This is a genomic window from Pseudonocardia wallangbongensis, from assembly GCF_054486945.1.
Map to the genome: position 1 here is coordinate 1 of NZ_JBRERS010000013.1, position 55795 is coordinate 55795.

The 55795-nt window shown below is 72.2% G+C and carries 54 protein-coding genes and 1 pseudogene (1 of these 55 cut by a window edge); 28 read left to right on the top strand and 27 right to left on the bottom strand.

Translation table 11 applies throughout. From position 1 onward, the window contains the following. Positions 1-543: 543 nt before the first annotated feature. On the bottom strand, positions 544-1059 hold the full coding sequence (locus ACU436_RS33915) for an SRPBCC family protein (RefSeq protein ID WP_459031146.1): 516 nt from the start codon (positions 1057-1059) through the stop codon (positions 544-546). Between the two features lie 111 nt (positions 1060-1170). Between ACU436_RS33915 and ACU436_RS33920 the strand changes: the two genes are divergently transcribed. The 3 genes from ACU436_RS33920 (at position 1171) to ACU436_RS33930 (ending at position 3901) form a co-directional block, all read left to right on the top strand. Then, a complete protein-coding gene (locus ACU436_RS33920; RefSeq protein WP_459031147.1) occupies positions 1171-1824 on the top strand; it encodes a TetR/AcrR family transcriptional regulator in 654 nt (217 codons plus the stop codon). 66 nt (positions 1825-1890) lie between these two features. Next, positions 1891-2850 carry a cation diffusion facilitator family transporter gene (locus ACU436_RS33925; protein ID WP_459031148.1) on the top strand — a complete coding sequence of 320 codons (960 nt, stop codon included), beginning with the start codon at positions 1891-1893 and terminating at the stop codon, positions 2848-2850. Positions 2851-2914: 64 nt separating this feature from the next. Then, positions 2915-3901 (top strand): hypothetical protein, encoded by a 987-nt coding sequence (locus ACU436_RS33930; RefSeq protein WP_459031150.1) that lies wholly within the window; start codon positions 2915-2917, stop codon positions 3899-3901. A 4-nt stretch (positions 3902-3905) separates the two neighbouring features. Here the strand turns inward: ACU436_RS33930 and ACU436_RS33935 are convergent, their stop codons facing one another. Further along, entirely contained in the window at positions 3906-4664 is a 759-nt protein-coding gene (locus ACU436_RS33935) for an ArsR/SmtB family transcription factor (RefSeq protein WP_459031151.1), read from the bottom strand. A gap of 64 nt (positions 4665-4728) precedes the next feature. Here ACU436_RS33935 and ACU436_RS33940 point away from each other — a divergent pair, with 64 nt between their 5' ends. After that, entirely contained in the window at positions 4729-6087 is a 1359-nt protein-coding gene (locus ACU436_RS33940; protein WP_459031152.1) for an MFS transporter, read from the top strand. Here the strand turns inward: ACU436_RS33940 and ACU436_RS33945 are convergent. From ACU436_RS33945 to ACU436_RS33955, 3 genes are read right to left on the bottom strand one after another with little or no spacing between them, the layout of a single operon-like run. Beyond that, a complete protein-coding gene (locus ACU436_RS33945; RefSeq protein ID WP_459031153.1) occupies positions 6050-6919 on the bottom strand; it encodes a fumarylacetoacetate hydrolase family protein in 870 nt (289 codons plus the stop codon). The two genes, ACU436_RS33940 and ACU436_RS33945, sit on opposite strands and share 38 nt — an antisense overlap. Then, on the bottom strand, positions 6916-8001 hold the full coding sequence (locus ACU436_RS33950) for a cupin domain-containing protein (RefSeq protein WP_459031154.1): 1086 nt from the start codon (positions 7999-8001) through the stop codon (positions 6916-6918). Before ACU436_RS33950 ends, ACU436_RS33945 begins: the two co-directional genes overlap by 4 nt. After that, positions 7998-9260 (bottom strand): FAD-dependent oxidoreductase, encoded by a 1263-nt coding sequence (locus ACU436_RS33955; protein ID WP_459031155.1) that lies wholly within the window; start codon positions 9258-9260, stop codon positions 7998-8000. The genes ACU436_RS33950 and ACU436_RS33955 overlap by 4 nt, the downstream gene beginning before the upstream one ends. Positions 9261-9319: 59 nt before the next feature. On the opposite strand from ACU436_RS33955, the gene ACU436_RS33960 reads away from it, so the two are divergent. Beyond that, positions 9320-10138: an IclR family transcriptional regulator gene (locus tag ACU436_RS33960; protein WP_459031156.1), complete on the top strand. Its 819-nt coding sequence runs from the start codon at positions 9320-9322 to the stop codon at positions 10136-10138. Here the strand turns inward: ACU436_RS33960 and ACU436_RS33965 are convergent. Then, entirely contained in the window at positions 10087-11046 is a 960-nt protein-coding gene (locus tag ACU436_RS33965; protein ID WP_459031157.1) for an ABC transporter substrate-binding protein, read from the bottom strand. The genes ACU436_RS33960 and ACU436_RS33965 overlap by 52 nt on opposite strands. A gap of 1130 nt (positions 11047-12176) precedes the next feature. Here ACU436_RS33965 and ACU436_RS33970 point away from each other — a divergent pair. The 7 genes from ACU436_RS33970 to ACU436_RS34000 are packed head-to-tail and all read left to right on the top strand — an operon-like array spanning position 12177 to position 19957. After that, a complete protein-coding gene (locus ACU436_RS33970) occupies positions 12177-12344 on the top strand; it encodes a hypothetical protein (protein WP_459031158.1) in 168 nt (55 codons plus the stop codon). After that, complete coding sequence (gene kdpF, locus ACU436_RS33975; RefSeq protein WP_345610795.1) at positions 12341-12430, top strand: K(+)-transporting ATPase subunit F; 90 nt, start codon at positions 12341-12343, stop codon at positions 12428-12430. Before ACU436_RS33970 ends, kdpF begins: the two co-directional genes overlap by 4 nt. Beyond that, positions 12430-14094 carry a potassium-transporting ATPase subunit KdpA gene (gene kdpA / locus ACU436_RS33980; RefSeq protein WP_459031159.1) on the top strand — a complete coding sequence of 555 codons (1665 nt, stop codon included), beginning with the start codon at positions 12430-12432 and terminating at the stop codon, positions 14092-14094. The genes kdpF and kdpA overlap by 1 nt, the downstream gene beginning before the upstream one ends. Positions 14095-14102: 8 nt before the next feature. After that, the gene (kdpB, locus tag ACU436_RS33985) at positions 14103-16172 is read left to right on the top strand and encodes a potassium-transporting ATPase subunit KdpB (protein WP_459031370.1); all 2070 of its coding nucleotides are present in this window, start codon (positions 14103-14105) and stop codon (positions 16170-16172) included. 2 nt (positions 16173-16174) lie between these two features. Then, positions 16175-16780 carry a potassium-transporting ATPase subunit C gene (locus ACU436_RS33990; RefSeq protein WP_459031160.1) on the top strand — a complete coding sequence of 202 codons (606 nt, stop codon included), beginning with the start codon at positions 16175-16177 and terminating at the stop codon, positions 16778-16780. Between the two features lie 16 nt (positions 16781-16796). Beyond that, positions 16797-19286, top strand: coding sequence for a sensor histidine kinase (locus ACU436_RS33995; protein WP_459031161.1), 2490 nt, complete (start codon positions 16797-16799; stop codon positions 19284-19286). Then, complete coding sequence (locus ACU436_RS34000; protein ID WP_459031162.1) at positions 19283-19957, top strand: response regulator; 675 nt, start codon at positions 19283-19285, stop codon at positions 19955-19957. The genes ACU436_RS33995 and ACU436_RS34000 overlap by 4 nt, the downstream gene beginning before the upstream one ends. On the opposite strand, the gene ACU436_RS34005 is transcribed toward ACU436_RS34000, so the two are convergent. Then, positions 19920-20936, bottom strand: coding sequence for an endonuclease/exonuclease/phosphatase family protein (locus ACU436_RS34005; protein ID WP_459031163.1), 1017 nt, complete (start codon positions 20934-20936; stop codon positions 19920-19922). The genes ACU436_RS34000 and ACU436_RS34005 overlap by 38 nt on opposite strands. A 60-nt stretch (positions 20937-20996) precedes the next feature. Continuing rightward, complete coding sequence (locus ACU436_RS34010; RefSeq protein ID WP_459031164.1) at positions 20997-21509, bottom strand: gamma carbonic anhydrase family protein; 513 nt, start codon at positions 21507-21509, stop codon at positions 20997-20999. A 68-nt stretch (positions 21510-21577) separates the two neighbouring features. On the opposite strand from ACU436_RS34010, the gene ACU436_RS34015 reads away from it, so the two are divergent. After that, a complete protein-coding gene (locus ACU436_RS34015; protein ID WP_459031165.1) occupies positions 21578-22183 on the top strand; it encodes a TetR/AcrR family transcriptional regulator in 606 nt (201 codons plus the stop codon). Further along, entirely contained in the window at positions 22180-22761 is a 582-nt protein-coding gene (locus ACU436_RS34020) for a GNAT family N-acetyltransferase (protein ID WP_459031166.1), read from the top strand. The genes ACU436_RS34015 and ACU436_RS34020 overlap by 4 nt, the downstream gene beginning before the upstream one ends. Here the strand turns inward: ACU436_RS34020 and ACU436_RS34025 are convergent. The 4 genes from ACU436_RS34025 to pdhA all read right to left on the bottom strand — a co-directional run bounded on the left by ACU436_RS34025 (position 22748) and on the right by pdhA (position 26585). Then, positions 22748-23305, bottom strand: a complete 558-nt coding sequence (locus ACU436_RS34025; protein WP_459031167.1) for a hypothetical protein — start codon at positions 23303-23305, stop codon at positions 22748-22750. The genes ACU436_RS34020 and ACU436_RS34025 overlap by 14 nt on opposite strands. A gap of 78 nt (positions 23306-23383) precedes the next feature. Continuing rightward, positions 23384-24574, bottom strand: coding sequence for a dihydrolipoamide acetyltransferase family protein (locus ACU436_RS34030; RefSeq protein ID WP_459031168.1), 1191 nt, complete (start codon positions 24572-24574; stop codon positions 23384-23386). Next, entirely contained in the window at positions 24571-25533 is a 963-nt protein-coding gene (locus ACU436_RS34035; protein ID WP_459031371.1) for an alpha-ketoacid dehydrogenase subunit beta, read from the bottom strand. Before ACU436_RS34035 ends, ACU436_RS34030 begins: the two co-directional genes overlap by 4 nt. 14 nt (positions 25534-25547) lie before the next feature. Further along, the gene (gene pdhA / locus ACU436_RS34040) at positions 25548-26585 is read right to left on the bottom strand and encodes a pyruvate dehydrogenase (acetyl-transferring) E1 component subunit alpha (RefSeq protein WP_459031372.1); all 1038 of its coding nucleotides are present in this window, start codon (positions 26583-26585) and stop codon (positions 25548-25550) included. Between the two features lie 162 nt (positions 26586-26747). Here pdhA and ACU436_RS34045 point away from each other — a divergent pair, with 162 nt between their 5' ends. Continuing rightward, positions 26748-27206, top strand: a complete 459-nt coding sequence (locus ACU436_RS34045; protein ID WP_459031169.1) for an Lrp/AsnC family transcriptional regulator — start codon at positions 26748-26750, stop codon at positions 27204-27206. Here ACU436_RS34045 and ACU436_RS34050 read toward each other — a convergent pair. The 3 genes and pseudogenes from ACU436_RS34050 to ACU436_RS34060 all read right to left on the bottom strand — a co-directional run bounded on the left by ACU436_RS34050 (position 27190) and on the right by ACU436_RS34060 (position 29366). Further along, the gene (locus ACU436_RS34050) at positions 27190-27402 is read right to left on the bottom strand and encodes a hypothetical protein (protein WP_459031170.1); all 213 of its coding nucleotides are present in this window, start codon (positions 27400-27402) and stop codon (positions 27190-27192) included. The two genes, ACU436_RS34045 and ACU436_RS34050, sit on opposite strands and share 17 nt — an antisense overlap. A gap of 49 nt (positions 27403-27451) precedes the next feature. Next, positions 27452-27634, bottom strand: a pseudogene (locus ACU436_RS34055) (class I SAM-dependent methyltransferase); the annotation flags it as partial. Positions 27635-27833: 199 nt separating this feature from the next. Further along, entirely contained in the window at positions 27834-29366 is a 1533-nt protein-coding gene (locus ACU436_RS34060) for an HNH endonuclease signature motif containing protein (protein WP_459031171.1), read from the bottom strand. A gap of 320 nt (positions 29367-29686) precedes the next feature. Between ACU436_RS34060 and ACU436_RS34065 the strand changes: the two genes are divergently transcribed. Next, positions 29687-30451 (top strand): class I SAM-dependent methyltransferase, encoded by a 765-nt coding sequence (locus ACU436_RS34065; protein ID WP_459031172.1) that lies wholly within the window; start codon positions 29687-29689, stop codon positions 30449-30451. Positions 30452-30624: 173 nt separating this feature from the next. Here ACU436_RS34065 and ACU436_RS34070 read toward each other — a convergent pair whose 3' ends face one another. The 3 genes from ACU436_RS34070 to ACU436_RS34080 are packed head-to-tail and all read right to left on the bottom strand — an operon-like array spanning position 30625 to position 33703. Beyond that, positions 30625-32187 (bottom strand): ABC transporter permease, encoded by a 1563-nt coding sequence (locus ACU436_RS34070; protein ID WP_459031173.1) that lies wholly within the window; start codon positions 32185-32187, stop codon positions 30625-30627. Further along, positions 32184-33086, bottom strand: a complete 903-nt coding sequence (locus ACU436_RS34075) for an ABC transporter ATP-binding protein (protein ID WP_459031174.1) — start codon at positions 33084-33086, stop codon at positions 32184-32186. The genes ACU436_RS34070 and ACU436_RS34075 overlap by 4 nt, the downstream gene beginning before the upstream one ends. Further along, positions 33083-33703 carry a TetR/AcrR family transcriptional regulator gene (locus tag ACU436_RS34080; protein ID WP_459031175.1) on the bottom strand — a complete coding sequence of 207 codons (621 nt, stop codon included), beginning with the start codon at positions 33701-33703 and terminating at the stop codon, positions 33083-33085. Before ACU436_RS34080 ends, ACU436_RS34075 begins: the two co-directional genes overlap by 4 nt. Before the next feature lie 98 nt (positions 33704-33801). On the opposite strand from ACU436_RS34080, the gene ACU436_RS34085 reads away from it, so the two are divergent. The 4 genes from ACU436_RS34085 to ACU436_RS34100 all read left to right on the top strand — a co-directional run bounded on the left by ACU436_RS34085 (position 33802) and on the right by ACU436_RS34100 (position 37891). Then, complete coding sequence (locus ACU436_RS34085) at positions 33802-34671, top strand: NAD(P)-dependent oxidoreductase (protein ID WP_459031176.1); 870 nt, start codon at positions 33802-33804, stop codon at positions 34669-34671. Between the two features lie 87 nt (positions 34672-34758). Further along, complete coding sequence (locus ACU436_RS34090) at positions 34759-35775, top strand: amidohydrolase family protein (RefSeq protein WP_459031177.1); 1017 nt, start codon at positions 34759-34761, stop codon at positions 35773-35775. After that, positions 35772-36872 (top strand): Gfo/Idh/MocA family protein, encoded by a 1101-nt coding sequence (locus ACU436_RS34095; protein WP_459031178.1) that lies wholly within the window; start codon positions 35772-35774, stop codon positions 36870-36872. The genes ACU436_RS34090 and ACU436_RS34095 overlap by 4 nt, the downstream gene beginning before the upstream one ends. Next, on the top strand, positions 36869-37891 hold the full coding sequence (locus ACU436_RS34100; RefSeq protein ID WP_459031179.1) for a Gfo/Idh/MocA family protein: 1023 nt from the start codon (positions 36869-36871) through the stop codon (positions 37889-37891). The genes ACU436_RS34095 and ACU436_RS34100 overlap by 4 nt, the downstream gene beginning before the upstream one ends. Here ACU436_RS34100 and ACU436_RS34105 read toward each other — a convergent pair. Beyond that, positions 37878-38930 carry an amidohydrolase family protein gene (locus tag ACU436_RS34105; RefSeq protein WP_459031180.1) on the bottom strand — a complete coding sequence of 351 codons (1053 nt, stop codon included), beginning with the start codon at positions 38928-38930 and terminating at the stop codon, positions 37878-37880. The two genes, ACU436_RS34100 and ACU436_RS34105, sit on opposite strands and share 14 nt — an antisense overlap. Before the next feature lie 25 nt (positions 38931-38955). Here ACU436_RS34105 and ACU436_RS34110 point away from each other — a divergent pair, with 25 nt between their 5' ends. After that, a complete protein-coding gene (locus ACU436_RS34110; protein ID WP_459031181.1) occupies positions 38956-40011 on the top strand; it encodes an Ldh family oxidoreductase in 1056 nt (351 codons plus the stop codon). Between the two features lie 77 nt (positions 40012-40088). Beyond that, complete coding sequence (locus ACU436_RS34115; RefSeq protein ID WP_459031182.1) at positions 40089-40904, top strand: ion transporter; 816 nt, start codon at positions 40089-40091, stop codon at positions 40902-40904. 16 nt (positions 40905-40920) lie between these two features. On the opposite strand, the gene ACU436_RS34120 is transcribed toward ACU436_RS34115, so the two are convergent. From ACU436_RS34120 to ACU436_RS34135, 4 genes are read right to left on the bottom strand one after another with little or no spacing between them, the layout of a single operon-like run. Further along, on the bottom strand, positions 40921-41664 hold the full coding sequence (locus tag ACU436_RS34120; RefSeq protein ID WP_459031183.1) for an ABC transporter ATP-binding protein: 744 nt from the start codon (positions 41662-41664) through the stop codon (positions 40921-40923). Positions 41665-41666: 2 nt separating this feature from the next. Further along, entirely contained in the window at positions 41667-42485 is an 819-nt protein-coding gene (locus ACU436_RS34125) for an ABC transporter permease (RefSeq protein WP_459031184.1), read from the bottom strand. Continuing rightward, positions 42482-43306, bottom strand: a complete 825-nt coding sequence (locus ACU436_RS34130) for an ABC transporter permease (protein WP_459031185.1) — start codon at positions 43304-43306, stop codon at positions 42482-42484. Before ACU436_RS34130 ends, ACU436_RS34125 begins: the two co-directional genes overlap by 4 nt. A 3-nt stretch (positions 43307-43309) precedes the next feature. Next, positions 43310-44338, bottom strand: coding sequence for an ABC transporter substrate-binding protein (locus tag ACU436_RS34135; protein WP_459031186.1), 1029 nt, complete (start codon positions 44336-44338; stop codon positions 43310-43312). 230 nt (positions 44339-44568) lie between these two features. On the opposite strand from ACU436_RS34135, the gene ACU436_RS34140 reads away from it, so the two are divergent. Then, entirely contained in the window at positions 44569-45669 is a 1101-nt protein-coding gene (locus ACU436_RS34140; RefSeq protein ID WP_459031187.1) for an LLM class flavin-dependent oxidoreductase, read from the top strand. Between the two features lie 184 nt (positions 45670-45853). Here ACU436_RS34140 and ACU436_RS34145 read toward each other — a convergent pair whose 3' ends face one another. Further along, a complete protein-coding gene (locus tag ACU436_RS34145; RefSeq protein WP_459031188.1) occupies positions 45854-47125 on the bottom strand; it encodes a PucR family transcriptional regulator in 1272 nt (423 codons plus the stop codon). 46 nt (positions 47126-47171) lie between these two features. Further along, positions 47172-48125 carry a Gfo/Idh/MocA family protein gene (locus ACU436_RS34150; RefSeq protein ID WP_459031189.1) on the bottom strand — a complete coding sequence of 318 codons (954 nt, stop codon included), beginning with the start codon at positions 48123-48125 and terminating at the stop codon, positions 47172-47174. 116 nt (positions 48126-48241) lie between these two features. On the opposite strand from ACU436_RS34150, the gene ACU436_RS34155 reads away from it, so the two are divergent. Beyond that, positions 48242-49357: a flavin reductase gene (locus tag ACU436_RS34155; RefSeq protein ID WP_459031190.1), complete on the top strand. Its 1116-nt coding sequence runs from the start codon at positions 48242-48244 to the stop codon at positions 49355-49357. A gap of 66 nt (positions 49358-49423) precedes the next feature. Continuing rightward, the gene (locus ACU436_RS34160) at positions 49424-50107 is read left to right on the top strand and encodes an ABC transporter ATP-binding protein (RefSeq protein WP_459031191.1); all 684 of its coding nucleotides are present in this window, start codon (positions 49424-49426) and stop codon (positions 50105-50107) included. Between the two features lie 9 nt (positions 50108-50116). On the opposite strand, the gene ACU436_RS34165 is transcribed toward ACU436_RS34160, so the two are convergent. Beyond that, complete coding sequence (locus tag ACU436_RS34165; RefSeq protein ID WP_459031192.1) at positions 50117-50905, bottom strand: SAM-dependent methyltransferase; 789 nt, start codon at positions 50903-50905, stop codon at positions 50117-50119. A gap of 43 nt (positions 50906-50948) precedes the next feature. After that, complete coding sequence (locus ACU436_RS34170) at positions 50949-52217, bottom strand: glucarate dehydratase family protein (protein ID WP_459031193.1); 1269 nt, start codon at positions 52215-52217, stop codon at positions 50949-50951. A gap of 131 nt (positions 52218-52348) precedes the next feature. On the opposite strand from ACU436_RS34170, the gene ACU436_RS34175 reads away from it, so the two are divergent. The 3 genes in view from ACU436_RS34175 to ACU436_RS34185 are tightly spaced (each overlapping or abutting the next) and all read left to right on the top strand, a layout consistent with a single transcriptional unit that may run on beyond the window. Further along, entirely contained in the window at positions 52349-53659 is a 1311-nt protein-coding gene (locus ACU436_RS34175) for a hypothetical protein (protein ID WP_459031194.1), read from the top strand. After that, complete coding sequence (locus ACU436_RS34180) at positions 53656-54987, top strand: ABC transporter substrate-binding protein (protein ID WP_459031195.1); 1332 nt, start codon at positions 53656-53658, stop codon at positions 54985-54987. Before ACU436_RS34175 ends, ACU436_RS34180 begins: the two co-directional genes overlap by 4 nt. After that, positions 54984-55795: the 5' portion of a carbohydrate ABC transporter permease gene (locus ACU436_RS34185; RefSeq protein WP_459031196.1), read on the top strand. Its footprint extends 133 nt past the window's final position; 812 of the gene's 945 nt are visible here — the first part of the coding sequence; the start codon lies at positions 54984-54986; the stop codon falls past the right edge of the window. The genes ACU436_RS34180 and ACU436_RS34185 overlap by 4 nt, the downstream gene beginning before the upstream one ends.

A 55795-nucleotide genomic window follows, 5' to 3' on the forward strand; every position in this document is an offset into this window, starting at 1 on the left:
AGGAAGCGGCATTCGGCGGCGGCGATGTGCCCGGCCAACCCCAACAACTCCGATTCCAGATCATCGGTGCTCATCCCGTCCATCGGGGCGGCGAGCGGAATGATCGTGGCAGTGGACATGGGGAGCCTCCTGAGTTCGGATTGTTGTTGAACCCAAGGATGGCATCGGGGTCCGACAATTCCGCGTTCCGCGGAACGCGGTGGATGGCAACGATCTTGTGGTGATGTCCGGCGCCGTTTCGGGACCACAGGATAGTTGCGTGGGCACCCGGCCGAGGATGAAGTCGGGAACGGGCGTGCCGGACAGGCGGGGACGGCTGCCGGGGCGCCTACGGTATTCGGTAGTGCTCCCAACCCGGCCACCCCCCGCACGCGAGGATCGACGCGAACGGGACGGCCGCGCGCGAAACCCCGGCGGGGGTCGAGGGGCATCGATTCCCGAGGCGACCGGGCTCGCCCACGCGAGAAAGATCGAATATCGGTGACCGCACTCCGTGATCATGTGGAAGACCTCACCCGTGGTTCTCGCGGCCTTCATGCGACCTCAGCGGCTCGGGATCGGTGCGCCGGCGGGCATGCCGGCGGCCACGTAGCCGTCGTAGTGCGGCTGCCACGGTTCGGCTGTGGCGCTGTGGGGGCCGTCGGCCAGCGCGCCGGAGACGTGCTTGTCGAGTTCGGCGAGGCAGACCGTCCAGCCTGCGGCGGTGCGCGCGGCCGAGTCGCGCGCTTCCAGCACGTTGACGAACGTCAGCGTGGATCCGCCGGTGCCGGTGGGCTCCAGCCGGAAGTGCAGTTCGTCGGTGCCCCACGTGTAGGAGAGCCGGTGCGGCGGGTCGAACGCGAGGATCGTGCCCGACCTCGGGTCGATGTTGGGGTCGTCGGTGAAGTCGATGGTTCCTCCGGCGTGAGGCTCCAGGGAGACCTTCGCGGGGAACCAGTGGGTGAGCTCGCCCGGATCGGTGATCGCCGTCCAGACGCGCTCCGGCCCGTGCGCGTAGGTGCGCTCGAACCGCACCGCGGGCCGGCCGTCGAAGTCGATGAAGTTGCCGTGGTCTGTCATGGCCACGAGCATGCCGCGATGGTTATATAGCTGTCAAGGCACGTACGGCGGTCCCGTCCCCGCGCCCCCACCGACAGGTCAGGGAGAACTTTCTTCGGCAGAATGCCGTGGGTGACCACGAGCAGGGGGCGCCGGGCTCCGGCTCCGCACGAGCGGCAGCGCGACCCGGAGCGCACGAAGGCGCGCATCCTGGAGGCCGCCACCGCGGAGTTCGCGGCCAAGGGGTTCGCCGGGGCCCGGGTGTCCGAGATCGCCGCGCGGGCCGGGGTGAACCAGCAGCTCATCGCGTACTACTTCGACGGCAAGGAAGGCCTGTACCGCGAGATGGGCCGGCGGTGGCGCGCGTTCGAGGCGGAGGCCATTCCCGACGAGCTGCCGATCGCCGAGTTCGTGGCGAGGTACGTGCGCGCGAGCGTCGAGAACCTGGGTGGGCGCCTGCTGGCCTGGGACGGCCTCGCCGACACCGGTGAGGACGACCCGAACGCCGAGGAGGCGCGGGAGCGCAACGCGCGTCTGCGGCACGAGGTCGAGGCGATCCGGCAGCGTCAGCGGGCGGGCGAGATCGACGACCGGTTCGACCCGGCCGTGCTGCACCTCATCACGCTGAGCGCGGCCAACGCCCTGGCCGTCTACCCGCACCTGGCCCGCGGCCTGTTCGGCGCCGACGCGAGCTCGCCCGAGCTCGTCGAGCGCTACGCCGAGCAACTCGCCTTGCTGATCAGCAGTGTCGAAAACACCGGAAGTGCACCTGCGGAAAAGGATTGAGTGCAAGGTTCTTGCATCATCGCGATTTCCTTGCGAACTGTCGCGGGCTGCTGGAGATTCGGGGCCGTGAAATCGCACGGTCACGGTCACGGCCACGGCCACGCCGACTCGATCGACGCGGCGCTCGCGGCGAGTGCTGAGGGCGTTCGCGCGCTGAAGATCAGCCTGCTCGTGCTCGGGGTCACGGCGCTGGCGCAGCTGGCGGTCGTGCTGGTGTCCGGCTCCACGGCGCTCCTGGCCGATACGATCCACAACTTCTCCGACGCGTTGACGGCGGTGCCGCTGTGGATCGCGTTCGTGCTCGGCCGCCGCGCGGCCACGCGCCGCTACACCTACGGTTACGGGCGTGCCGAGGACCTCGCCGGGGTCTTCATCCTGGCGATGATCGCGCTGTCCGCCGCGGTCGCGGGGTACGAGTCGATCCAGCGGCTCGTGGAGCCGCGGCCGCTCGAGAACGTCGGGTTCGTGCTCGCGGCGGGGCTGATCGGTTTCGTCGGCAACGAGGTCGTCGCGGTCCACCGCATCCGGGTGGGGCGGCGCATCGGGTCGGCGGCGCTGGTGGCCGACGGCCTGCACGCCCGCACCGACGGGTTCACCTCGCTCGCGGTGGTCGGGGCCGCGCTCGGTGTCCTCGCCGGGTTCCCGCTCGCCGACCCGATCGTCGGGTTGCTGATCACGGTCGCGATCCTCGTGGTGCTGCGCGGCGCGGCCGTCGACATCTACCGCCGGCTCATGGACGCCGTCGACCCCGGCCTCGTCGACACGGCGGAGGCCGCCGTCCGCGCCGTCCCGGGCGTCGTGGCGGTGGAAGAGCTGCGGCTGCGCTGGTCGGGGCACCGGGTGCGCGCGGAGGTCGGGATCGCGGTCGACGCCGGCCTGGGCGTCGTGGCGGGGCACGACATCGCCACCGCCGTCCGGCACGGGCTGCTGCACGAGGTGCCCAGGCTGGTCGCGGCCACCGTGCACGTCGGGCCGGCGCTGGGCGGGGGTTCTCCCCACCCCCGGGACGCCGGTGCGCTCCAGTGATCTTCTGGCTCGGTCGAACCAGCATTGGCTCCGGTCGAACTGGTCGCTTCAGCTGGGGGATCCCTTGTCCATCACCGTCTCCGAGGTCCGGTCGTGGCACCGGCCGCTCATGATCATGGCGGCCGCGATGGCCTGCCTGGTCGTCGTCGCGGGCGTCGGTCTCGTCGTCGACGATCGCGAGCTCATCAACGAGTCGATCTGGGCGAAGCCGTTCAAGTTCGGGGTGTCGTTCGTCCTGTACGGCGTGACGCTCGCCTGGATGCTGCCGAAGCTGCGCAGGGCGCGGCGGACGATGTGGACCCTCGGCACCGTCTTCGCGGTCACCGGCCTCGTCGACGTCGGGTTCATCGCTCTCCAGGCTGCCCGGGGCACGTTCAGCCACTTCAACACCAACACCGACCCCGTCAACGTGATCGGCCAGCAGATCTTCATGTCCGGGGTGCTCGGATTGTTCGGGGCGAGCCTGGTGATCGCCGTGATGCTGCTGTTCCAACAGGTCGGCGAGCGGGCACTCACCTGGTCGCTGCGTGCCGGGATCGGGCTGGCCGTCATCGGGATGGGCGTGGCGTTCTTCATCGCCGGCTCCGGCGGGGAGCGGACGGTCGAGGACGCCTACGGCCGGCCGGTCACGCTGGGGGGCGCGCACGGCGTCGGCGCGCCCGACGGTGCCGGCATGCCGATCACGAACTGGAGCACCCAGGGCGGCGACCTGCGCGTCCCGCACTTCATCGGCCTGCACGCCATCCAGGTCTTCGTGCTCGCCGTGCTGGTGCTCACCGCCCTCGCGACCCGCGTGGCGTGGCTGCGGAGCGAGCGCGTGCGCGCGCAGCTGACCGGGGTCGTCATCCTGGGTTACGCGGGGATCTTCGGCACCACCGCCTGGCAGGCCCTGCGCGGCCAGTCGCTCGTGCACCCCGACGCCGCCACCTGGACCGCGTTCGGCGCGACGGTGGCCGTGACCGCGTTGCTGGCGGCGCTGACGATCGCGGCCGCCCGCCGCCGTGTCCCGTCCCGGGGCCGGCACGCGCGGCAGCTCGTGCACGCCGCCTGAGCGATCAGACCGCGATCCCCAGCTCGTCGTGGAGTGCGCGGGCGCCGTTCTCGGTGAGGTCGAGGACCCGGCGCCTGCGGGTCGTGGTGACCCAGCCGCGGTCGACGAGCGCCGTGAGCAGGGCCGCGCCGAGCCGCCCGCCGAGGTGGTGGCGCTGCTCGCTCCAGTCGAGGCAGAAGCGCAGCAGGGGCCGCCGGGACGGCTGGGCCCGGAGCCCGTCGAGATCGACGCCGAGCGCGCCCAGCACGGGTGCCGCCTCCGGGCCGAGCAGGTAGGGGTGGGTGGGCAGCGGCTTGGAGAGGGCGTCGCCGTCGCGGCGGCGGGTGTCGGGCACGCCGTCGGTGGTCTCGAGGGCGCCGCGGGCGACGAGCGCGGCCGTCACCTCGACGCCGGTGCGGCCCGCGAGGTGGTCGTAGCAGGTGCGGGCCTCGCGCAGCGCCGCGGCGCGGGTGTGCTGGCGCAGGGACCGGATCGGCTGGGCGGGCGCGAGCGTGGCGAGCGCTTCGAGCGCCTCCGCGACCTCGCTGCGGGCGAGCCGGTGGTAGCGGTGCCGTCCGGACCGCTCGACGACGACGAGGTCCGCCTCGCGCAGCTGGGCCAGGTGGCCGCTGGTCGCCGACGGCGAGACCCCCGCCTCCTCCGCGAGCACGGACGCGGCGAGCGACCGTCCGTCGGCCAGCGCCATGAGGATGCGCGCCCGGGCGGGATCGCCGAAGAGCCGTGCGACCGCCGCGACGTCGCGCTCACCGCGGACATGGGTCATGCCACCAGTGTCGCGCGGCGACACTTCGGGCGCCGCTGAACTGTCGGCGGGCGAACCTGGGCCCATGGCCGTGCTCGCGACGATGTGCGTCGGAATGTTCCTGGTGCTGCTCGACGTCACCGTCGTCAACGTCGCGCTCCCGTCGATCGCGACCGCGCTGGGGGCCTACCCCGCCGCCACGCAGTGGATCGTCGACGCCTACGCCGTCTCCCTCGCCGCCCTGCTCCTGACCGGCGGCACGGTCGGCGACCGGATCGGGCACCGCCGCGTGGTGCTCGCCGGGCTCGGGGTCTTCGGGGTGGCGTCGGCGGCCTGCGGGCTGGCGACCGGGCCCGGCATGCTCATCGCGGCCCGTGCCGCGCAGGGCGTCGGTGCGGCCCTGCTGCTGCCCGGCAGCCTCGCGGTGATCACCGAGGCATTCCCGGACCGTGCGGCGCGGGCCAGGGCCCTCGGGATCTGGGCGGGCGTGTCGTCGCTCGCGTTGCCCGCCGGGCCGTTGCTCGGCGGGTTCCTGGTGGCGGCCGGCGGCTGGCGGCTGGTCTTCCTGGCGAGCGTCCCCGTGGTGCTCGCGGCGCTCGTCGCCGTCCCGCGGCTGGTCCCCGCGGGTACCGCGCGGCCCGGACGCGGCGGCGACGGCCCGGGCGCCGCGCTGGCCGCGGTCGGCCTGGCGGCCGCGGTGTTCACCGTCATCGACGCGGGCGAGCACGGGTTCCGGCCGCTGACGGTCGCAGGCCTGGTCGTGGCGCTGGTCTGCGGGGCCGGGTTCGTGGTGCGCGAGCGGCACGCGGGCGCCCCGATGCTGCCGCTCGATCTGCTGCGCCGGCCCGCGTTCGTCGGGCCGAACCTCGCGGCCGGTTCGATGAACCTCGTCGTCAACGGGTCGCTCTTCGTCACGACGCTTCACCTGCAGGGCGTCCAGCACCGGGGGCCGGTCGCCGCGGGCGTCGCGCTGCTGCCGATGTTCGTGCCGCTGGCGTTCCTCGCACCGGTCGCCGGGCGGCTGGCCGCCCGGTTCGGCCCCCGCCCGCCGCTCGTCATCGGGGCGCTGGTCGCCGCGCTCGGCGCCGCCGGCTTCGCGCTGGTCGAGCCGGAGAGCGGCTACCTGGCGCTGCTGCCGGCGCTCGCCGGGATCGGGATCGGTGCGGGCCTGTTCACCGCCCCGGTGGTGACGGCCGCGATGTCGGCCGTGCCCCCGGAGCGGTCCGGGCTGGCCAGCGGCATCAACAACACCGCCCGGCAGACCGGCACGGCCCTCGGCGTCGCGGTCTTCGGCGCCGTGGCGGGAGCGCCTACTGCGCCCGTCGCGTTCGTCCACGGCGTGCACGTGCTGGCCGGGCTCGGTGCGGCCGCCTGGCTCGCGGTGGCCGGGATGGTCGCCGGATCGGTCAGGCGATCGTCACCGACATCGACCCGATCCGGCTGATCGTCATCTCCAGCCGCTCGCCCGCGGCGATCGGCCCGACGCCGGGCGGGGCGCCGGTGAACAGCACGTCGCCCGGCAGGAGCGGCATCACCGACGACGCGTAGGCGACGATCGCGGGCACCGGCGTGAGCATGTCGCGGGTGTTCACCGCCTGCCGGACGGTGCCCGCGCACGTCAGGCGGATGTCCAGGTCCGAACCGTCCCCGATCTCGTCGGTGGTGACGATCCACGGGCCCAGCGGGCTGAACCCGTCGTAGCTCTTGCGGCGGGAGCGGTCGGCGGCGCTCCGGACGGTCATGTCGAGGCCGGCGGTGAACCCGAGCACCGCGTCCATGGCCTTCTCGACCGGGATGTCCTTCCCACCGCTGCCGATCACCACGACCAGCTCGGACTCGTGGTGCACCTCGTGCCCGGCGGCCACCGCGCCGGGCGGGAGCGCGACGGTGGCGCCCGGGCCGACGATCGACGACGGCGACTTGAGGAACACGTCGAAGTTCATCATCCACGACTCGACGCCGCCGAGCGTGCGTTCCTGGACCTCGTGCATCTCGGTGACGTGCTCGCCGTAGTTCATCGCCGCGGCAACCACCTTCGACGGCCCGAGCACCGGGGCCCGCAGGGCGACGTCGGCCACCGGCCGCGCCGGGCCGGTCTCGGCCGCGGCGCGGAGCGCCCCGGAGAGCGTCGCGAAGTCCCGGCACAGGCCGCGCCACCAGCCCGCGGTGAGCGGGTCGGGATCGTGCGGGCCGGGCAGGGCGTCCGTGACGTCGACGATCCCGTCCTCGGGGGTGACGACCCCCAGCCGGTTGTCGTCGAAGAGGGCGAGCTTCACGAGTTCTCCCGGGGGGTGAACACGGACGTGACGGTCTGGCCGGCCGGGAGCGTCTCCTCCCGGTAGAGGCCGAGCGCGCGCAGCACCGGCGCGTCGGAGAGCACGAACAGCTCCGCCTGCCCGTCCGACGCGTGCTCGGCGGCCGCCCACGACGGCACGGCGAACATGTCGCCCGGTCCCCAGTCGAAGCGCTGCCCCTCGATCACGGACGAGCCGTGGCCCGCGAACACGACGTGCACGGCGCCGCCGGTGCGCCGCACCGGCAGGCTGCGTCCACGGATCCGCTGTGCCGAGCACGCGAGGGTGGGCATGACGCTCGCACCGGTCTCCGGGTCGGCGTACTCGACCGACAGCAGCGGCTCGTCCGACGCCGCGGCCAACCGGTCGAGCTGCGCGGCGGTGTCGGCCCAGCGGTACACCATCAGCTTCGAGTGGGCCGGGCTGAGCGCGCCGGTCACGGCCCCGTCGGCGTAGCGGGTGCCACCGGCGTAGGCGCGTTCCGAGGCGTTGTGCTCGGCGGGCTCCGGCTGGCTGTCCCCGGGGCCGGGGTAGGGCTCGAAGAAGATGCTGTCGAGGGCGGCGACCATCGGCAGGTCTAGTCCGTCGAACCAGAACATCTCCCCGTCGCCGCTGTTGACGTGGTCGTGCCAGTTCATCGACGGTGTGAGCACGAGGTCGCCGGGGTGCATGTCGCAGGCGTCGCCGTCGACGGTGGTGTAGACGCCCTCGCCCTCCAGGACGAACCGGATGGCGCCGGGGGAGTGGCGGTGGGCGGGCGCGGTCTCGTGCGGGCCGAGGCACTGCAGCGCGCCCCACAGCGTGCCGACGGCGTAGGGGAGGCCGTCGATCCCGGGGTTGCGCAGGCTGAGCACGCGCCGCTCGCCGCCACGCTCCACCGGCACCAGCTGGATCGCGCGGCGGGCGAGGGGCTTCATCGTGGCGGCCGACCAGAGCCACGGCACGGCCCGCGGCCGCGGGGTCGGGGTGAGCAGCTGCTCGGTGATCGTCCACAAGGGCTGGAGGTCGACGGCGTCGAGGTCGCGGTAGAGCTCCTCCAGCCGGGTCTCCACGTGGGTGGTCATCGCGATCCCTCCATCTCGAGCGGTGGTGTGCCGACACCGAAGCGTCGCACGCTCTCCAGCAGTGACACACGCCTGATGTAGGCCCGTGCCCGCACCGGATCGGTGGCGATCGCCCGCATCTCGTCCCGGTTCCGGTGGCGCACGGCGTCGTCGGTCTCGCGCAGCCGATCGGTGTTGCGTTGAGTGTCGGCCTGCACGTACTCCACCGCCACCGTGCGGCGCACCCGGTCGTACGCGGCCAGCTCGGCCTCGGCGTCGGTGGCCGGGTCGGCGGCGATGCGCGCGAGTCGGCGCGCCGCGTCCATCGCGTCGTGGATGCCCGAGTTGAGCCCCACCCCGCCGATCGGGGAGTTGATGTGGGCGGCGTCGCCGGCGAGCAGCACCGGACCCACCCGGAACGCCGCGGCCACCCGCTGGTGCACGCCGTAGACCTGGTGGTCGATCACGGGGTAGCCGGCCGGGTAGGGGGCGACGCCCTGCAGCTCCTGCTGCAGCCGCTCGGGGTCGCTCGCCTCGTCCGCGGAGCAGGTGGCGGGCACCGGCCACAGCACCCGCCACGACTCGGGCGTGCGCAGGATGAACAGCCACTCCTCGGGATCGGCGACGTAGTTGACGTGGCCGAGGTCCGGCAGGAGCTCCTGCAGGTCGACGGGCGTGCTGGTGATCGCGAACCGCTCCGGGTAGGTGAACCCGTCGAACGCCACGCGGAGGGCCGAGCGCACCGTGCTGCGCGGCCCGTCCGCGCCGATGACGTAGGACGCGCGGATCTCGTCCGCGCCGTCCGGGCCGCTCACGGCGAGGCGGGCCCCGTCGCGCTCGATCTCGAGGCCGGTCAGGCGGGTGCCGAACCGCATCCGCACCCGGTCGTCGCCTTCGAGTCGCTCGGCGAGCATGCGGACGAGGTGCTGCTGGTTGAGCTGCAGCCGGTGCGGGTAGCGCGTCTCGTCGGCGAGCAGGCCGAAGTCGAACTCCGCGATCAACCCGTCGCGGCGGTCGCGGAACTGGAATGTGGGGACGACCAGGCCTTCGGCGTGCATGCGGTCGGTGATCCCGATCGTCTCGAGCAGCTCCAGCGTGGCGGCGTGGAACGTGCTCGCCCGCCAGTCCGGCTGCGGGCTCGGCGAGAGCTCGACGAGGACGACGGGCAGGTCGGCGGCTGCCAGCGCGGCCGCGGCCGTCATGCCGACGGGGCCGGCACCGATCACGGCGATCGGCCGGTCCCGGCTCACCGGCGCGGCGGTTGCGGAGTGCCAGGTCATGCACCCGAGGCTAGAGGGAAATTCCATCAGCCGAGAAGTCTGTCGGCTAGAGTTCCGGCATGCCGAACGAGCAACTCGGTCCGACCACCACGTCGGTCGACAACGCGCTTCGGCTGCTGGAGCTGGTCGGCGAGCGCCAGGCGTTGCGGGTGGCCGAAGCCGCCGAGCTGCTGGGGGTCGCCCGGTCCACCGCACACCGGTTGCTCACGGCGCTGCGGCGGCGCGGGTTCGTGATGCAGGACCGGCCGAACGGGGCGTACCGGCCCGGGCCCGCGCTCGTGGAGATCGGGCTCGCCGCCGTCAACAAGATCGACATCCGGCGGGTGGCCCGGCCGGTCCTCGACGAGCTGCGCGAGGAGACGCGGGAGACGGTCAGCCTCGCCGTGCTGGAAGGAACCACGATCCGGTTCGTCGACTGCGCGGAGAGCCCGCGCTCGGTGCGCGTCGGCAACCGCACCGGGGTGGTCCGCCCCGCGCACGCCTCCGCCGTCGGCAAGGCGATCCTCGCCGGGTTGCCGGACGCCGACCTCCATCGGCGCTACCCCGACGAGACCCTCCCGGCTGCCACGACGGACGCGGCGCTCACCGACCGCGCCACCCTTTGGGCCGAGATCACCCGGATCCGCGCGGAGGGGTACGCGCTGAACTGGGAGGAGTCGACCGAGGGGGTCTGCGCCGTCGCGGCCGCCCTGCGCAACACGGCTGGCCAGCCGCTCGCCGGCCTCGGCGTCGCCGCGCCGAGCAGCCGGATGGGCGATCCCGACGCCATCCGCGCGTTCGCCCCCGCGGTGCTGCGCGGCGCCGAGCTGGTGCACGAGCGGCTGCGCTATCCCACGACGGCCGCGTCCAGGTCGACGGGCGCGTCGATCAGCCCGTAGTCGACCATCAACCCCATCACCAGCTCCAACGACGCGCGGTCGGTCGTGCCACGCCACAGGTTGATCCGCACCCGCTCGGCCAGCGCGGGATCCGTCTCGCTGATGCGCGGCAGTGCCTCGCGGAACGCCGCAGGATCGGCGGCGACGGCGTCCCCGGTGGCCTTGACCGCGCGCTGGAAGCCCCGCACCAGCTCCGGCTGGGACGCCACCAGCTCGCGGTTCATGAGGTAGGTGCCGATCTGCAGGCCGGGACGCAGATCCGTGTACGGGCGGGCGATGATGCGCAGGCCGCGGTCCTCGGCGACCGTGATGAACGGCTCGATGAGCATGCCCGCGGCGACGTCGCCGCGCTCCACGGCGGCCGCCATCTCCGGGAAGGGGATCTCCACGAACTGCACCGCGTCGTGCGTCAGGCCGGCCTGCTGCAGCTCGTTGCCGAGCACGATCTCGTTGATGTTCTGCAGGCTGTTGACGGCGACCCGTTGGCCCGCGAGGTCGGCGATGCCCTGGGCCGGGCTGCCCTGAGGCACCATCAGGGCGGAGAAGTCCTGGGCGGGGTCCTCCGACGTACTCGTCCCGGCCGCCACCATCTGGATCGGCAGGCCCTGCTCGATCGCGATGAGGCCGGACACGATGTTCGAGCCCGCGGCGTCGAGGTCGCCGCTCACGAGCTGCGGGATCACCGTCGCCCCGCCGGCCGAGGACGAGATCTCCAGGTCGATGCCGTTGTCGGTGAAGAAGCCCTGCTCGTCCCCGTAGGTGAGGAAGTAGAGCGGTGCGCCCGCGGTCTCGGCGATCCGCAAGGTCGTCAGGCCATCCGCGCCCTGCTCGGGCCCCGAGCCGCCGGAGCAGGAGGTCGTGAGCAGTACGGCCGCGGCGACGATGCCGAGCCAGTGTCCGGTCTGCACCTGGTCGTCCTCCCTCGGGCGGCGGGCGAGGGGACGGTAACCCCGGTGACGCGCAGGGCACTATCGCTAAACAGCGAGTTCCGTTATGTCGAATCTTCCCGAGGCGCACCTGCGACTTGCATGATCAGGTCGACCTCATGGGGAGGGTGTTGCCGAATCGGCCACGGCGGTGTTCGGCGATCAAGGGGAGATGGTCGCTAGTCGATCTTCAACAGCGACCACGATCCCTTGATCGCCGCCCTGACCTGCCGTTATCGGGTGTACATTGTCGTTGCTGCGACTATGGACAACCGATACCGCTGATCACGGGCCGCTGCTCGGCGGCTGGATCTGGCAACAGCCTCTGGGTGCAGTTCATGTCCCGGCCGTCCCTGGCTGTCACGCACGCCGGTCCCGACGAGACCGTCGCTGCCGGGTGCGCGCGGACCAGCCGGTGGTCCCGTCCCCACCCGCATCACGGCTGCGGCGAGAGCCGGGGTGCGTTCCGCGGAACCGCTCCGCGCGTGGGCCCACCGGCTCGACATCGAGTCACTGCGCCCCGGGCAACTCGACCGCGGAGCCCCGGGACGGCACGTAGCTCTGGGCGGGTGGTCGGTGCTGCGTTCGGGACCACCGGACAGTGGCGTAGGCAACCGACAGCGACGGTCTCGTCCACCAGCGGGCGTGCCCCCACGTCGGGGACGGCCGCCCACGCCACCCCGGGGAACGGTAGTGACCCCAACCCAGCCACCACCCCGACGAAGGGAGACCGCCGCAACCCAGGTGCCGGCCACGACCACCGAGACAGACCCGGAGGGCATCCCGTCCCGAGGTGACCGGGCCCGCCCACGAGAGCCGAACCGCGGCGAGGCCCCAGGCGGCCGCCCCCTGCGACGGGTGACGACGGCCCTACCGCAGGCCCTGCGACCGCACTCCGTCGACCACGTCACATCCCGCGCTCGGTCGTCGAGCGGCCGCGCCGGCCATCCACGGTGACCGCGCGGGATCGGGCCCGCATCGCCTCGACTCGTCAACATCCTCGATGCGGCCGTGAATGCACCGATCCGTTGATCATGCAGCCCTGGGGCGCGGGAGCGGCCAGCGGAGCCGGAAAGTCGGGATGAGCCGCAGCACACCGCCGTTAGGAAGCCGTGAAGGTCGCGGCCGCCGCCCCGCCACCGGTCGCATCCTTGCAGCCGTCGCGCCCAAGGGGGACGCGGCGGAGGAGGACCGGAATGGCCGACCTGGCCTACGCGCTGCTGCTGATCGGCGGCTTCGCCCTGCTGCTCGTGATGATGCGGGGGTTGCAGCGGCTGTGATCGTCGAGAACGTGATCGGCGGGCTGCTCGCGGCCGCGCTGATCGTCTACCTGGTCGTCGCGCTCGTCCGGCCGGAGCGGTTCTGATGTCCGCGACGACGGCCGGGCTGGCGCAGCTCGGCGTTCTCCTGCTGCTCCTCGCGGTGGTGTACGTGCCGTTGGGGAACCACCTGGCGGCCGTCTACACGGATGGCGGGCACTGGCGGGTGGAGCGGGCCGTGTACCGCGTGGTCGGCGTGGACCCCGACGCCGAGCAGCGCTGGACGGGGTACGCCACCGCGTTGCTGGCGTTCTCGTTCCTGTCGATCGTGCTGCTCTACCTGCTGCAGCGGCTGCAGGGGCTGCTCCCGCTCGGCCTCGACCGGGGCCCGGTCGATCCCGGCATCGCGTTCAACACCGCGGTGTCGTTCGTGACGAACACGAACTGGCAGTCCTACGTGCCCGAGACGGTCATGGGGCACCTCGTGCAGATGGCCGGCCTGACCGTGCAGAACTTCGTGTCGGCCGCGGTCGGGATGGGGGTGGCGGCGGCGCTTCAGCGCGGGTTCGTCCGCGCCTCGAGCGACCGGATCGGCAACTTCTGGGTCGACCTCGTCCGCGGCACCTTCCGGGTGCTGCTGCCGATCTCGTTCGTCGCGGCGATCGCGCTGGTGGCCCTCGGCGTGACGATGAGCCTGCGGGCCGGCGTCGACGTCACCGGCGTGGACGGGGCGCAGAACACGATCGCGCTCGCGCCTGCCGCCTCGCAGGAGGCGATCAAGGAGCTGGGCACGAACGGCGGCGGCATCTGGGGCGGCAACTCCGCGCACCCCTTCGAGAACCCGAACGGGATCAGCAACCTGCTGGAGATCTTCATGATCCTGGTGATCCCGGTGTGCTTCACGCGCGCGTTCGGCGTGATGGTGCGCGACACCCGGCAGGGCGGCGTCCTGCTCGCGGTGATGGGCGTCCTGTGGGGCGGCCTGCTCGCGGTCGCCTGGTGGGCGGAGACCCACCCCAACGGACCGGCGACGCTGCTGGCCGGGGCGGCGACGGAGGGCAAGGAGGTCCGCTTCGGCATCCCGTCGTCGGTGCTCTTCGCCGTCTCCACGACCGGCACCTCGACGGGGGCGGTGAACTCGCTGCACGACAGCTACACCGGCCTCGGTGGTGGCGTCGTCCTGCTGAACATGCTGCTCGGCGAGGTCGCGCCGGGCGGGGTCGGCGCCGGCCTGTACGGGATCCTCGTGCTCGCGGTCATCGCCGTGTTCCTCGCGGGGCTGATGGTCGGGCGCACCCCGGAGTACCTGGGCAAGAAGCTCGGCCGCGCGCAGGTGACGGCCGCGGCGATCTCGCTGCTGGCGATGCCCACGGTGGTCCTGATCGGCGCGGGAGCCGCGCTCGCGCAACCGGGCGAGCTCGAGTCCGCGCTGGCGAACACCGGCGAGCACGGGCTGTCGGAGGTGCTCTACGCGTACGCCTCGACCGGCAACAACAACGGCAGCGCCTTCGCCGGGCTGACGGTGACGAGCCCGTTCTTCCAGTCCACCCTCGCGCTCGCCATGCTCTTCGGCCGGTTCGTGCCGATCCTGGCCGTGCTCGCGCTGGCCGGCTCGCTCGCCGCGCAGAAGCGCGTCGAACCCGGCGCCGGGACGTTCCCGACGAACGGGCCGCTCTTCGGCGTGCTCGTCGGCGGCACGGTCGTCCTCGTCGCCGCCCTCACCTTCTTCCCTGCTCTGGCTCTCGGGCCCATCGCGGAGGCACTCGCGTGAGTACCACTTTGGACCGGCACGAGCGCCAGGAGCTGCACGCGCAGCGGACCGGCCGCAGCGTGACGGCCGGCGCGTTCTCCCCGCGCCAGCTCTGGCAGTCGATGCCGGCGGCCCTGCGCAAGCTCGATCCGCGCACGCAGCCGCGCAACCCGGTGATGTTCGTCGTCTGGGTCGGCTCGGTGCTCGTCACCGGGCTCGCCATCGCCCAGGCGATCAGGAACGAGCCGAGCGTGTTCGCCTGGCTGATCGCCGGCTGGCTGTGGCTCACCGTCGTGTTCGCCAACCTGGCGGAGGCGGTTGCGGAGGGCCGTGGCAAGGCCCAGGCCGCGAGCCTGCGCCGGACCCGCACCGAGACCGTCGCCCGCAGGCTCGGCCCCGGCGGGGTCGAGGAGCACGTCCCCGCGCCCACCCTGCGCATCGGCGACCGGGTCGTCGTGGAGGCGGGCGAGGTGATCCCGGGCGATGGCGACGTCGTCGAGGGCATCGCCACGGTCGACGAGTCGGCGATCACCGGTGAGTCGGCCCCCGTGATCCGCGAGTCCGGCGGCGACCGGTCGTCGGTGACCGGCGGCACCACCGTGCTGTCCGACCGCATCGTCGTCGAGATCACCACCGCGCCGGGCGAGTCGTTCGTCGACCGCATGATCGCGCTCGTCGAGGGCGCGGAGCGGCAGAAGACGCCGAACGAGATCGCGCTGACGATCCTGCTCTCGACGCTGACGATCATCTTCCTGCTCGCCGTCGTGGCGCTGCAGCCGATGGCCGGCTACTCCGGTGCGCAGCAGTCGCTGGTCGTGCTGACGGCGCTGCTCGTCTGCCTGATCCCGACCACGATCGGCGCACTGCTGTCGGCGATCGGCATCGCCGGCATGGACCGGCTCGTCCAGCGCAACGTCCTCGCCACGTCCGGGCGCGCGGTGGAGGCCGCCGGGGACGTCGACACCCTGCTGCTCGACAAGACCGGCACGATCACCTTCGGGAACCGGCGGGCGACCGTGCTGCACCCGGCGCCCGGCACGGGCGCAGCTGAGCTGGCCGCCGCCGCCCGGCTGTCCAGCCTCGCCGACGAGACCCCCGAGGGCCGCAGCATCGTCGAGCTGTGCGAGAAGGAGCGCGGCCTGCACCCGGTCGAGGAGGCAGGCGAGTTCGTCCCGTTCACGGCGCAGACCCGCATGTCGGGGCTCGACCTGGACGGCCGCAGCATCCGAAAGGGGGCGAGCTCGGCGGTGGCCCGCTGGACGGACGCCGCGCTGCCGCCCGAGGTCGCCGCCACCGTCGACCGCATCAGCGGGGACGGCGGCACGCCGCTCGTCGTCGCGGAGCGGGCCGGCGCCGCGGCGCGCGTCCTCGGCGTGATCCAGCTGTCCGACGTGGTGAAGCCGGGCATGCGCGAGCGGTTCGCGGAGCTGCGCGCGATGGGCATCCGCACCGTGATGATCACCGGGGACAACCCGCTGACGGCCCGCGCGATCGCGCAGGAGGCCGGCGTCGACGACCACCTCGCCGAGGCAACGCCCGAGGACAAGATGGCGCTCATCAAGAAGGAGCAGGAGGGCGGGCGCCTGGTCGCGATGACCGGCGACGGCACGAACGACGCGCCCGCGCTCGCGCAGGCCGACGTCGGCGTCGCGATGAACACCGGCACGGCGGCGGCCAAGGAAGCCGGGAACATGGTCGACCTCGACTCGGACCCGACGAAGCTGATCGACATCGTCGAGATCGGCAAGCAGCTGCTGATCACCCGGGGTGCGCTGACGACGTTCAGCATCGCCAACGACCTTGCGAAGTACTTCGCGATCCTGCCGGCGATGTTCGTGGCGCTGTATCCGCAGCTGGACGCCCTCAACATCATGCGGCTGGCCACACCGCAGTCGGCGATCCTCTCCGCGGTGATCTTCAACGCGCTGGTCATCATCGCGCTGATCCCGCTCGCGCTGCGCGGCGTGCGCTACCGGCCGTCGACGGCGGCCCCGCTGTTGCGCCGCAACCTGCTGGTCTACGGCCTGGGCGGCGTGGTCACGCCGTTCGCCGGGATCTTCCTCATCGACCTGCTCGTCCGACTCGTCCCCGGGATCTGAAGATGACCCTGTTCACCCGCCAGGCGGGGGCCGCCCTGCGCATGCTCCTCCTGATGACCGTCGTGCTCGGGCTGGCCTACCCGCTGGCCGTGTGGGGCGTGGCGCACGTGCCCGGCCTGGCCTCCCGGGCGGAGGGCTCGATCGTCCACGACACCGACGGCACGCCCGTCGGGTCCTCGCTGATCGGGATCGACCCCGTTCCGCCCGACCCGGCGCACGACCCGTTCTTCCACACCCGGCCCTCGGCGTCCGCGGAGGACGTGCTCGGCCCGGCCGACCCGTCCACCTCGGGCGGGTCGAACAAGGGCGGGTTCGACGAGGACCTCCTCTCGGCCGTCCAGCAGCGCCGCGCCGCGATCGCCGCCCGCGAAGGGGTGTCTCCCGACCAGGTCCCACCCGACGCCGTCACCGCGTCGGGCTCCGGGGTCGACCCGCACATCTCGCCGGAGTACGCGCAGCTGCAGGTGCCCCGGGTGGCCCGCGTGACGGGCCTGTCCGAGGAACGGGTGCAGGGACTCGTCGCGGCGAGCACCCAGCACGCCGTGCTGGGGATCTTCGGTGCCGACGGCGTGAACGTCACGAAGCTGAACCTCGCCGTCGCGGGTTAGAGCGGAAGATTGCGGCATGGGCAAGCGTGGCGAGCTGAGGATCTACCTCGGCGCGGCGCCCGGCGTGGGCAAGACCTACGCCATGCTCGGCGAGGCCCGGCGCCGGGCGGGCCGCGGCACCGACCTGGCCGTGGGTCTCGTCGAGACCCACGGCCGCGAGAGGACCGCGGTCCTGCTCGACGGGCTGGAGGTCGTCCCCCGGCGGGAGATCGCCCACCGGGGCGTGACCCTCACCGAGCTCGACGTCGACGCGGTCCTCGCCCGCAGGCCGCGGGTCGTGCTGATCGACGAGCTCGCCCACACGAACGCCCCCGGCTCGCGCAACCCCAAGCGCTGGCAGGACGTCGAGGAGCTGCTCGACGCCGGGATCACCGTGCTGACCACGCTGAACGTCCAGCACCTCGAGTCGCTGAACGACGTGATCGAGAGGATCACCGGTAGCCGGCAGCAGGAGACGGTGCCCGACGAGGTCGTGCGCAAGGCCGAGCAGGTCGAGCTCGTCGACATCACCCCGGAGGCGCTGCGGCGCCGCCTCGCCCACGGCAACGTCTACGCGTCGGAGAAGGTCGACGCCGCGATGGCGAACTACTTCCAGCCGCGCAACCTCACCGCGCTGCGGGAGCTGGCGCTGCTGTGGGTGGCCGACCAGGTCGAGGTGGCGTTGCAGCGCCACCGCGCCGACCAGCGCACGACCGACATCTGGGAGACCCGCGAGCGGGTTGTGGTGGCCCTGACCGGTGGCCGCGAGAGCGAGACGGTGCTGCGCCGCGCCGCCCGCATCGCGAAGCGCTCCGGCTCCGCGGAGCTGTTCGCCCTGCACGTGCTGCGCGGCGACGGGCTCGCCGGGGCCTCGGCCGCGGCGCTGGCCAGGCTGCGGCGGCTCGCCGAGGACGTGGGCGCCTCGTTCCACACCGTCGTCGGGGAGGACGTGCCCGCCGCCCTGCTCGACTTCGCCCGCGGGGTGGACGCCACCCAGCTGGTGATCGGCACCTCGCGGCGTTCCCGGGTCGCCCGTGCCGTCGACGAGGGCATCGGTTCCCGCGTGGTGCAGCACTCGGGACCGATCGACGTCCACATGGTCACCCACGCCGAGGCGGGCGGCGGCCTGCGGCTGCCCCACCGCTTGAGCGCCGTGCCCGCCACGCGCCGGGCCGTCGGCTGGGCGCTCGGCGTCGCCCTCCCACTGGTCGCGACGGCGGCCGGGGTGCTCGGTCGCGAGCTCATCGGGCTGTCCACCGACGTCGTGCTGTTCTTCCTGGCCACGGTCCTGGTCGCGCTCGTCGGCGGCCTCGGTCCGGCGCTGCTCGCGGCCGTGGCGGGCGCCCTGCTGCTGAACTGGTTCCTCACGCCGCCGCTCCACACGTTCACGATCGCCGAGCGGGAGAACGTGATCACGCTCGTCGCGATGGTGCTCGCCGCCGTGCTCGTGGCCCTCGTCGTCGACCGGGCGGCCCGGCGCGCCCAGCAGGCCGCGACGGCGGGCGCCGAGGCGGCCTTGCTGGCATCGTTCTCGCGGACCGTGCTGACGCGGCCCGAGCCGCTCCCGCGGCTGCTCGACCGGGTGCGCGAGGCGTTCGCCCTGACCACCGTGGCGATCCTGGAACGCCGGGACGAGCAGTGGGTGATCTCCGCCTGCTCGGGGCCGCCCGACTGCGGGAAGCCCGAGCAGGCCGACGTCGACGTCGCGGTCGAGCCCGACGTGCACCTCGTCGGGCAGGGCCGCACGTTGCCGGCTGCCGACCGGCGGTTGCTCGAGGCGGTGGCCGGCCAGGCGCTGATCGCCCTGCGCAACCGGCAGATCGCCGACCAGGCCGCCGAGGCGCGCCGGCGGGCGGACGCTGTCGAGCTGCGCAGCGCGTTGCTCTCGGCCGTCGGGCACGACCTGCGCACGCCGCTGACCTCGATCAAGGCGGCAGCCGGGACCCTGCGCGCCGGCGACATCCGGCTCTCGCGCGAGGACCGCGGCGAGCTGGCCGCCACCATCGAGGAGTCCGCGGACCGCCTCACCGGCCTGGTGAACAACCTGCTCGACTCCTCGCGCCTCGCCACCGGTGCCGTGACCCCCGACCTGCGGCCCGTCGGCTACGACGAGGTCGCGGTGCTCGCGCTGCAGGGGCTCGACGGGGCCCGGCGCGTCGAGCTGGAGATCGACGAACACCTGCCCGAGGTCCTCGCCGACCCCGGGCTGCTCGAGCGGGTCGTCGCGAACGTCGTCGACAACGCGCTGCGCCACGGGCGGGGCGCACCCGTCGCCCTGCGGGCCAGCACCCACGCCGACGTCGTCGAGCTGCGGGTCGTCGACTCCGGGCCGGGGATCTCCGTCGCCGACGCCGAGAAGCTCTTCGCCCCGTTCCAGCGGCTCGGCGACCGCGACCACAACGGCCTCGGCCTCGGACTCTCCGTCGCGCGCGGGTTCACCGAGGCGATGGGCGGCACGCTCACGGCCGAGGACACCCCCGGTGGCGGGCTCACCGTCGTGATCGGCCTTCCGGCGGTGCGGCCGTGACGGCGGTCCTGGTCGTCGACGACGACACCCAGCTCCTGCGCGCCCTGCGGATCCACCTCGCCGCCCGCGGCTACGAGGTGCACACGGCCGTCACCGGTAAGGCCGCGGTGCGGGTCGCCGAGGAGCAGGAGACCGACGTCGTCGTGCTCGACCTCGGCCTGCCCGACCTCGACGGCACCGAGGTGATCACGGCGCTGCGCGCCTTCACCACCGTGCCGATCATCGTGCTGTCCGCCCGCGCCGACTCCGGCGACAAGGTGCGGGCGCTCGACCGCGGCGCCGACGACTACGTCACCAAGCCGTTCGGCGTCGACGAGCTCATGGCCCGGCTGCGCGCCGCCGTCCGCCGCGCCGCCACCACCCCGGAGAACGGCGCGATCGAAGCCGGTGAGCTCACGATCGACCTGGCCGCGAGGATCGTGTGCCGGTCGGGGGCGGAGGTGCACCTCACGCCCACCGAGTGGGGCATCCTCGACCTGCTCGTCCGCAACCGGGGCCGGCTCGTCGGCCGCAAGCAGCTGATGCGGGAGATCTGGGGGCCGGTGGAGCGGAAGGAGACCAGCTACCTGCGCGTCTACCTGGCGCAGCTGCGGCGCAAGCTGGAACGGGACCCGGCGCACCCCGAGCACCTCATCACTGAGGCGGGGATGGGCTACCGGTTCCGCCCATGACGCCGTCGGGGATCCGGAGGCGCGCGAGCACCGCCCGGTGGTCGCTGCCGGCGATCTCCCGCACCTCGAACGACTCGGCCACGATCGGGTCGGTGGCGAGCACGTGGTCGATCTGCGGGCCCAGCCAGCCCGGCAGCCACGTGGGCCACGTCGGGATCAGGCCCTCGCCGCGCTGCGCCGCCGCGTCCCCGCACCCGGCGCTCGCCGAGCGGAACACCGAATGGTCGAGCGTCGCGTTGAAGTCCCCGGCGATGACGGCCGGCTGGGGACCGGCGCACCACTGAGACACCAGGCTCACGTCCGAATGCCACTGCGGCACGTCACCGCGCCGCGGGGCGAGGGTGTGGAACGCGACGAAACGCAGCTCGCCGAGGCCACCGCCCGTCAGCTCGACGCGCGGGAACGGCGTCGCGGTGTAGGTGCTGCTGCGCACGTCGCCGAGGCCGTCGGCGACCACCGCCGTGACACCGCCGAGGTCGCCATCGGGTTCGCCGACCGCGGTGACGAGGTGGTAACCCAGCGGCTCTACCAGCGGGGCCAGCTTCGATCGGAACTTCACGCCGGCCTCGACGAGGGACACCAGGTCCGGCCGCTCGTCGCGGATCAGCGCGGCGACCCCGGCCACGTCCGCATGCCCGCTGTAGGTGTTGAACGCGGCCACCGTGAGCGTCCGGCCGCCCGCCGGGACCGGTGTGGCGGCCGTGCGCGGGGCCACCATGGCGCCGGCCACCAGCAGCACGACGGCGACGCCCGCGGCCGCGAGCACGGACCCGCGCACCCAGCGCGCGAGCACCAGCAGGACCACCACGAGGACCGCCAGCCCGACGAGCAGGTACGGGCGGAGCGCGACGAGCTGCGCGAACGGCGTGTACCGGTCGAGCCCGACCAGGTCCGGCAGCGCCAGCAGGGCCACGGCGGCCACGAACGGCAGCGCCAACCAGCGGGATCCCAGCCGGCGGTGCGGCCGATCGTGCGTCACGACCCGATCTTTCCCAGGCCGGCTGAGCGGAGGCTGAGGACGCGGCTGTGAGTGGAGCGGTCACATGGCGGCCCGGTGCGTCTCGGCGAGCTGCCGGTAGACGGCGGCGTTCGCGCGGCACCGCTCGACCTCCGCGTCGCCGAGCTCGCGGCGCACCTTGGCGGGCACCCCCGCCACGAGCGAACGCGGCGGGACCACCGTGCCCTCCGGCACCAGCGCGTTCGCCGCCACCAGGGAGCCGGCGCCGATCACCGCGCCGTTCAGGACCGTGGCGTTCATGCCGATCAGGCACCCGGCCTCGACGGTGCAGCCGTGCAGCACCGCCCCGTGACCGATGCTCACCTCGTCGCCGATCCGGGCCGGGAAGCCCGGGTCGGCGTGCAGGACGGCGCCGTCCTGGACGTTGCAGTCGGTGCCGATGATCACCGCCTCCATGTCCGCGCGCAGCACCGCGCTGTAGAAGATGCCGGTGCCGGGGCCGATGGTGACGTCGCCGACGACGGTTGCGGTGTCCGCGACCCATGCCGACGCGGCGACGTCGGGCGTGCGGTCGCCGAGGGAGATCAGACGCATTCCCAGATGATCCATCAGGACCGGGCGCGGTGTTATGATGAACATCTGTTCATTCAAAGTGGGGTGTCGTGCCGAGGAGCAGCGCGCAGTACGAGGCCATGCGCGTCGCGACGCTGGACAAGGTGCAGGCCGCGGCGATCACGCTCTTCGCGCGACACGGCTTCGCCGCCACGAGCATGCGGGACATCGCCCGCGAGGCCGGCATCAGCACCGGGCTGATCTACCGCCACTACGCCACGAAGGACGACCTGTTCGCCGCGCTGGCGGGACAGGCCACCGCCGGCCTGCGCAGGGTCGCCGAGCTGTTCGGGGGCGAGGGGTCCCCGGCCGAGATCCTCGGGGCGTTCGCGCGGGAGTTCGTCGACGACATCGCTCGGGTGCGCGGGTCCGCCGAGTTCGTCATGATCATGAACCAGGCGCTCGTGTCGCGGCTCGGGTCGGTGCAGATCGACGCGCTGCTCGAGCAGCACCTGGCGCTGGCGGACGCCACCGTCGCGCTGATCCGGCGCGGGCAGCGGGCCGGCGAGTTCCGGCCGGGCGCCGCCACGGAGCTCGCGACGTGCTGGTTCGCCGCGGTGAGCGGGCTGGCGACGATGAAGGCCGTCCTCGGCCACCGGTTCGTCGCGCCCCACCCCACGACCCTCACCGGATTCCTGACGAGGAGCACCGATTGATCGAGATCATTCCTGCCCGGGAGAGCGACCGGCGGGCGGTCACGGAGGTGTTCGTCGACGCCTTCGGCCCCGACTTCGCCTACTTCTCCGACGACCCCCGCACCCTGGCCGACGCGTTCGAGCACATGCTGGTGCTCGACGTCTTCCACGTCGCCCTGCTCGACGGCGAGCCGGCCGGGATCGCCGCCCTCACCGACGGCCGGCGGCCGAGCGCGGTGCCGGTGGGCAAGCACCTGCGCCGGCACCTGGGGCTGGTCAAGGGGACGATCGGTGCCGTCGCACTCCCGCGGGAGTTCTCCGGGGGCGTGCCCGGTCTCGCGGAAGGCGCGGCGTCGATCGAGTTCGTGGGCACCGCGTCCCGGTTCCAGGGCAAGGGGGTGGCCACGGCGCTCCTCACCCATCTGCTCGCCATGCCGCAGCACCGGGAGTACGTGCTGGAGGCCGTCTCGGACATCAACGCACCCGCGCTGAACCTGTACCGGAAGCTCGGATTCGTCGAGTACAAGCGGGTGCCCGTCAAGCACACGAGGCTCTCGGGGATCAGCTACTACGTCTCGTTGCGGCTCATGCAGGGCTGACCAGCGTCATCACCACGATCAGCACGGCGAGCAGTGCGTCGAGCGCGAGGCAGAACTCGGCCAGGGACCGGGACACCACCCGGTGCGTGCGGTAGTGGTGCAGGTCCCAGGCCGCGTGGCCGAGCAGGCCCGCCGCCACCAGGTACGCGCCCGGACCGGGGTTCACGAGGAGGGCGACCGCGGCGAACGCGCCGAAGCCGAGCAGCGCCACGGTCTGCAGGGGCAGCCCGTGACCGGGGCGGACGACGCCGCGCAGCAGCCCGTAGAGCCCGAGCGCCACCCCGCAGCCCAGGACGGCCAGGGTCGCGTCGAACCCGAGGAGCCTCGCCGCGGTGATGACGACGACGGACCCGAAGAACAGCGGCCAGGCCGCGCCCGGCTTCTGCAACGCGGCGGAGCCGATGTAGAGGGTCGCGGCCGCGGCGAGCACGGGTGCCTGGTCGACCCCGCTCGCCGCACCGAGGGAGACCAGCACGGCGAAGGCGATTCCGGCGAGTGCCGGCCAGCGGCGGCGCGCCGAACCGGAGATCGCGGCTGACGTCATGGGTACACGGTGTCCGCACCGGCCCGTCTCGGCCAGAGCCCGTCCGGAAATCTGCGATTCCGGTCCGGATCGAGGTGGTCAGAGGTCGGCGAGGGCGCGCAGCGGGGCCTCCACGGCGTCCGCGACGTACCGCAGGAAGCCGCCCGCGACCCCGCCGTCGCAGACGCGGTGGTCGAACACCAGCGACAGCTGCGTGACCTGGCGCGGCACGACCTCCCCGTCGACGACCCACGGCCGCGGGTGGACCCGCCCGATCCCGAGGATCGCGGCCTCCGGGTGGTTGATGATCGCCGCGCTGCCGTCCACCCCGAACACGCCGTAGTTGTTCAGGGTGAACGACCCGCAGGAGAGCTCGGCCGCGGTCGCCGTGCCCTCCCGCGCCGCCGCGGCGAGCCGGCGGATCTCGGCGTCGAGCAGCCGGATGCTCAGGCGGTCGGCGCCGCGGACGGCCGGGACGATGAGGCCGCGCTCGGTCTGCGCCGCCACCCCGAGGTTGACCCCGTCGAGGTGGACCACCTCCTCCCGCTCGACGTCCACCCGTGAGTTCAGCGCCGGGAACTCGCGCAACCCGGCCACGACGAACCGGGCGAGCAGGGCGAGGAGCCCGGGTCTCCAGTCGTCGCGGCGCATGTCCTCGCGGAGCGCGAGCAGGGCGGTGGCGTCGACGTCGACCCAGGTGGTGGCCTCCGGGATCTCCGCGCGGCTGCGCGCGAGGTTGCGGGCGACGTGGCCGCGCACCCCGGTGAGCGGCTCGCGCGTGCGGACCGGGAGACCGGTCCGGCGGTCGAGGTCCTCGGGTGCGCTCCCGGCCGCGATCGCCCGCTCGACGTCGGACCGGGTGACCAGGCCGTCGCGCCCGGTGCCGGCCAGCGTCTCCAGGTCGAGCCCGGCCCGGCGTGCCAGCTGCCGCACGACCGGGGAAACGATCTTGGGGCGCTCGGCGGCCGGTGGCCGGTGCCGCCGTCGGCCGGGTGGCTCGCCGGTGCCGTACCCGACGAGCACGTTGCCTGACCCGGAGCGCTCCTCCTCGAGCGGTGTCACGGTGATCAGCGGCGCCCCCACCGCGATCGTCGAGCCCACCGCCCCGTGCAGTTCGGCGACGATCCCGGCGAACGGCGACGGCACCTCGACCGTCGCCTTGGCGGTCTCGACCTCGGCCACCGGTGCGTCGACGGCAACCGCGTCACCCGGCCGTACCAGCCACTGGACGAGCTCGGCCTCGGTGAGCCCCTCACCGAGATCGGGGAGGGCGAAGACGGTGTCGTTCATGCCCCCTCCCACTGCAGGTCGTCCACCGCGTCGAGGATCCGGTCCACCCCGGGCAGGTGGTGCTGCTCGAGCCGCGGTGGGGGATAGGGCACGTCGAACCCGGTGACCCGGCGGACCGGGGCCTCCAGGTGGTGGAAGCAGCGCTCCGACACCCGCGCCGCGATCTCGGAGGCCACCGACGCGAAGCCCGGCGCCTCCGCCACCACGACCGCACGCCCGGTGTGCCGCACCGCCGCGGTGACCGTCTCGTCGTCGAAGGGGACGATCGAGCGGACGTCGACCACGCCCAGGTCGCGGCCCTCGGCGGCGGCGTGCTCGGCGGCGGCCAGCGCGACCGGGACCGACGGGCCGTACGCGATCAGCGTGGCGTCGCGGCCCTCCCGGCGCACCACCGCCCTGCCGATCGGGGGTACCGCCTCGTGATCGGGCTCCTCCCTGGTGAAGTACTGGCGCTTCGGCTCCAGGAACACCACCGGGTCCGGGTGCTCGATCGCGGCCCGCAGCAGCCCGTACGCGTCGGCGTTCGTCGCGGGCGTGACCACGAGCAGGCCAGGGGTGTGCGCGTAGTAGGCCTCGGAGCTGTCGCTGTGGTGCTCGACCCCGCCGATCCCACCGCCGTACGGCACCCGGATGACCATCGGCAGCCGCACGCGCCCCCGCGTCCGGTTGGCCAGCTTGGCGACGTGGCTGACGACCTGCTCGAAGGCCGGGAAGGCGAACGCGTCGAACTGCATCTCGACGACCGGCCGCATCCCGTTCATCGCCATCCCGACCGCCATGCCGACGATGCCCGACTCCGCGAGCGGAGTGTCGAAGCAGCGCTTCTCGCCGAACTCGGCGCTGAGCCCGTCGGTGACCCGGAAGACACCGCCGAGCGGGCCGACGTCCTCGCCGAAGACCACCACCGTCGGGTCGGCGGCGAGCGCGTCGCGCAGCGCCCGGTTGAGCGCCTGGATCATGGTCGGCTTCTCGCTCACGGCCTCGCTCCGCTCAGCTCGGCCGCGAGCTGCGCCGCCTGCTCGCGCAACTGCGGTGTCGGCGTCGAGTACACGTGGGCGAACAGCTCCGCCGGGTCGAGGGAGCCCTCCCGGCTCATCCCCGCGCGGACGTGGGCGGCCATCTCCTCGGCGGCCTCCGCGAACTCGGCCTCCCGCTCGGGCGTGAGCGCCCCGGTGGCGGTGAGGTGCGCGCGGAGGCGAAGCAGCGGGTCGCGCGGGCGCCACTGCTCGACCTCGTCGTCGTCGCGGTAGCGGCTGGGGTCGTCGGCGTTGGTGTGCGCCTGGATCCGGTAGGTGTCGGCCTCGACCAGCGTGGGCCCGTCGCCTCGGCGGGCGCGGGCGACGGCCTCGGAGAGCACCACGGTGAGCGCCGCGAGGTCGTTGCCGTCCACCCGGACGCCCGGCACGCCGTAGCCGGCGCCCTTCGCCGCGAGCGACTCCGCCGCCGACTGCCGGGCGAGCGGTACGGAGATCGCGTACTTGTTGTTCTGCACCAGGAACACCACCGGCGACGCGAACACCGCCGCGAAGTTGAGGGCCTCGTGGAAGTCGCCCTCGCTCGTGGCGCCGTCCCCGCAGAGCGCCATGACCACCGTGTCCTCGCCCTTCAGGCGGGCCGCGTGCCCCACACCCACGGCGTGCGGCAGCTGGGTGGCGAGCGGGGTGGCCTGCGGGGCGACCCGCGTGGCGATCGGGTCGTAGCCGCAGTGCCAGTCGCCGCGCAGCAGCACGAGCACGTCGACCGGGTCCACACCACGCGCCGCGATCGCGGCGACGTCGCGGTAGGTGGGGAAGAGCCAGTCGGTCTCCGCAAGCACCGTGGCGGCCGCCACCTGGCAGGCCTCCTGCCCGTGCGAGGACGGGTACACGGCGAGGCGGCCCTGCCGGACGAGCGCCCCCGCCTGATCGTTGAGGCGGCGGGCGAGCACGAGGGCCCGGTACCCGTCGAGCAGCACCTGGGGAGCCGGCAACCCATCCCCGACGACCGTGCCCGTCTCGTCGATCAGCCGCATCACGTCGGCCACCTCCTAGGAAGACATTCGGACCAAAGTGTCCGGCCGGGTAGCTACAGATCACCAGCTGGAAGGTGAAGATCGAGACGAACTGCCGATATGCTCCGATGTCAGGAGCCGATCGCCCGGGATCGGCCCTTCCCGCGGGTGGTGGCGAGACAGGTGGCAGTGCAGCTCGACGACATCGACCGCCGCATCGTCGACGCGCTCCGCCGCGACGGGAGGCTGTCGGTGCGCGCGCTCGCCGAAGGGGTCCGCATCTCCCGCGCCAACGCCTACACGCGCCTCGAACGGCTGACCTCGTCCGGCGCGATCACCGGGTTCACGGCCACGGTCGACCCGGCCGCGATCGGCCTCGGCACGTCCGCCTACATCACGCTCACCGTGCGGCAGAACTCGTGGCGCGAGCTGAAAGCGCGCCTCCAGGCCATCCCCGAGGTGCGCCACATGGCGCTCGTCGGCGGCGAGTTCGACGTGATCCTGCTGGTGCGGGCCGCCGACAACGCGGCGCTCCGCGAGGTCGTCCTGAACGAGCTGCAGGCCATCCCCGAGGTGATCGCCACCCGCACCTCGCTGGTGTTCGAGGACGTGGAGAACGTCGGCGTCACCGACGGGCGATGAACACGTACTCCGGGCTGTCCGGGGTGTACGGCTCGCGGTCGAAGCCGCCATGGAGCGCCTCGACCTCCAGGCCGGCGACGTCGATGAGGCCGAGCCATTCGTTCTTCGTGGCCCACCACAGCGAGCTGGTGGCACCGTCGTCGCGGACCATGTCGACCCGGTTGTCGCCCACGGAGTACCGGACCGTGTGCGGCACCCGCTCGTCCTGGTGCACCCCGTCGAGTCCCGCCGCGAAGGTCCACCCCGGCCGCCGCCGCGCGCGTCCGAGCTTGTCCGAGCATCGCGGCCGAGGCGTCGATGCCGATCACCCGGCGACCCGTCGCACGGGCGACGGGGATCGCCACCCGCCCGTTCCCGACCGCGAGCTCCACCAGCGGCCCGTCCGCCTCGCGCGCGAGTGCGACGTAGAAGCCCACGTCGGCCGTCATGTGAGCCGACCACTCGTCATAGCGATCCGCGAATGCCTCGTTCCAGCCCGTTCCGCGGCCGTCCCCGACTTGGAGGCACGCCAGTTTCCGATGAGCCCGTCGCCGCCGGGTGCCTACGCCACTGTCCTGTGGTCCCGTTCCTCGCCCAGGCACTCCTTGATCGGCTAGTGCGTTCCGCGGAACCGGGATCTGCGGGTGTTCAGGCGGCCGTCCTGACCCGCTTGGGCAGCAGCGCGTCCAGGATGGGTTCGGGGTCGAGTCGCTCGCCGTACCAGTCCGGGGACAAAGTGGTGCGGTCGATCCGCAGCCGGGCCCAGGTGTGCATCTCGATCAAGCTCTCTGCGTTCCCGTTCAACGGGGCCGCGACCGTCGGGATCGGGGTGCCGTCGGGGCGCAGGAACCCCCAGCGTCCAGCCTGGTGGTGGATGCGGTAGCCCACATCGTGGATCAGCCGATGGTGGAACCCGCAGATCAGGACCAGGTTGTCGACGTCGGTCGGGCCGCCGAACAGCCAGCTCAGCACATGGTGGGCATGCAGATGGCGGGTGTGGGTGCAGCCGGGGAACTGGCACCCGTCGCCGTCGCGCACGGTCAACGCCGCGATCTGAGCGGGGGTGGCCAGGCGGCGGGCGCGGCCCAGATACATCCGATTCCGGGTGCGGTCGTCGAGCAGGGCCTGCACCCGCGCGTCGCAGGCCAGCCGTTCCGCGGTCGAGGACGGGATCTCCGGTCCACCCGCGATCCGGGCCGCGCCGGTGGCGGCGTCGAGGTGCACGATGACCTGCGCGGTGCCGCGCTCGACGACCGGCCCGTCCTCGTCGGTGGCGTGGCCGGTGATGAGGGTGAGCAGGGCGTCGGCGCGGCGGGCTTCCATCCGGTCCACGGCCGGCCCGGGTTCCTGCTCCCGGGCCCGCTCGTCGAGCTCCTCGGGCGAGGGTTCGACGGGGTGGCGGATGGGGGTGCGGGCGGGGACCTGGGCGTCGATGGCGGCGATGAAGGTGGCACCGTCCTCGGGGGTGAACCGGATCCGGGCGACGAGGGAGCCGTCCTCGTCCCACCGCCAGGTCAGGGACCGGCGGGCGGTGGTGTCTTCGGGTGGGGTGTGGCGGCGGCGGATCGCTTTCACCACGGTTTCGATGTGGCTGGCGGTGCCGCACAACGCGACGTTCAGCAGGACTTGTTCGGCGGTGTCGGGGTCGGCGACGGTGGTGTGGCGCCATTGCGGCTCGCCGGCGGCGATGTCGGCGGCGATCCGGGTGAGGGTCGCGGTGTCGGAACCCGTGACGCGGGTGATGGCCCGAACCTTGGAGTAGGAGATCCGCCCACCGCCGAACGCCTCGGAGATCTTCGGCAGGTGTTGTAAGCCGTGCGCGACGCGAAGCCGTTCGTTGGCGGTGCGGATGTTCATCCCGGCCCGCCAGGACAGCCAGTGGGCACAGGAGTGGATGCCGTCGCCGGCCCAGCCGTTGCGGTCGTCGAACTCGGCCAGGAGTTGGAGGAAGCGGCATTCGGCGGCGGCGATGTGCCCGGCCAGGCCCAAGAGTTCGGTTTCGAGGTCGTCGGTGCTCATACCGTGCAGCGGGGTGGGGAGGGCAAGAATGGTGGCGGTAGACATCGGGGGAGCCTCCTGAATGGCGAGTGGATGTTCGCGTTCAGGATGGCACCCGGGTCTGACAATTTTTGGGCCCGCACCGAGTTCCGCGGAACCCGGAAAGAAAGCAAACTGGTTCATGGTGAGTGCCTGGAGGAACGGTTCGGGACCACAGGATAGTTGCGTGGGCACCCGACGGTGACGGGCTCGTCGAGAACGGGCGTGCCCGCCGGTCGGGGACGGCTGTCAGAGCGCCCCCGGGGGACGGTAGTGGTGCCAACCCGACCATCCGCACACGCAGGCGGCGGGCCGGAGAACGGGCTGGCAGCGCCAGCGGCCTCGACGAAGGTCGATCGCATGTGTGTCGAGGTGACCGGGCTCGCCCACCGCAAGGTACCTGGTGTTCGAGGGCGTGGAGAACGTCGTCGCGGCTGTACCGCAGGGCCGATAGCGTCGCGCCGGTGCAGTCGTACGAGGAACTGGTGGCCGAAGCACTCGCTGCGCCCTTCGAGGGCTGGGACTTCAGCTGGCTGCGCGGCCGGTCCGAACAGGCGGGAACGACGTGGTCGTACGACGATCGCGCGCGGCAGCTCATCGCCGGCGCGGCCGGCATGCTGGACCTGTGCACCGGCGGCGGCGAGCTGCTGGCGAGCCTCGCACCCCTGCCCGCGCACAGCGCCGCCACCGAGAGCTGGCCCCCGAACGTTCCGATCGCCCGCGGCCGCCTCGCCCCATTGGGCGTCGCGGTGCGGGTGCCCGACGGTTCCGAGCTGCCCGCCGCCGACGCCGAGTTCGACCTCGTCACCAACCGCCACGGCGCCGCCGCGGCCACCGAGATCGCCCGCGTGCTCCGCCCCGGCGGCACCTACCTGGAACAAGGCGTCGGCCGGGACAACTGCGCCGACCTGAACCGGGCGCTGGGCGCGCCCGCGGCCGGGTACGCCCCGACGTCCACCCCGGCGGCCACGAGCGAGTCCCTCCAGGCCGCCGGCCTGGAGGTCGTCGACCTCCGCGAGGAGACACCCGAGCACGTCGTCCGCGACATCGGCGCGCTCGTCTACTACCTGAAGGCAGTGTCCTGGCAGGTGCCCGGCTTCGACGTCCACCACTACGACGTGCGGCTGCGAGCCCTCGATGCCACGATCCGGGCCGATGGACCGCTGCGGTTCCACGACCACCGCTACCTGGTGGAGGCCCGCAAGCCCGTGGAGCGGCCCCCGGCATGATCAGCGCCTGCGGTTCTCCAGCCGCAACGACGCGGTGCCGCAACGACGCGGTGCCGCAACGACGCGGTTCTGCGACCGCACTCGCCGATCATGGCCGGCGGCCGCATGCGGTGGCCGGCACCGCGTTCAGCGGAACGCGCCCAGCCCGCCGAGCTCGCGTCCGACCGCCCCGCTCAGCGCTCGCTCACGTCGCGGTGTGCCAGCCCGGCGAACCCCGCCATCACGAGACCGCCCGCGAGCACGGTGAGCACCAGCAGCGTCGCGCCCAGGCCGTCGCCGGCGGTGAGCGGGCCGAGCGTCCGCACGAACGGCGAGAGGCCCATGACGGTCGGATCGACGAGGCGGAACTCGCCGAGCAGGTCGATCAGCAGCGTGAGGCCGAGGAGCATCCACGTGACCGGCACGGACGCTCGGGGTGCCCAGCCGAACAGGGCGATCGCCACGCCGGCGAACACGAGGCACGCGGGCGCGTAGGCCAGCGTCGTACCGACGAGGCCGAGCGGGGTGCCGTAGCCGATGCCGGCGGCGAGCCCGAGGACGGTGAGGCCGGCGACGACGGTCGCCGCCGCGATGAGTACGTGCCCCGCCGCCCACCGGGTGCGGTCCACCGGGGCCGCGAGCAGGGCGTCCGCGAGCCCGCTGGTCTCCTGCTGCCGCACCTGCAGTGCCGTCACCAGCCCGGAGGCCGTGACCACCTGCGCGAGCACGTAGAGCGTGAACCGGAAGAACACGTCCGCCGGATCGCCGCCGCCGAGGGTGCCGGTGAGCGCGCGGAACGCCGGGGTGTCGAGCTGGGTGCCGACCGAGCCCATCGCGGCGCCGAGCAGCAGGCCGAGAGCGGCGGCCCCGGCGGTCCAGCCGAGCACGGCGGGGCGGTGCAGGCGCCAGGCCAGCGCGAGCGGGCTGTGCAGGCGTGGGCCGGCCGTGGCGGGACCCGGGCGCGCGGGCACGAGCCCGGCCCCCACGTCGCGGCGCGCCGACAGGGCGAACGCCGCCGCGCCGAGGGCCGCGATCGCCACCGCGAAGAGCAGCAGCACCGCCCACCGGTCGCCCGCGAACGCCTGCACGTGTCGGGCCCAGCCGAACGGGGAGAGCCACACCAGCCATGAGCGTCCGACGTCACCGGCCGCGGCCACGGCGAAGAACGCCCCGAGGACGGCGAGGGCGAGGGCGACGGCGGTGCGGGAGGCCTCGGCGACCTGCGCCGCGACCGCTCCGACCGCGGCGAAGAACGACCCGCCGCCCGCGATCGTCGCCCCGAGCGCGAGGCTGCCGGCGGGTGGCTGGCCGTTCGCGATCAGCGTGGCGGTGACGAGCACCGCGATCAGCAGGTTCGCACCCACGACGACGGCGAGCGCGGCGGCGAGCGGCGCGTGCCGCCCGAGCACGCCGGCGCCGACCAGCTCGCGCCGCCCGGCCTGCTCCTCGGTGCGGGTGTGCCGCACGACGAGCAGCGCGCTGACGATCCCGCCGATCAGCGTCAGGGACGTGACCAGCGTCCACGCGGTGAGCCCACCGACCGTGGGCGCGAAGACCGGGCCCCTCGTGGCGAGCTCGGCGGGGTTGACGGCGGCGTGCTCGGCGAACGCGATCCGGTCGGCCGCGCCGGGGTAGCCCCGCTCGGTGGCCACGACGACCCCGGCCGGCAGCGCCGCCGTGACCAGCGCCCAGAGGGCGAGCCGCGCCCGGTCGCGGCGGAGGATCAGCCGGACGAGGTGTCCGGCGCCGGTGATCATCGGGCCGCTCCCACCGGGGCGTCCTGCCGGTAGTGGGAGAGGAAGAGCTCCTCGAGCGACGGCGGCCGGCTGGTGAGGCTGCGCACGCCGGCGGCCGTGAACGCGCGGAGCAGGCCGTCGAGGTGCTCGGGGTCGACGCGGCACGTGACGTGCGGGCCGTGGATCTCGAGACCGTATACGCCCGGCAGCCGGTCGAGACCGAGCGGCGGCCCGGCGAGCTCCGCGGTCACCACCGTGCGCCGCTCCCCGCGCAGCTCGGACAGGTGGGCCGAGCGCACGGTCCGGCCGCGCCGGATGATGCTCACGCGGTCGCACAGCGCCTCGACCTCCGACAGGATGTGGCTCGACAGCAGCACCGTCCGCCCCCGCCGGTGCTCCTCGGCGACGCAGGCGCCGAACACCGACTCCATCAGCGGGTCGAGTCCCGACGTCGGCTCGTCGAGCAGGAGCAGTTCGGTGCTCGACGCGAACGCGGCGACGAGCGCGACCTTCTGCCGGTTGCCCTTCGAGTACGTGCGGCAGCGCCGCGTCGGGTCGAGCTCGAAGCGCTCCAGCAGCTCGTCCCGGCGCCGGGCATCGGTGCCGCCCCGCAGCCGGCCGAGCAGGTCGATCACCTCGCCGCCGGTGAGCGTCGGCCACAGCGTGACGTCGCCCGGCACGTAGGCGAGCCGCCGGTGCAGCCGCGTCGCGTCCGCCCACGGGTCGCCGTCGAGCAGCCGGACCTCGCCCGCCGTTGCGCGCACGAGGCCGAGCAGGATGCGGATCGTCGTGGTCTTGCCCGCGCCGTTGGGGCCGAGGAACCCGTGCACCTCGCCCGCGTGCATCTCGAGGTCCAGCCCGTCCAGCGCCCTGGTCGACCCGAACGTCTTGACCAGCCCGCTGGCGAGGATCGCCGTCATCGTTCTCCCTGTTCGTACTTGTCGAGGCCGTCCCGGATGCGGTCGGCGCCGCCGGGGACGAGCTGGGGTGCGATGAGGTCGAGCGTCGCCCGGCCCGTCGCCGTGCTGCCCGGCCCGCTGAACAGCTCCGTGCCGAGTCCCCGGGTGACGTGTTCGTGCAGCACGGTCGGGCCCAGCCGCATCGCGGTGAGGACCACGGCCCGGGTGTGCGCGTCGGTCTCCGCGGGGACGCCGTCGAGGTACCGCTCCGTGATCGCCACGAGCTCGTCGAACACGGTGGCCGCGGCGGGAGAGCCGTCGACGAGCGCCCGGGCGAGGTAGCGCAGCACCGGTGGCGCCGTCGCGTGGGTGGCGGCGATGAAGGCCGGATCGCCGATGCGGTCGCGCGCGATCCCCTCCTCGACGCCGGCGCGCATGTAGTCGAGGACGAACGCGTCGCACGCCGCGCGCAGGCCGTCCTTCGTACCGAAGTGGTGCTGCACGAGCGCCGGCGACACACCGGCTCGCTCGGCGATGCCGCGGATCGTGGCGCCCGCGGGTCCGCGGGCGCTGAACTCGGCCATCGCCGCGTCGCGGATCCGGGCGCGGGCGGTGAGGTCCTCGGGGGGAACGGTCACGGCATGGACTGTACGCGTGTACAGCAGACTGTACAACTGTACAGAGTGCGTGCGTGAACCGTCGGAAAGTCGTGCGCGGAGGCGCCGAGGCTGGCCCCATGACCACGAACGAGAAGCCGGTGACCGTGATCGGTCTCGGACCGATGGGCCGGGCGATGGTGCGCAAGCTGCTCGCCGCCGGGCATCCGACGACGGTCTGGAACCGCACGCCGAGCCGGGCGGACGCGCTGGTGGAGGAGGGTGCGGTGCGGGCGGCGTCGCCGGACGAGGCCCTGGCGGCGAGCGAGCTGATCATCCTGTCCCTCACCGACTACCAGGCGATGTACGACATCCTCGGCCGCGCAGAACCCGAACTGGCCGGCCGCGTCGTCGCCAACCTCAGCTCGGACAGCCCACAGCGGACCCGAGAGGCCGCGGCGTGGCTCGCGGAGCGCGGCGCGCAGCTGCTCGCGGGCGGGGTGATGGTGCCCGCGCCGATGGTGGGGGAGGAGGGCGCGTACGTCTTCTACAGCGGGCCCCGCGAGGCGTTCGACGCCCACGAGGCCACGCTGCAGGTGCTGGGCCGGCCGGACTACCGGGGTGCGGACCCCGCGCTCGCCCAGCTGTTCTACCAGGCGTTGCTCGCGGTGTTCCTCTCCACGCTGGCGGGTGAGCTGCAAGCGGCCGCACTGGTGGGGTCGGCCGGGGTGAGCGCGAAGGAGCTCATGCCGTACGTGAAGGAGAACATCGGCCTGGCCGCGATGTTCGCGGACGAGACGGCCCGGCACGTCGACGAGCGCTCGTACCCGGGCGACCTCAGCACGGTCACGATGATGGGCGCCACGGCGGGCCACATCGTCGCCGCCAGCCGGGCGGTCGGCATCGACACGGCGTTGCCCGACGCGGTGAAGTCCTTGTACGACCGAGCGATCGCGAAGGGCCACGGGCAGGACAACTGGACGAGCCTGTACGAGGTGATAACGCCCTGAAAGTCGGGCTGCGGCTCACGGATCACGTGAGCGCGTCTGGCGTCTTCGCAGATTGAGCCGGGTGGCCGACCTTTCTACCGTCGGTCCATGGCCAGGGCGCAGCGCAGCGACGGACCCGTGATCGACATCCACTGCCACCGCGAGTGCGCCCCGGTCGCCGCGATGATGCGCGACGCCGCCCGTGCGGCGGGGAGGGTGGCGCTCGGCCACGGCAACGCGCTCACTCGTGCCGTCAACCAGCGCCAGCTCGCGACGATCCGGCCGAAGATGGACGGCTTCGACGTCCGCCTCGCCGACATGGACCGGGCCGGGGTGCAGGTGCAGGCGGTCGCCGTCGCGGTCTACCAGTACTACTACTGGGCCGACGCCGAGCTGGGCGCGAAGGCGGCGCGGATGGTCAACGAGGAGTTCGCGGAGGCCACGGCCCGCTACGAGGGGCGGTTCGTCCCGCTGGGCACCGTGCCGCTGCAGGACTGCGACGCCGCGGTGGAGGAGCTGCGCCACCTCGCCGGGCCGCTCGGGATGCGCGGCATCGAGATCGGCACGCACGTCGAGGGCGAGGAGATCTCCAGCGCCCGCCTCGCCCCGTTCTGGGCGGAGGTCGAGCGGCTCGGGCTGGTGGTCGTGATCCACACCGAGGGCAGCACGCACGCCGATCGGCTGCAGGGGCACAACTTCGTCAACATCATCGGGCACGCCTTCGAAGCGACGCTCGCCACCGCGCACCTGATCTTCGACGGCGTGCTGGCCCGGCATCCGGACCTGAAGATCGTGGTCGTGCACGGGGGCGGCTACCTGCCCGCCTACGCCGGGCGGATCGACCACGGCTGGCGGGCACGGGAGGACGTCCGGGAGGGCGTGGCCGATCCGCCCACGTCGTACCTGCGGAGGTTCTACTTCGACACGATGGTGTTCGAGCCCGGCCAGGTCCGGTACCTCGTCGACACCTACGGCGCCGACCACGTGCTGCTGGGCACCGACTACCCCTACGACATGGGCGACGAGGACCCGCTCGCGTTGCTCGCCGCCACCGGCCTCACCCGGGAACAGGTTGACCTCGTCGCGGGCGGCAACGCCGCTCGGCTCCTCGGAGGTGTGCGATGACCGGCCTCGCCGTGATCGGGTGCGGCACGATCGGCCGCATCCGCGCCCAGCTCGCCCGCGAGTACCCCGGGATCTCGTGGCTGGGCCTCTGCGACGTCCACGAGCCGACGCTCGAGGCCCTCGCCGCGGACACGTCCGCCGATCTCGCCACCACCGACATCGACGAGCTGCTCGCCCGGCCCGAGGTCGGCGCGGTGATCGTCGCGACCGACGAGAGCGCCCACGTCGATCCGGTGCTCAGGGCGGTGGAGCGCCGGGTGCCGCTGTTCATCGAGAAGCCGCTCGCCACCGATCCCACCGAGTCCGCGCGGGTGCTCGCCGCGATCACCGACGCGGGCGTCGACGCGGTGGTCGGTTACACGCAGCGGTTCCGGCGCCGCTTCCTCGCCGTCAAGCAGCGGCTGCGGGACGGCCAGATCGGCGAGGTCACGTCGGTCGTCACGCGTGCGCTGATGAACCGGATGGTGCCCGAGGCCACCCTGGCGAAGGTCGACGACACGACGAACCTGACCCCGATGGTCGTCTCCGGGACGCACAGCCTGGACATGAGCATGTGGCTGCTCGAGGGGCGCGCTCCGGTGGAGGTCTACGCCCGCTCCGTCGACCGCACCCTCGGCCCGCTCGGCACCAAGGACGGCACGTTCGGCGTCTTCACGATGGACGACGGCGTCGTGTTCAGCATGAACATCAACTGGGCGCTGCCGGTGCAGTGGCCGGGTGCCGTCTACGGGCTGGAGATCGGGATCGTCGGCACGCGGGGGGTGATCGACATCGAGGACACCCACCGCGACGTCGTGCTCGCCAGCGAGATCGGCCAGCCCGCCGGCTACCGCAGCCGCGGCTTCGACGCCCCGGCGGCCCGGCACGTCGACTTCATCGGCAGCTACCCGCCGGGTGATCTCTCGGCGGGGATGCTCTGGGGCCCGATGCGCGAGGAGACCACCACCTGGTTCGCCCGGGTCTGCAAGGGCGTCCCCACGCCGCACGCCACCGCCGCCGACGGCCACCGCAACCTGCTGCTCACGATGGCCATGGACCTCTCGGCGCGCACCGGAACACCGGTCAAGCTGCCGATCGCGCCCGAGGAGCTGACGTGAAGGTCGCTGTGATCGGCACCGGCTGGTGCGGCGGGATCCGCGCCGTGGCCGCCTCCCGGTCCGCGCTGGTCGGGGAGCTGCACCTCGCCGAGATCGACGCGACCCGGCTCGCCGAGGTGGTGGCGCTGACCTCGCCCGCGTCCGTCACGGCCGACTGGACCGGGATCGTCGCGAACGACGCGATCGACGCCGTGCTGGTCTCGGCGACGCCGGAGGACCTGCACCACCCCATGGCGAAGGCGGCGTTGCAGGCGGGCAAGCACGTGCTGCTGGAGAAGCCGATCGCGCTCACCCTCGACGAGGCCGACGAGCTGATCGGGATCGCGGAGGAGCGCGGGCTGAAGTTCACCATCGGCTACTCGCAGCGGTTCAACGCGAAGCAGGCGATGGTCAAGCGGTCGATCGAGGAGGGCGCGCTCGGCGACGTCACGAGCGTGCTGGTGAGCCGCCACATCACGCGCTCGCTCGGCGCGAGGATCGGCTCCCGCACCCGCCTCTCGCCCGCGGCGATGGAGGCCACGCACGACCTGGACTTCGCGTTCTGGTGCCTGCACCCGCGCCGCCCGGTGCGGGTCTACTCGCAGAACGCCTGGGGCGTGCGCGCGCCCGCGGGCCCGGACACCCAGTACGTCGTGGTGACGATGGACGACGGCGTCGTGGTGGTGGTCGGGGCGGGGATGTCGCTCCCGCCCGGCTACCCGAACCAGTCGACCACCTGGATCGAGGTCATCGGCACCGACGGTGCCGTGCTGGCCGACGCGAGCCACCGCGACATCGTGCTCAACACCGTGCGCGACGGCGTCCGCTTCCCGCTGTCGACGATGCCGGGCGAGTACGTCGACCACGTCTACGCGGGCCCGATGGAACGCGAGACCACGCATTTCCTGGAGGCGGTGGCGCACGACCGGCCGGTGCTCGTCGACCCGCGGCTGGCCCGGCAGACGATGGAGGTCTACCTCGCCGCCGACCTGTCCGCCGAGCGCAACGAGGTCGTGGAGCTGCCGCTCAAGGATGCATGAACAGGCGGGCCGCGTTCCCGCCCACCACGAGCGCCCGCTGCTCGGCCGTGAGCGCCGCGCGCTCCAGGAAGCCGAGCGGGTCGACCGTGCTCATGTCGAACGGGTAGTCGGTGCCCATCAGCACGTGGTCGGCGCCGAAGTCGGCGATGAGCTGCTCGACCATCCGCGGGTCGAACACGTTGGTGTCGAAGTACAGCTCGCGCAGGAACTCGCTCGGCGGCCGGTCGATGTGGTGGCGCAGCTCGGGGCGCACCGCGTAGGCGTGGTCGGTGCGCGCGGCGTAGAAGGGCAGGTAGCCGCCGCCGTGGACCACCAGCATCCGCAGCGCGGGGTGCCGCACCCAGACGCCGCCGAGGATCATGCGGGTGACCGCCAGGGTGGAGGCCAGCGGCATGCACATGACGTTGACCAGGTAGTAGTCGCGGAAGCGCTCGCCGTGGGTGAAGCCCTGCGGGTGCAGGATCGCGGTCATCCCCAGCTCCACCGCCGCCTCCCAGACGGGGTCGAAGCGCCGGTCGTCGAGGTCGGCGCCGAGCACGTCCGCGGAGAGCTCGAACCCACCGAACCCGAACTCGCGCCGGGCCTGGGTGAGGACCTCGACCGCGAGTCTCGGGTGGTTCATCGGCACGTTCGCCACGGCCGCGAACCGGTCGGGCCACCGCGCGACCACCTCGGCGAGCCGCTCGTGCTGCAGCCGCACGGCGCGCAGGGCCTCGGCCTCGTCGAGCCAGTAGAAGTACTCCGTGGGCGGCACCGCGAGGACCTGCACGTCCACCCCCTGCAGGTCCATGTCGGCGAGGCGGGTCTCGGCGTCCTCGAACTGCGCGGTGTTGCGCTCGCTGCCCCGGTGGGCCGCGTTGTAGCGCAGCGTCTCCTCCGACGAGTAGCGGGTGCGCGGCTCGTACTCCGGGCGGAAGTGCGGCTTCGCCAGCGCTGCGGCGGCGGGCACCGAGAAGTGGGTGTGCACGTCGACGCACGACACCGGCGGCTTCGTCGCGACGGTCGGCGCGATGCGCGGTGCAAGATCAGGCAACGACATCCGTGCTCCTCGGGAAGGTGGTCACATGCGCTGGTCGTCGGAGGTACTGGTCGGGTTCGCCGCCGACGCGCTCGCGGCGGTCGGGGTCCCGCCGCCGGCCGCGGCGACAACGGCCCGGCGGCTCGTCGAGGCGGACGCCCGCGGCCGCACCGGGCACGGGCTGATCCGGCTGCCCTCCTACGTCGGCCGGATCCGGGCCGGTGGGCTGGACCCGCGGGCCGAGGCGACGCGCCACCACGAGACGCCCGTCTCGGCGCTCGTCGACGGCGGCAACGGGCTCGGCCACGTCGTCGCGACCGCGGCGACCGAGCTCGCGATCGCGAAGGCGGAGGAGTACGGCATGGCGTGGGTCGGCACGGTGCGCTCCAACCACGCGGGCGCGGCCGGCCTCTACGTGGAGATGGCGGCCAGGCGGGGACTCGTCGGCCTGTACCTGGCGGTGGCCAACTCCAACGGCATGCCGCCCTGGGGCGGCGTCGCGCCGCTGCTCGGTACGAACCCGATCGCGATCGCCGTGCCCACGAACGCCCACCCGTTCGTGCTGGACATCGCCAGCACCGTGGCCTCCCACGGCACGATCGCCGTCGCGGCCCGCGCGGGGCACCCGCTGCCGGAGGGCTGGCTCGTGGACGCGGCCGGCCGGCCGGTGACCGACCCGGCCCGGGTGGCCGAGGGCCTGCTGGTGCCGATCGGCGGGCACAAGGGATCGGGGCTCACGACGGCGATCGGCCTGCTCGCCGGCGTGCTCAACGGGGCGGCGTTCGGCGCCGAGGTGATCGACCACCACGCCGACCTCGAGACGCCGACGAACACGGGCCAGGCCCTGCTCGTTCTCCGGCCCGACCTGTTCCGCCCGCGCGAGGTCGTGATCGCCGAGCTGACCCGCCACCTCGACACCCTGCGCGCGTCGGGCACGGCGGACGGCCGGCCCGTGCGGCTGCCCGGTGACGAGGCCGCGCGCCGGCTCGCGGAGAGCGAGCGGCTGGGCGTGGAGCTGGCCGACGACGTCGTCGCCGACCTCGACGCGCTGGCCCGCGACCTCGAGCTGCCTGATCATCAACTCCTGACGGTAGGGCGGTGATCGGGCACCCTCAATGTGCGCCGGCGGCAACGGGGCTCACGTCTTCCGGGTGCGCTCCCGCCGCTACAGTCCGCGACGTGATCGAGTCAGCCGGACCGACGGCACGCACGATCGTGGAGCATCGCGCCTTCCAGCCGGCGGTCATCGCCGTCATCCTCCTCAACGCCGTGACGCTCGGGCTGGAGACGTCCCCCGCGATCGTGGCGTCGACGGGGGGCTTCCTGCACGCCGTCGACCGCATCGCGTTGGCGGTCTTCGTCGTCGACATCACGTTCCGGCTGGTCGCGTACGGGCGGCGGTTCTGGACGGATCCGTGGAACGTCTTCGACTTCCTGATCGTGGCGATCGCGCTCCTCCCCGCGTCCGGGCCGTACTCGGTGCTGCGGGCGCTGCGGGTGCTCCGCGCGCTCCGCCTGATCTCGGTGGTCCCGAGCATGCGCCGGGTCGTCGGCGGCCTGCTGGCCGCGCTCCCCGGCATGGCGTCGATCGCCGCGCTGCTCTCGCTCATCCTGTACGTGGCCGCGGTCCTGGCGACGAACCTGTTCGGTGCGGTTGCCCCGCAGTGGTTCGGTGACCTCGGCACCACGCTCTTCACCCTGTTCCAGACGATGACCGGCGAGGGTTGGGGGGACATCGCCAGGGAGGTCATGGCCGCGATGCCGCTGGCCTGGATCTTCTTCGTCGTCTACATCCTGATCAGCTCGTTCATGGTGCTGAACCTGTTCATCGCGGTGGTCGTGAGCGCCATGGAGAGCCAGGTCGTGGCGGAGATGCGGGCGGAGGAGGAAGAGCACGCCGTCGAGGAGCAGGTCGCGAACCGGATGATCCTCCAGGAGATCAAGCAGCTGCGCGCCGAGGTGGCCGGGCTCCGACTGGAGCGGTCGGAGCCGTAGGCCGGGGGATCGGAGCTCAGCTCACCGCCAGCGTACCGATCTTCTCGAACGTCCGGAACACCTCCGCCTTCGTCACCGCGACGTCGGTGTCGGTGACCTCGCGCGGGAACGGCAGCGTCACGTCGATGTCGTCGGCCAGCCGCCCGCCCTTGGCGAAGACGAGGATCCGGTTGGACAGCTCCACGGCCTCGCCGACGTCGTGGGTCACGAACACCACCGTCTTGCCGGTCTCGGCCCAGATCGTGTGCAGCTCGGCGCGCAGGGAGCGCGCGGTGAGGGCGTCGAGGTGGCTGAACGGCTCGTCCATGAACAGCAGGTCGGGTTCGGTGGAGAACGCGCGCGCGATGCCGACGCGCTGCTGCATCCCGCCCGACAGCTCACCGGGGAACTTCCCGCCCTTGTCCCCGAGCTGCACCATCTCGAGGTAGTGCCCGCAACGGGCACGGGTGTCGTCGGAGCGGTCGCGCTGCACGAACAGCATGTTGTCCAGGACCGTGCGCCAGGGCAGCAGCCGCGCCGCCTGGAAGACGTACCCGGCCCGCGCGGGGCGGCCGTCCGCGGTGATCGACACCGCGCCGCTCGTGGGTGTCTCGATGCCGGAGAGGATGTTGAGCAGCGTCGACTTGCCGCAGCCGGACGGCCCGACGATCGACACGAACGCGTTCCCGCTGATCTCGATCGAGACGTTCTCCAGCGCCACGACCTTGTCGGACCCGACACCGAACTCCTTGTGCAGATCGCGGACGACGACCTCGGCCATGGTCACTGCTCCTTCGGTGCGGCGGCGGCCTCGAGCGGCGGCCGCCACCTGAAGAGCCGCTTCTCGAGCTGGTCGAACAGGAACTTCTCGAACACGATCGCGAAGATCACGAACAGCAGGGCGTACCCGATCACGCCGTACGCGCGGTGGGCGTCGTACCAGAACTTGATCGTCCAGCCGGCGCCGTCCTGGCCGCCGAAGACCTCGGCGACGACGAGGCCCTTCCAGCCCAGCGCGAAGCTGTAGCGCGCGGCGGCGAACAGGAACGGCATCAGCGAGGGCAGCAGCACGTGCCGGATGACCCGCTCCCGCGGGACGCCGAACGCGCGGGACATGTCGAACAGGTCGGCCGGGGTGTTCCGCACGCCCTCCCGGACGTTGATGATCACGAACGGGACGCCGGTGAGCACCACGGTGACGATCGGGCCGACGTCGCCGAAGCCGAACGCCAGCGAGCAGAACAGCGCCCACGCCAGGCTGGGCATCGCGAGGATCGCCACCACCCAGTCGTTGAAGAAGGCGTTGACGCCCTTCGACAGGCCCATCGCGATGCCGATCACCGTGCCGATCAGCAGCGCGATCAGCATCCCGATGCCGAGCCGTTGCAGGGAGGTCCCGAACGTCGCGTACACGGTGTGCGGCGCGAGGGTGTCGGCCGTGATCTCGGCCCACATGAACTTCAGGACCTGCCACGGCGTGGGCAGCACGTCCACGGCGAACGGCCAGATGGTGGTGACGAGCTCGATCGAGAGCAGCCAGATCACCAGGCACACGAGCGGGAACGTCAGCCGTCCGGACAGCGAGCTGCGCAGGAAGGTCACGATTTCAGTTCCCCCCGCCAGGCGAAGAAGCGGCGTTCGATGGCCTCCAGCACGACCTTCTCCAGGAACAGCGCGAGCACGTAGAACGCGAGGATCCAGGTCAGGAACTCGTCCAGCCGGAAGAGCTGGGTGGCCGTGCGCATCTTGAACCCGATACCGGACGAGGCCGCGAACACCTCGGTGAGCACCGTGATCTTCCAGGCGATGGAGAAACCGAACCGGACGCCCGTGAAGATGAACGGCGCGAGGTGCGGCACGACGATGTGCCGGTTGCGGCGCAGCACACCGACCCCGAACGACCGGCTCATGTCGACGAGGTCCTTGGGCAGGGACTTGATGCCCTCCGAGACGTTCACGGTGACGATGGCGAACGTCGTCAGCACGATCGCGAGCAGCGGGCCGGCCGGGCGGTTGCCGAAGACGATGGCGGTGATGAGCGCCCAGATCAGGCCCGGTGTCGTGACGCCGATCGTGACGGCGTCGCGGAAGAACCCGGCGAGCCACCGGTTCTGCATCAGGATCCCGACGAGCGTGCCCACGACGAACGCGATCGAGAACCCGATCCCGATGCGGGTGAGCGTGACGGCGAACGCGCCGGGCACGTCGCCGGTGGCCCACAGCTCGCCGAACGTGCGGAACACCGTGGACGGCCCGGGCAGGAGCCGCTCGCTCAAGATTCTTCCGGATGCCAGCTCCCAGATGCCGAGGAAGAAGACGTAGCCGGCGATCCGCCAGGTCCACGCGCTGACCCGTTGTCTGCGTCTGGACTCGCGGGCGAGGTCCTCCTCCGTGGTGCGCGGCGCGATCGCGACCGTCGTCACGCGTCACGCCGCCGGCTCGAGCGCCACGAAGTCCGGGGTCGGCGCGTCCGGCGGCAGGTAGTTCGCGTTGTCCGGGTTCAGGTTCTTCATGAGGCTCCAGATCGCCGTCTCGGACTCGATCCACCCCTGGTCGAGGAACACGTCGTCGACGAACCAGTCGTTCTCGCCGCTCACGAAGTCCGTGATGAACGCGATGTCCTCGTCCGTCTCGACCGCGAAGTGCTGCGGGTAACGGCGGACCGTCTCGGCCTTCGACTGCTGCCACATGTCGATGCCCTCCTGCCACAGCTCCAGGAACTTGACGGCGAGGTCGCGGTTGGCGTCGAACCATTCCGCGGTGGCCGTGAAGTTGTTCCCGAGCACGTGCCGCTCGCCGTCGTTCTCGGGCGCGAACTCGGAGTAGAGCTGGAAGGGCAGCTTGCCGCCGTACATGAGCTCCAGCTCGCCCTTGCGCAGCTGCGGAACCGCGGCCTCGGGGATCACGGCGGCGGCCTCGCAGTCGCCGCGCAGCAGGTTGGTCGGGTTCACGAAGTGGTCGTTGACGACGAGCTCGAAGTCGCCGCCGCCCACCCGGTAGTCGAGCCCGTGCATCTCCTTGGCCAGCACCGTCCAGAACGCGGTGTTCGACGTCGGCCCGGACACGCAGATCTTCGACCCGCGCGGGATGTCGGCGAGCGTCTCGTAGGGGTCGCCGGCCCGCCGCAGGAGCGGAACTCGCTGGTAGTTGTACTTGCCGAAGGTGACCGTCTCGATGCCGGTCTCCTGCTCCAGCACCGGGGTCTCCTGGGTGGACATCGACACGATGTCGCCGTGCCCGCCGGCGAAGTAGGTGAACTCGTCCCAGGTGGTGCTGGTCTCGATGCGGACGCCGTTCTCCGCCTGCCACCGCTGGATGACCCCGGAGTCCTCCATCAGGTCCCACACCGGGTCGGGGGCGAAGGCGAACCGGATCACCTTCTCGTCCGGGTCCGGGGCCGCACCGCACCCGGCAAGTGCCACGGCCGTGGCGAGCGCGGTGAGGGTCGCCGCCATCCTCGTCCTGAATGCCACGTTCGAACGCCCCTTCGGTCGCGACCACATCGACGCACAGTTCGCGACGATTAGACCGATGGGGCCGGACCTCCCGCACTGACGTGCTGCGTCAGTCTGGGCCGGTACGGGTGGCGGGGCACGTGACGGTGACGCCCCACGTCATGCCGGCCCGGGCGAATTCGCTGCCGCCGCCAATGCGTCGCCGGCCGTCGCCTGGGTGACTGGGAGGCATGCGTCTGGGTTACTTCTCGATGCCGCTGCACCCGGGCGGCCGCAGCTGGTCGGACACGCTCGCGGAGGACCGCGCCGGGGTCCTGCACGCCGACCGGCTCGGCTACCACGACGCGTTCATCGGCGAGCACCTCACCGACCGGCACGAGACGATCACCAACAGCCTGGTCTTCCTGGCCACCCTCATCGGCGAGACCTCGCAGATCCGGCTGGCCACCGGCACGACCAACCTCTCCCAGCAGCACCCGGTGCTGGTGGCGGCGAACTCCGCGATGTTCGACCACCTCTCGGGCGGCCGCTTCATCCTCGGCGTGAGCCCGGGCGCGCTGCCGTCGGACGCGGAGGCGCTCGGCATCCTCGACGAGGACCGCAACCGCATGTTCGCCGACGCGATCGACGTCATCCTCGCCGTCTGGGAGTCCGAGCCGCCCTACAAGATCGATATCGAGGGCAACCGGTTCCACGTCACCACGGAGAGGACGCTCGACGACGAACTGGGCGTGGGCATCATGCCCAAGCCGCTGCAGCGGCCGCGCCCGGAGATCGTCGGCACGGTCGTCGCGCCGTTCTCCAAGGGCGTGATCGCGATGGGCGCCCGCGACTTCCACCCGCTGTCGGCCAACTTCCTGCTCCCGCAGTGGGTCGCGACGCACTGGCCGAACTACGTCGAGGGCAAGGCCTCGGTGGGGGAGCAGGCCTCGCCCGACGACTGGCGCATCGCGCGCACGATCTTCGTGGCCGACGACCCGGACGTCGCGCAGCGCTACGCCCGCACCGACCCGGACAGCCCCTATCGCTACTACTACTCCCAGATGCTCAAGAAGATGACGAAGATCGGGCGGCTGGAACTGTTCAAGACCGACCGCGGCCAGCCGGACGAGGAGGTGACCCTCGACCACATGCTCGACCACCTCGTGATCGCCGGCACCCCCGACCAGGTCGCCGAGCAGATCCTGGAGTTCCGGGAGCAGGTGGGCGACTTCGGTGAGCTGGTCTACGCGGGCATGGACTGGGTGGACCCCGCTCTCGGCCGGCGCTCGATGGAGCTGATGGCGGCCGACGTGATGCCGAAGATCAACGAAGCGGTCGACGCCGGGTGATCCGCATGCTGTTGGGAGGAGGCCTCCTGACGGCGCCGCGCATTGTGCGGGCCGCCCTCCTGTCGTCATGATCGGTGTTTCGGCGCGTTCTCGTGTCACTTTCGCCCGTTTTCGCGCCGAAGCCTCGATCATGTCCGCGAAACCGGCCTCCGGCGCCACCGGAGGCCCCAACAAAGGCCGCCACTCAGGGAGCCATGACGCGCATCATCCTCGTCGCCACCTGCAGTTCCGTACGCCGTTCCTGCAACGAGTGGCCCAGCAGGTGCTCCGCTTTCTGGAGGCGGTTGCGCACCGTGTGCTCGTGCAGGCGCAGGTGTTCGGCGGCCGCGACGTGGCTGCCGAAGCGGAAGGATGCCTCCAGGGTCTCGCGGAGGCGCGACGCCTCCGCGGTGTCGCGCGCGAGGGGGCCGAGCTCCTTCTCGACGAACGCCCGCGCGAGCGCCGGGTTCTGCATCATGAGGATCTCGAGGCCGACGTCGGCGTAGCGCACGACGAGGGGCGCGGCCTCCGGGGCCCAGGCCGAGCGCACGTGTTCGGCGTCCTGGGCCTGGGTGAGAGCGGTGCGGAAGCCGTCGACGCCGTCGGCCGGCTCGCCGAGCGCGGCCGGCACCCCGGCCGTGTGCAGCACCCGCTCGACGGTGTCGACGAGCCCCGGGCGCCACTCCGCGATCCGGCCGAGCCAGATCACGGTGGAGCCGAGCGTGAGGGCGTACACGAGCGTCCACTGCGACGAGGTCTCGCCACGCAGCCCGATGGCCAGCTGCGTGGCAGCGCCCTCGGCCATCGTGGGCAGCAGCACGGCCAGGTGCCGGCCGCCCAGCTCGTAGGACAGGATCGCGAGGTCCGACCCCGACAGCCCCTCGTCCTCACCGCGCAGCACGTCGCGCACGAGGCTGCGGCGCATGTGGGCCCGCGACCGGCTCAGTGCCTCGTAGTCGCGGGTGTAGGTCTCGGCCACCTGGGAGGCCACGTGGTCCTGGTAGCCGAGAATGATCTGCGTCAGCAGATGGTGCGCCTCCACCGCCTCCTGGCAGGGGATGCCGCGGCGCGCGATCTCCGCGCGGAGCCGCCCGCTCCACGCCTCCCACATCGTGAAGAAGCTGACGCGGTAGGAACGCTGCGTGGACTTCTGCGGGATGCGCAGCTGCGCCTGCACCGTGGCGAACGAGAGCACCTGCTCCAGGTAGACCTCGTCGAGGGAGATCGAGCCCGCGATCACCGAACGCAGGCAGTACGCGTTGGCGCGGCAGCTCGCGTGGAGGCGCTCGCGGAACTCCTCGTCGTGGGCGTGGCTCGGGAAGGCAACGGCGAGGCAGCGCTGCACGACCGTCTCCAGGAGACGTTCGACGTCGAAGTCGGTGGTGATCTCCCGGGCCCAGTCCGGGAGGGGGCGGTCGTCCTGCCACAGGTCGATCGGGACCCGGGCCTCGGCCGCCGCCGAAACGTCCTCACCCATCCACATCGCGCAGCTCCCTCCACGTCGAGGATCCCCTGCGCGTCCATCAAAGGATCTTTTCGACCCTTCCCGACAGGGCCGAAGCGGTGATCGCCTCGAACGTCCGTGCACCGGCGAGGATCTCCGCGTGCGGGATCGGGTACTCGGCGTCGCCGTGTGCGGCCCGGGCGAACTGCTCGATGTTGTCGCGCACGCTGGGGTGCGGCCCGAAGAAGCGCGTGGCCGGCTCGCCGCCGCGCGGCATGCGCGTGACGTCCCAGCCCTGCGGGTCCTGGGGATGGCTGCGGTCGCGGATCTCCATCCAGCCCTCCGAGCCGAGCATCGCGACGCGGCCGACGAACGGTGTGGCGAGCACGGCGGTGATGAGCGCGGTCTCGCCCGTCTCGAACCCGAGGGTGATCGTGAGGGTGTCGCCGTTGGCCATGTGGGTGGCCTGGGTCGAGAGGCGAGCCCACACCTCGACCGGCCGTCCGAGCAGGCTGATCGCCAGGTCGACGAGGTGGATGCCGGTGGCCGAGAGCGGGCCGACGGGCGCTTCCACCGGTGAGAAGCGCCAGTTGTCCGGTGGCAGGGCGAGGAAGATGTCCTGGCTGAAGTTGCCCTCGAACACCAGGGGCGTGCCCAGCTCGGCGCGGTGCACGGCGGCACTCAGCTCCTGTACGGCCGGTTCGAAGCGCCGCTCGTGCCCGACGCCCAGCTGCACGCCCGCGTGGGTCACGGCGGCCAGCGCGCGCTCGGCGTCCGCGCCCGTCGTCGTCAGGGGCTTCTCGCAGAACACGTGCTTGCCGGCGGTCGCCGCGGCCACGATCTGGTCGGCGTGGAACCGGTGCGGGGTCGCGAGGATCACCGCGTCGACTCCGCCTGCGGCGAGCACCTGCTGGAAGGTCCACGACGTGTCGAGGTCGACCTCGTGCGTCACCCGCACGACGGTGCTGTCCCGGAGGTCGTGGACGATCTTGCGGCCCCACCATCCGAGGCCGATCACGGCAGCTGAGATCACCCGACCAGTGAATCCGCGGGCGGGAACATCGACAGTGGTCCCTGCCGTGAATCTCCGCTGCCGCTCTGCCGCATCGCGTCATCGCGTCCGTGGTGGCGCGTCGGTTCGATGGAGCGATGGACGAGTCGCGGTTCCGGCACGTCGTGAGCCACCTCGCGAGCGGCGTCACCGTCATCACCACGCGCGCCGACGGCACCGACCACGGGATGACGGCCAGTTCGGTCACCTCGCTGTCGGTGGACCCGCCCCTCATGCTCGCCTGCCTGCACAACGCCGCGCCGACCACCGCGGCCGTCGCGCGGGCGGGCCGGTTCGTCGTCAACGTGCTCGCCCAGGGCGACGAGGACATCGCCCACCAGTTCGCGGCGCCGAGCGCGGACAAGTTCCGCGGCGTCGCGCTCGAACGCGGCGCCGACGGCGTGCCGCGGATCGGCACTGCGCTCGCCCACCTGGAGTGCGAGGTCGCCGAGCGCGTGACCGGCGGCACCCACTCGATCTTCATCGGGCACGTCGTGGTCGCGTCCGCTCACGAGGGGCGGCCGCTCACGTACTTCCGGGGCGGCTTCGGCCGCTTCGAGTTCGCCGTGAACGACGCGGCGTACCAGCGGCTGCGGGGGATGGTGCTCGACCGCGTGTTCGCCGCGGGCGACGTGCTCGGCGTCGAGGAGCTCGCCGACCGGTTGCACATCGACCGGTCGTCGGCGTTCTACGCCCTCACGCGGCTGGCGTCCGACGCCCTCGTCCGGCGGGACCCGGACGTCGGCTACGTGGTCACCGCGTTCGACGTCCGGACCTCCGACCAGACCTTCGACGCCCGGCTCGCCATCGAGCTCGGTGCGATCGACCTGTGCCTCGACCACGTCACCGCGGAGGAGCTCGACGAGCTGGGCCGCCGCTTCGACGCGATGGCCGCCCTGCTCGTGGGCGACCGCTTCGTCGACTTCCACGGCTACCTGGACGCCAATTACGCCTTCCATGAGTACCTGGTGTCGCTCGCCCACAACCCGCTGCTCACCGCCACGTTCGGCAAGCTCTCGATCAAGAGCGTCATGACCCGGAGCTTCGGTTCCACGCCGGAGTCGTCGCAGCGGTTCATCGAGGTGCAGCGCGGCATCCTCGACGCGTTCGTCGCCCGCGACGCCCCCGCGGCCCGCACGGCCGCCAGGAGCTACTGCGAGCTCGCCAAGGCCCGGGCGCGGGAGATCCTCGCCCTGACGGCGGGCCTGCTCTGACGTTGACGTCGCGCGTGATCGGACGGACGATGCTGGTCTCGCACTTTCTCGACGAGGAGAAAGTTGATGATCGAGCTAGAGTCCGTCTCCAAGGTCCACCGTTCCGGCTCCATCGAGGTGCACGCGCTCCGCGCCGTGAACCTGTCGGTCGCCGAGGGCGAGTTCGTCGCGATCATGGGTGCATCCGGGTCCGGCAAGACCACCATGATGAACATCGTCGGCTGCCTCGACGCGCCGTCCTCGGGCGTCTACCGGCTCGACGGCGCCGACGTCGGAACGCTCGGCGAGAACCAGCTCGCCAGGATCCGCAACACGCGGATCGGGTTCGTGTTCCAGTCCTTCAACCTCGTGGCGCGCACCGACGCGCTGGCCAACGTCGAGCTGCCGCTCGTCTACTCGGGCGGGTCCGCGCGCAGGGCCCGTGCGCGGGCCGCGCTGGAACGCGTGATGCTCGGGGGCCGGATGCACCACATGCCCAACGCGCTGTCGGGCGGTGAGCAGCAGCGCGTCGCGATCGCGCGGGCGATCGTCACCGACCCGCGGATGATCCTCGCCGACGAGCCGACCGGCAACCTCGACTCCTACGCGACGACCGAGATCATGGACCTGTTCTGCGAGCTCAACCACGAGGGGCACACGATCGTCCTGATCACCCACGAACGCAGCGTCGCGGCCCTCGCCCGGCGGGTGGTGAAGCTGGAGGACGGCCGGATCGTGAGCGACAAGCCGAACGGCGCGCTCGTCGGCTGACCGCGCCGCTCAGGGCTTGCGCGCCAGGCAGCCGTGGTCGCCGGTGTGCTCGGCGGGCCCCCCGACCTCGGTCTCTTCCGGTCGCCAGCGTTCCACGGGGACCAGGCCGGGCTCGACCGGTTCGAGACCGGTGAAGAACTCTCCCAGCTGCGTCCGCGTGCGCAGGTGGTACGGATCGACCCCGCTCTCCGCGTACCTGTCGGCGGCCTCGCGCACCCGTGCACCGCTGTCGGTGTTGTCGCGCACCAGCAGGTAGCTGCCCGACGGGACCGCGTCCAGCACGCGGCTGACGATCGACTTCGCCTCGTCGAAGTCGGGCACGTAGCCGAGGATCCCGAGGAACATCACGGCGATGGGCTTGTCGAAGTTCAGCACGTTCCGGGCGTCCGCGATGATCGTCTCGGGGTCGTGGACGTCGGCGTCGACGTAGGTGCTGATGCCTTCCGGGGTCGTGTTCGTGAGCAGGGCCCGGGCGTGGGCGAGCACGATGGGGTCGTTGTCGACGTAGACCACCCGCGCGTCGGGCGCCACCGCCTGCGCCACCTCGTGGGTGTTCAGCATGGTCGGCAGGCCGGTGCCGACGTCGAGGAACTGGTGCACCCCGAGCTCGCCGGCGAGCAGCCGCACGGCCCGGATCAGGAACTGCCGGGACTGGCGGGCGAGCGTGACGATCTGCGGGTACGACGCGGTGACCGCGTCCCCGGCTGCCCGGTCCACCTCGTAGTTGTCCTTGCCCCCCAGCCAGTAGTTCCAGACCCGCGCCGAGCTCGGTGTCCGGAGGTACTGATCGTCCAGCATGGCGCAGAGGCTAAGGGTCTCGTGGACCGGGCGGAAGGGCGAGTTACCAGCGTGGGGTGCGCCTCTCGTACGCCGGGTCGACGCGCTGCATGTAGCCGGTGTCGTCGCGGTCGGTGATGCCGCAGGCGAGGTACTGCTCGTGGAGCGCACCGAGGGCGTCGCGGTCGAGCTCCACGCCGAGCCCGGGCGAGGTGGGCACCGCGACCGCGCCGTCGGCGAACGCCAGGACGCCCGGCTCGATCACGTCCTCCGCGGGGTCCTTCCACGGCCAGTGGGTGTCGCAGGCGTAGGTGAGGTTGGGCGTGGCGGCGGCGAGGTGGGTCATCGCGGCGAGGCTGATGCCGAGGTGGCTGTTGGAGTGCATCGAGAGCCCCATGCCGAACGTGGCGCAGATCCCGGCGAGGAGCGTCGAACGGCGCAGGCCGCCCCAGAAGTGGTGGTCGGACAGGACGACCTGCACCGCGTTCTGCCGGATGCCCGGATCGAGGTCGGCGAAACTGACGACGCACATGTTGGTGGCCAGCGGCATCGACACCTTGCGGGCGACCTCGGCCATGCCCTCGATCCCGGCGGTCGGGTCCTCCAGGTACTCGACGAGCCCCTCGAGCCCCTGGCCGACGCGGATGGAGGTGGGCACGGACCAGGCGGCGTTCGGGTCCAGGCGCAGCGGGTGGTCGGGGAACGCGGCGCGCAGCGCCCTGATCGCCTCGATCTCCTCGTCGGGGTCGAAGACACCGCCCTTCAGCTTGATCGCCGAGAAGCCGTAGTCGTCGATCATCCGGCGGGCCTGTTCGACGATGCCGTCCGGGTCCAGCGCGGCGCCCCACGTGTCGGGCTCGGAGCCGGGGTGGCCGGCCCACTTGTAGAACAGGTAGGCGGAGAAGTCGACGCGGTCGCGCACCGCCCCGCCCAGCAGCGCGGAGACCGGCTGCCCGGTGGCCTTGCCCTGCACGTCGAGACAGGCGACCTCGAACGGGGAGAGGACCCGGTCCACCGTGCTCGCGGTGGTGATCATCCCGGCTGTCCCGCCTCCGCCCGCGGTGTCGCCCGCGACGGACTCCGCGACGATGCGGGCCAGCGCGTTGAGATCCCACACGTCCACTCCGGGGATCCGGTCGGCGGCGCGGCGGAGCCGGGCGAGATGGGCGCTGTCGGCGTAGGTCTCGCCGAGCCCGGTGAGCCCCTCGTCGGTGCGGATCTCGACGATCGTGCGGATCGCGTACGGCTCGTGGACGCCGACGGCGTTGAGCAGTGGCGGATCCTTGAAGGCGACCGGGGTGAGCTGGACTGCGGCGATGCGGTGTGCGGTCACCGCCCCATTCTCACCGCGGAGATCCGTTCACACAGCGTTATCCGTGCGGTATTGACCACCCTCGCGCGCCATGGCACGGTACCCGGAACCCGTCAAACGAACTATTTACGAACCTGGATCGTAGTGTTCGCATGCGCATGACTCTCGGGCTCGTCCTGCACACGTCCCACCAGGCTCGGCTGGCGATCGCGAGCGGCATGCTCACGGGCGTCCAGCTGGAGCTGGTGATCTACGAGCAGGAGCGCGAGATCCGGCCCAAGGTCGAGGCGCTGCTGAACCGCGTCGAGCTGGACGGGATCCTCCTGGGCCGCGTGCCGTACGACGCGTGCCGGGACCTGCTGCCGCCGGACCTGCCGCTGTCGATCAACCGGTACGCGGCGCTCGAGCTCACGCTCACCCTCGGTCGCGCCCTGCAGCAGGGGTGGGCGCCGGGGCCGGTCTGCATCGACACCTTCGACCGGCCGATCGTCGATGACGTGGGCAGGGCGCTGGGCCTCGACCCGGACCAGATCACCTGCCTGCCGTACTCGGCGGACACCTCGTACGACAAGATCATCGACTTCCACCGGAACTTCCTGGCCGAGCATCCGGACGGTTACGTCATCACGGTCCGCAGCGAGGTCACCCGGGCCCTGGGCGGGAAGTTCCGGATGCTCAACGTCATCCCGCTGGAGTCGACGGTCCGCGCGGAGCTCCACGAGCTGGTGCTGCGGATCCAGTCCCAGCGGGCCAAGGAGCTGTCGTTCGCGGCGGGCATCTTCTCGGTGGTCGACTTCGAGAAGGACTCCAACCTCGACCGCGCCCGCGTCGGCCTGCTGAACATGCTGCTCAACACCCCGGAGTTCGCCGACGCGTGGGTCGACACCCGGGGGAGCCGCAGCGTGGCGGTGCTGGCCCACCGGGCGCTCTTCAACGAGGTCACCGCCAACTGGACCGCGCTCCCCGCGGTCGGCACGGCGCACGAGACCCTCGCGATCCGCGTGGCGGCCGGCTTCGGGTTCGGCTCGTCGGCCCGCAAGTGCGTCGTGCTCGCCGAGAAGGCGGTGGCACTGGCCGAGCAGACCGGCGCGCCGTGCGGCTTCCTGATGGACGAGGACGGCCTGGCGGTCGGGCCGTTGCGGCCCGGCGCCGTCCCGCTCCGCTTCACCTACCGCGACCACGGGGCCGATCTCGAGCGACTGGCCCGCCGGGCGGGGCTCTCCGCCACCACGATCTCCCGGCTCGCGGCGCTCGACCGGAACCTCGCCGGGCGACCGCTGTCGCCGGGCGACCTCGCCGACGCGCTCCACATCACCGATCCCAGTGGGCGCCGGCTGATCCGCAAGTTGACCGCGAGTGGCCTGGCCGTGCCGCAAGGCAGTGCCCAGGCCAACCGCAGGGGAAGACCGACCAACCTCTACCAGCTGACGATCGCCGCGGCGATCGGAGAGGACGAGCAATGACGCCGCAAACCTCCTTCAGCCGTCGCCGGGCGCTGCAGCTCGGCGCACTCACCGCGAGCCTGCCCGCGCTGAGTTCGGTCCTGGCAGCCTGCGGCGGGGGCGGTGACAGTTCCGGCGCGGTGAAGTTCTCCGGCTGGGACTACGAGTCCGCCCTCGTCCAGCAGAACGTGGACCGCTTCGTGCAGCTCAACCCGGACACGCCCGTCGAGTACACGCCGATCACCAGCGCCCAGTACCTGCAGAAGACGGTGGCCGAGTTCACCGCAGGTGGGGGGCCCGACGCCCTCTACGCCTACGACGACTCCCTCGCCGGCTGGGTGGCCGCCGAGTACCTGCAGCCCCTCGACGGGATGCCCGGCGTCGACGAGGTCTACGCCGGGATCTACCCGTCCAACGCCGAGGCGATGACGGTCGACGGCAAGCGGTACGGCCTGCCGTACTACACCGACTCGCAGTGCCTCATCTACAACGAGGCCATCCTCGCGAAGGCCGGGATCTCCGCTCCGCCCAAGACCCTCGACGAGCTGGAGCAGCAGTCGCAGCGCATCAAGGACGCCGGCATCCTGGAGTTCCCGATCGGCCTCACCGCGCAGCTGCAGGACACCTGGTGGGCCTGGGTGTGGGGCCTCGTCTTCGCCAGCGGCGGCAACCTGTTCGACGAGGCCGGCAACGCGCTCATGGACGGCACCGACCCGACGGCGCGCGACGTCTTCGCGTGGCTGCAGCGGGCGGCCACCGTCAGCAAGGTGATCGATCCGGCGGTGCTCCAGCTGCTGCCGGTGCCGCTCGACGACGCGATGAAGGCCGAGCGGTACGCGTTCACGGTCGGCGCGCGGTACGCGCTGCGGGACTACAACGACCCGTCCCGGTCGCAGGCCGCCGGCAAGCTGAAGATCGCCTACATCCCGAGCCTCGACGGCAGCGCGACCGGCACCGTCAGCAACACCCGCATGTACACGCTGGCCAAGGACACCGAGGTCCAGGACAAGGCGTTCAAGCTGCTGACCTACCTGGGCGGGTTCACCGACGGCGAGCCGTACACGGCGAAGTACTGGTTCCAGAAGAAGGGCCTGGGCTTCCCCTTCAAGAAGCTGGAGCAGGACCCCGAGGTGCAGGCCACCCTGGCCACCTTCGCCGACCCGACGATCTACTCCGGCCTTGCCGACCTGGCCCGGCCGCGCACGGCGATCAAGCAGCCCTGGTACAGCGAGTACGAGAACGAGCAGCAGAAGACCGTGCAGCAGCTGCTGTCCAACCAGACCTCCGCCGACGACGCCGTCAAGTCGCTGGCGGCGAACGTGGCGTCGCTCAAGCAGAAGTACTCGTGACGGACACCGCGGTGCGCGCCGCCGAGCCGCGAACCGGCGCCCCACCCGGAAACCGGCGCGGCCTCGGCGACACCGCTCGCGCGTACCTGCTGAACGCGCCCGCGATGATCGTCATCGGGTTGCTCGTGGCGTACCCGATCGGCTACTCGTTCTGGCTCTCCCTGCACCGGTACAACCTGAAGCTGCCGGCGCTGGAACGGTTCGTGTGGTTCCAGAACTACATCACGCTGGTCACCGACCCGACGTTCCTGAGCTCGCTGCGGGTCACCGTCGCGTTCGTCGTGGTGGTGCTCGGGCTGACCGTGATCCTCGGGACGACGCTGGCGCTCGTGCTGAACGAGACGTTCCTCGGCCGCGGCGTGCTGCGCAGCCTCGTGCTGCTGCCGTGGGCGATGCCGGGCGTGGTGAACGGCCTGATGTGGCGCACGATCTTCGACGCGAAGACCGGGGCGCTCAACGGCCTGCTGCTGCAGCTGGGGCTCATCGACTCCTACCAGGCCTGGTTGACCTCGCCCACCGGCGCGTTCTTCATCACAGCCTTTGCGCAGGTCTGGAACACGCTCCCGTTCACCGTGATCATCCTGCTCGCCGGGCTGTCCACGATCCCGAGCGAGCAGTACGACGCGGCCAAGGTCGACCGGGCCGGGGTCGTCCAGCGGTTCACGCAGGTCACGCTGCCGTGGCTGCTGCACCCGCTCCTGATCGTCCTGATCCTGGAGACGATGAACGCGTTCCGGGCGTTCGACACGATCTACGTGCTCACCGGCGGCGGGCCGGGCGACGCGACGAACGTGATCGCCGTGCTCAA

Bases quoted from the DNA above. Each gene is read 5' to 3' on its own strand.
- ACU436_RS33915 (WP_459031146.1), bottom strand. From the start codon at position 1,059: ATGACAGACCACGGCAACTTCATCGACTTCGACGGCCGGCCCGCGGTG.
- ACU436_RS33935 (WP_459031151.1), bottom strand. From the start codon at position 4,664: ATGACCCATGTCCGCGGTGAGCGCGACGTCGCGGCGGTCGCACGGCTC.
- ACU436_RS33940 (WP_459031152.1), top strand. From the start codon at position 4,729: ATGGCCGTGCTCGCGACGATGTGCGTCGGAATGTTCCTGGTGCTGCTC.
- ACU436_RS33950 (WP_459031154.1), bottom strand. From the start codon at position 8,001: ATGACCACCCACGTGGAGACCCGGCTGGAGGAGCTCTACCGCGACCTC.
- ACU436_RS33955 (WP_459031155.1), bottom strand. From the start codon at position 9,260: ATGACCTGGCACTCCGCAACCGCCGCGCCGGTGAGCCGGGACCGGCCG.
- ACU436_RS33960 (WP_459031156.1), top strand. From the start codon at position 9,320: ATGCCGAACGAGCAACTCGGTCCGACCACCACGTCGGTCGACAACGCG.
- kdpA (WP_459031159.1), top strand. From the start codon at position 12,430: ATGTCCGCGACGACGGCCGGGCTGGCGCAGCTCGGCGTTCTCCTGCTG.
- ACU436_RS33990 (WP_459031160.1), top strand. From the start codon at position 16,175: ATGACCCTGTTCACCCGCCAGGCGGGGGCCGCCCTGCGCATGCTCCTC.
- ACU436_RS33995 (WP_459031161.1), top strand. From the start codon at position 16,797: ATGGGCAAGCGTGGCGAGCTGAGGATCTACCTCGGCGCGGCGCCCGGC.
- ACU436_RS34010 (WP_459031164.1), bottom strand. From the start codon at position 21,509: ATGCGTCTGATCTCCCTCGGCGACCGCACGCCCGACGTCGCCGCGTCG.
- ACU436_RS34025 (WP_459031167.1), bottom strand. From the start codon at position 23,305: ATGACGTCAGCCGCGATCTCCGGTTCGGCGCGCCGCCGCTGGCCGGCA.
- ACU436_RS34030 (WP_459031168.1), bottom strand. From the start codon at position 24,574: ATGAACGACACCGTCTTCGCCCTCCCCGATCTCGGTGAGGGGCTCACC.
- ACU436_RS34035 (WP_459031371.1), bottom strand. From the start codon at position 25,533: ATGATCCAGGCGCTCAACCGGGCGCTGCGCGACGCGCTCGCCGCCGAC.
- pdhA (WP_459031372.1), bottom strand. From the start codon at position 26,585: ATGCGGCTGATCGACGAGACGGGCACGGTCGTCGGGGATGGGTTGCCG.
- ACU436_RS34060 (WP_459031171.1), bottom strand. From the start codon at position 29,366: ATGAACCAGTTTGCTTTCTTTCCGGGTTCCGCGGAACTCGGTGCGGGC.
- ACU436_RS34070 (WP_459031173.1), bottom strand. From the start codon at position 32,187: ATGATCACCGGCGCCGGACACCTCGTCCGGCTGATCCTCCGCCGCGAC.
- ACU436_RS34075 (WP_459031174.1), bottom strand. From the start codon at position 33,086: ATGACGGCGATCCTCGCCAGCGGGCTGGTCAAGACGTTCGGGTCGACC.
- ACU436_RS34085 (WP_459031176.1), top strand. From the start codon at position 33,802: ATGACCACGAACGAGAAGCCGGTGACCGTGATCGGTCTCGGACCGATG.
- ACU436_RS34090 (WP_459031177.1), top strand. From the start codon at position 34,759: ATGGCCAGGGCGCAGCGCAGCGACGGACCCGTGATCGACATCCACTGC.
- ACU436_RS34095 (WP_459031178.1), top strand. From the start codon at position 35,772: ATGACCGGCCTCGCCGTGATCGGGTGCGGCACGATCGGCCGCATCCGC.
- ACU436_RS34105 (WP_459031180.1), bottom strand. From the start codon at position 38,930: ATGTCGTTGCCTGATCTTGCACCGCGCATCGCGCCGACCGTCGCGACG.
- ACU436_RS34110 (WP_459031181.1), top strand. From the start codon at position 38,956: ATGCGCTGGTCGTCGGAGGTACTGGTCGGGTTCGCCGCCGACGCGCTC.
- ACU436_RS34120 (WP_459031183.1), bottom strand. From the start codon at position 41,664: ATGGCCGAGGTCGTCGTCCGCGATCTGCACAAGGAGTTCGGTGTCGGG.
- ACU436_RS34135 (WP_459031186.1), bottom strand. From the start codon at position 44,338: ATGGCGGCGACCCTCACCGCGCTCGCCACGGCCGTGGCACTTGCCGGG.
- ACU436_RS34140 (WP_459031187.1), top strand. From the start codon at position 44,569: ATGCGTCTGGGTTACTTCTCGATGCCGCTGCACCCGGGCGGCCGCAGC.
- ACU436_RS34145 (WP_459031188.1), bottom strand. From the start codon at position 47,125: ATGGGTGAGGACGTTTCGGCGGCGGCCGAGGCCCGGGTCCCGATCGAC.
- ACU436_RS34155 (WP_459031190.1), top strand. From the start codon at position 48,242: ATGGACGAGTCGCGGTTCCGGCACGTCGTGAGCCACCTCGCGAGCGGC.
- ACU436_RS34160 (WP_459031191.1), top strand. From the start codon at position 49,424: ATGATCGAGCTAGAGTCCGTCTCCAAGGTCCACCGTTCCGGCTCCATC.
- ACU436_RS34165 (WP_459031192.1), bottom strand. From the start codon at position 50,905: ATGCTGGACGATCAGTACCTCCGGACACCGAGCTCGGCGCGGGTCTGG.
- ACU436_RS34175 (WP_459031194.1), top strand. From the start codon at position 52,349: ATGCGCATGACTCTCGGGCTCGTCCTGCACACGTCCCACCAGGCTCGG.
- ACU436_RS34180 (WP_459031195.1), top strand. From the start codon at position 53,656: ATGACGCCGCAAACCTCCTTCAGCCGTCGCCGGGCGCTGCAGCTCGGC.